The organism is Gemmatimonadaceae bacterium (genome assembly GCA_020852815.1).
In the GTDB taxonomy this organism is placed as follows: domain Bacteria; phylum Gemmatimonadota; class Gemmatimonadetes; order Gemmatimonadales; family Gemmatimonadaceae; genus SCN-70-22.
In genome coordinates, this window is the sequence record JADZAN010000033.1 from 57672 (window position 1) to 115342 (window position 57671).

36 protein-coding genes (1 of these 36 only partly in view) are annotated in these 57671 nt (G+C 67.9%); 21 read left to right on the top strand and 15 right to left on the bottom strand.

Annotated features, from left to right (window positions below):
• Positions 1-146 precede the first annotated feature (146 nt).
• A complete protein-coding gene (locus IT359_17160; GenBank protein ID MCC6930722.1) occupies positions 147-1073 on the top strand; it encodes a hypothetical protein in 927 nt (308 codons plus the stop codon).
• 537 nt (positions 1074-1610) lie between these two features.
• On the opposite strand, the gene IT359_17165 is transcribed toward IT359_17160, so the two are convergent.
• The gene (locus tag IT359_17165) at positions 1611-3791 is read right to left on the bottom strand and encodes a TonB-dependent receptor (protein MCC6930723.1); all 2181 of its coding nucleotides are present in this window, start codon (positions 3789-3791) and stop codon (positions 1611-1613) included.
• Positions 3792-3973: 182 nt separating this feature from the next.
• On the opposite strand from IT359_17165, the gene mgtA reads away from it, so the two are divergent.
• Positions 3974-6628: a magnesium-translocating P-type ATPase gene (gene mgtA / locus IT359_17170; GenBank protein ID MCC6930724.1), complete on the top strand. Its 2655-nt coding sequence runs from the start codon at positions 3974-3976 to the stop codon at positions 6626-6628.
• A 27-nt stretch (positions 6629-6655) separates the two neighbouring features.
• Here the strand turns inward: mgtA and IT359_17175 are convergent, their stop codons facing one another.
• Positions 6656-7708 (bottom strand): hypothetical protein, encoded by a 1053-nt coding sequence (locus tag IT359_17175; protein ID MCC6930725.1) that lies wholly within the window; start codon positions 7706-7708, stop codon positions 6656-6658.
• Positions 7708-8079: a hypothetical protein gene (locus IT359_17180; GenBank protein ID MCC6930726.1), complete on the bottom strand. Its 372-nt coding sequence runs from the start codon at positions 8077-8079 to the stop codon at positions 7708-7710. Before IT359_17180 ends, IT359_17175 begins: the two co-directional genes overlap by 1 nt.
• A gap of 57 nt (positions 8080-8136) precedes the next feature.
• Between IT359_17180 and IT359_17185 the strand changes: the two genes are divergently transcribed.
• From IT359_17185 to IT359_17230, 10 genes are all read left to right on the top strand, one after another.
• Complete coding sequence (locus IT359_17185; protein MCC6930727.1) at positions 8137-8334, top strand: hypothetical protein; 198 nt, start codon at positions 8137-8139, stop codon at positions 8332-8334.
• A gap of 402 nt (positions 8335-8736) precedes the next feature.
• Positions 8737-9858: a metallophosphoesterase gene (locus IT359_17190; GenBank protein ID MCC6930728.1), complete on the top strand. Its 1122-nt coding sequence runs from the start codon at positions 8737-8739 to the stop codon at positions 9856-9858.
• 91 nt (positions 9859-9949) lie between these two features.
• On the top strand, positions 9950-10648 hold the full coding sequence (locus IT359_17195) for a hypothetical protein (protein MCC6930729.1): 699 nt from the start codon (positions 9950-9952) through the stop codon (positions 10646-10648).
• A gap of 265 nt (positions 10649-10913) precedes the next feature.
• Complete coding sequence (locus IT359_17200; GenBank protein MCC6930730.1) at positions 10914-12101, top strand: S9 family peptidase; 1188 nt, start codon at positions 10914-10916, stop codon at positions 12099-12101.
• A 157-nt stretch (positions 12102-12258) separates the two neighbouring features.
• On the top strand, positions 12259-15264 hold the full coding sequence (locus IT359_17205; GenBank protein ID MCC6930731.1) for a SusC/RagA family TonB-linked outer membrane protein: 3006 nt from the start codon (positions 12259-12261) through the stop codon (positions 15262-15264).
• Between the two features lie 22 nt (positions 15265-15286).
• Complete coding sequence (locus tag IT359_17210; protein ID MCC6930732.1) at positions 15287-16540, top strand: RagB/SusD family nutrient uptake outer membrane protein; 1254 nt, start codon at positions 15287-15289, stop codon at positions 16538-16540.
• A 33-nt stretch (positions 16541-16573) separates the two neighbouring features.
• The gene (locus IT359_17215; protein MCC6930733.1) at positions 16574-17134 is read left to right on the top strand and encodes a hypothetical protein; all 561 of its coding nucleotides are present in this window, start codon (positions 16574-16576) and stop codon (positions 17132-17134) included.
• Positions 17131-18156 carry a hypothetical protein gene (locus tag IT359_17220; protein ID MCC6930734.1) on the top strand — a complete coding sequence of 342 codons (1026 nt, stop codon included), beginning with the start codon at positions 17131-17133 and terminating at the stop codon, positions 18154-18156. Before IT359_17215 ends, IT359_17220 begins: the two co-directional genes overlap by 4 nt.
• A gap of 15 nt (positions 18157-18171) precedes the next feature.
• Positions 18172-19602, top strand: coding sequence for a phosphatase PAP2 family protein (locus IT359_17225; GenBank protein MCC6930735.1), 1431 nt, complete (start codon positions 18172-18174; stop codon positions 19600-19602).
• Positions 19603-19628: 26 nt separating this feature from the next.
• Positions 19629-21560, top strand: a complete 1932-nt coding sequence (locus IT359_17230) for a CocE/NonD family hydrolase (protein ID MCC6930736.1) — start codon at positions 19629-19631, stop codon at positions 21558-21560.
• Between the two features lie 13 nt (positions 21561-21573).
• Here IT359_17230 and IT359_17235 read toward each other — a convergent pair whose 3' ends face one another.
• From IT359_17235 to IT359_17245, 3 genes are all read right to left on the bottom strand, one after another.
• Entirely contained in the window at positions 21574-22788 is a 1215-nt protein-coding gene (locus IT359_17235; GenBank protein ID MCC6930737.1) for an MFS transporter, read from the bottom strand.
• Position 22789: 1 nt separating this feature from the next.
• A complete protein-coding gene (locus tag IT359_17240; protein MCC6930738.1) occupies positions 22790-26044 on the bottom strand; it encodes a hypothetical protein in 3255 nt (1084 codons plus the stop codon).
• A gap of 192 nt (positions 26045-26236) precedes the next feature.
• A complete protein-coding gene (locus tag IT359_17245; GenBank protein ID MCC6930739.1) occupies positions 26237-26647 on the bottom strand; it encodes a hypothetical protein in 411 nt (136 codons plus the stop codon).
• 467 nt (positions 26648-27114) lie between these two features.
• Here IT359_17245 and IT359_17250 point away from each other — a divergent pair, with 467 nt between their 5' ends.
• Complete coding sequence (locus IT359_17250; GenBank protein ID MCC6930740.1) at positions 27115-28182, top strand: carboxypeptidase regulatory-like domain-containing protein; 1068 nt, start codon at positions 27115-27117, stop codon at positions 28180-28182.
• A gap of 11 nt (positions 28183-28193) precedes the next feature.
• On the opposite strand, the gene IT359_17255 is transcribed toward IT359_17250, so the two are convergent.
• On the bottom strand, positions 28194-28637 hold the full coding sequence (locus IT359_17255) for a hypothetical protein (GenBank protein MCC6930741.1): 444 nt from the start codon (positions 28635-28637) through the stop codon (positions 28194-28196).
• Between the two features lie 401 nt (positions 28638-29038).
• On the opposite strand from IT359_17255, the gene IT359_17260 reads away from it, so the two are divergent.
• Positions 29039-29542 carry a hypothetical protein gene (locus IT359_17260; GenBank protein ID MCC6930742.1) on the top strand — a complete coding sequence of 168 codons (504 nt, stop codon included), beginning with the start codon at positions 29039-29041 and terminating at the stop codon, positions 29540-29542.
• A gap of 79 nt (positions 29543-29621) precedes the next feature.
• Here IT359_17260 and IT359_17265 read toward each other — a convergent pair whose 3' ends face one another.
• The gene (locus IT359_17265; GenBank protein MCC6930743.1) at positions 29622-31286 is read right to left on the bottom strand and encodes an amidohydrolase family protein; all 1665 of its coding nucleotides are present in this window, start codon (positions 31284-31286) and stop codon (positions 29622-29624) included.
• Positions 31287-31715: 429 nt separating this feature from the next.
• Between IT359_17265 and IT359_17270 the strand changes: the two genes are divergently transcribed.
• The 6 genes from IT359_17270 (at position 31716) to IT359_17295 (ending at position 46353) form a co-directional block, all read left to right on the top strand.
• Complete coding sequence (locus IT359_17270) at positions 31716-34784, top strand: SusC/RagA family TonB-linked outer membrane protein (GenBank protein MCC6930744.1); 3069 nt, start codon at positions 31716-31718, stop codon at positions 34782-34784.
• Positions 34785-34798: 14 nt separating this feature from the next.
• Positions 34799-36088, top strand: a complete 1290-nt coding sequence (locus IT359_17275; GenBank protein ID MCC6930745.1) for a RagB/SusD family nutrient uptake outer membrane protein — start codon at positions 34799-34801, stop codon at positions 36086-36088.
• Between the two features lie 541 nt (positions 36089-36629).
• A complete protein-coding gene (locus IT359_17280) occupies positions 36630-40019 on the top strand; it encodes a PD40 domain-containing protein (protein ID MCC6930746.1) in 3390 nt (1129 codons plus the stop codon).
• 179 nt (positions 40020-40198) lie between these two features.
• Positions 40199-43246, top strand: a complete 3048-nt coding sequence (locus IT359_17285; protein MCC6930747.1) for a hypothetical protein — start codon at positions 40199-40201, stop codon at positions 43244-43246.
• A 125-nt stretch (positions 43247-43371) separates the two neighbouring features.
• Positions 43372-44328 (top strand): polysaccharide deacetylase, encoded by a 957-nt coding sequence (locus IT359_17290; GenBank protein MCC6930748.1) that lies wholly within the window; start codon positions 43372-43374, stop codon positions 44326-44328.
• 279 nt (positions 44329-44607) lie between these two features.
• The gene (locus tag IT359_17295; protein ID MCC6930749.1) at positions 44608-46353 is read left to right on the top strand and encodes a D-aminoacylase; all 1746 of its coding nucleotides are present in this window, start codon (positions 44608-44610) and stop codon (positions 46351-46353) included.
• A gap of 290 nt (positions 46354-46643) precedes the next feature.
• On the opposite strand, the gene IT359_17300 is transcribed toward IT359_17295, so the two are convergent.
• From IT359_17300 to IT359_17330, 7 genes are all read right to left on the bottom strand, one after another.
• Entirely contained in the window at positions 46644-47414 is a 771-nt protein-coding gene (locus IT359_17300) for a DUF4397 domain-containing protein (protein ID MCC6930750.1), read from the bottom strand.
• Between the two features lie 6 nt (positions 47415-47420).
• Positions 47421-49004 carry a RagB/SusD family nutrient uptake outer membrane protein gene (locus IT359_17305; protein ID MCC6930751.1) on the bottom strand — a complete coding sequence of 528 codons (1584 nt, stop codon included), beginning with the start codon at positions 49002-49004 and terminating at the stop codon, positions 47421-47423.
• The gene (locus tag IT359_17310; GenBank protein ID MCC6930752.1) at positions 49004-52108 is read right to left on the bottom strand and encodes a SusC/RagA family TonB-linked outer membrane protein; all 3105 of its coding nucleotides are present in this window, start codon (positions 52106-52108) and stop codon (positions 49004-49006) included. Before IT359_17310 ends, IT359_17305 begins: the two co-directional genes overlap by 1 nt.
• Before the next feature lie 386 nt (positions 52109-52494).
• A complete protein-coding gene (locus IT359_17315; GenBank protein MCC6930753.1) occupies positions 52495-53133 on the bottom strand; it encodes a transglycosylase SLT domain-containing protein in 639 nt (212 codons plus the stop codon).
• 3 nt (positions 53134-53136) lie between these two features.
• A complete protein-coding gene (locus tag IT359_17320) occupies positions 53137-53406 on the bottom strand; it encodes a DUF350 domain-containing protein (GenBank protein ID MCC6930754.1) in 270 nt (89 codons plus the stop codon).
• A 31-nt stretch (positions 53407-53437) separates the two neighbouring features.
• The gene (locus IT359_17325; GenBank protein MCC6930755.1) at positions 53438-55786 is read right to left on the bottom strand and encodes a VWA domain-containing protein; all 2349 of its coding nucleotides are present in this window, start codon (positions 55784-55786) and stop codon (positions 53438-53440) included.
• A gap of 3 nt (positions 55787-55789) precedes the next feature.
• Complete coding sequence (locus IT359_17330; protein MCC6930756.1) at positions 55790-56335, bottom strand: MerR family transcriptional regulator; 546 nt, start codon at positions 56333-56335, stop codon at positions 55790-55792.
• Between the two features lie 166 nt (positions 56336-56501).
• Between IT359_17330 and IT359_17335 the strand changes: the two genes are divergently transcribed.
• Positions 56502-57671 carry the 5' portion of a Fic family protein gene (locus IT359_17335; GenBank protein ID MCC6930757.1) on the top strand. 12 nt of this gene lie beyond the right edge of the window, so the window shows 1170 of its 1182 coding nt (coding positions 1-1170); it begins with the start codon at positions 56502-56504; its stop codon lies off the right edge, out of view.

Below are 57671 nucleotides of genomic sequence, written 5' to 3' on the forward strand. Positions count from 1 at the left end.
ACGACGGCAGCATGACGTTCTTCGCTCCGGATCCGCGAGTCATTGCGTCTCCGGAGTTCCTGGAAACGCATTGCTTCTCCATCACGCCAAACACGCGCGATACCGCGCTCGTTGGACTCTCCTTCGTGCCGCTGGGTGGTCGCAGTATGACCGACATCGAAGGAACCGTCTGGCTCGATCGACTGACCGCCGAGCCGCGAGAAGTCGAGGCGCGTTACGTGCGCACGCCTCGTCCAGAGTACGAGTCGCGGTCGACGGCGACGGTGCGCTTCGCGCGTTTGGCCGACGGACGCTGGATAGTCGCGTCATGGGCGATTCGAACTCCGGTTCTGACCATTGCGCGTCGTCCCGGCGGTCGTGTGGACGCGATCCGAGCGCCCGCCGAGGAGCGAGTCGACGTCGTTGCGATCCAGGAGGAGGGAGGGTTCGTGGAGTTCGGCGATGGCCGATTCTCGCCGCTCGGTGCAATCTCGGTCGACACACGAACTGAGGGTGCGCCGAGTGGTGAGCTGCAGTTGCTGCTGTCGGGAACCGGCCGACGCGTCAGCGTTGTCGACGACGAACCCGTCACGCTTGTCGACGTATCGCCGGGACGATACATGGTACTCGCGTATTCCCCTGCCGAGCCGCCGGGCGAGACGAGGGCGAGTCGCGCCGAGCTCGACGTGGTCGCCGGACGAACCACGACTGTACGTCTCGACTGGAGCCGCGACACGAGTTCAACCGCGCCGATGTGCCCGGCGCCGAAAGGCGGCGCCTCATCGATCGCGCTCCTCGTTGTCTTCCTCGATTCAGCATCAGGGCAACTGGTGCGCACCGCGAGCGCGCGACTTCGCGCAACGCACGATCAACTGGTGGATCCATCGAGGATCCGCTCGACCGTCACCAATCGCCCGATCTCATCTGCACCTGACGGGTGGTTCATCGACTGCGAGCGACGCGCGGGCGAGCGCGTCGAGCTGCAGTTCTCGGTTGACAAGCGACGGATCGACATTCCGCTCGGGCTGCTGGGCGATCGCCCCCTCGAGGTGCGAGAAGTGATGGTGCCGATGCTCGCACAGCGGTCGCGGTGAGGCCTGGCGTTGTGGTGGAGGTGTGGCAACGCGACATCTCGCGCGCACCGCGCGGAGCGAATGGATCCCAGCGTTCGCTGGGAAGGTGGGCGCTGGTGTGGTGGAGGCGGCGCCAATGACGGCGCACGCCCGGAGTCTCGGCGGCGAGTGCGACCGCTCGCGCACGACGCAATGACAAATGGATCCCAGCTTTCGCTGGGAAGGTGGGCGCGAAGGAGAATGGTCGCGTGCAAGACGGGCGCTGCGCCTCACGCGCCCCTTCGCGCGCCCTTCGCGCGCCCCTGCCCACACCACGGCCAGCCGCGCACGCCCCCACTCTCGAGTGCAGTCGCCACCGCTCGTGCACACCGCAATGACAAATGGATCCCAGCTTTCGCTGGGAAGGTGGGCGCGAATCGAATGGCCGCCTCACGCACCAAAACGAATCCCCCGCCGCCGCGCTCATCGCGCAACGACGGGGGAGGCGCGAACGCCTAACGCCCGGAATCGTGTCCCACCACGTACCAAACGCCTTCGTGCACCTACCACCCTACCCCATCAGAAGCTCGTCCGCATCGAGAACACCACGTGACGCCCCGCTTCCGGTCGCACGAAGGCACTGTTCGCCGCCTCCGCATAGAGCGTGTTCGCCACGTTGTTGATCCCCAACGCCAGGTCCTGCGGCCGCCCGCCCCAGTTGGCCACGCGCAGCCCGCCGCGCAGGTTCACCACGGTGAACGCCGGCAGAACCGCCCCAATGGGCGACGTCCCCAGGTTGATTTCCTGCTGCTTCCCCTGATGGCGCACGGCCCCCTCGGCCCAGAAACGACGGCTCGCCGGACGGTAGCCGAGTGCGGCGTTGAGCTTCGAGCTGTACGTCCCCGCCACCGGGATGTCCGGACGGTCGGGGTTCTTCGTCTCCAGCTTCGTGTAGTTGGTCGTGAGGTCGAAGCCGCGCGTGAGGTCGACGCGGAGCGAGGCCTCGTGCCCAAATGTGCGCAGGCGCTCGACGTTGATGTTCTGGAACTCCGCCAGGCGCCCGATGGTGCGCCCGGTGGGGCGCGTCAGGATTCCGTCCTTGAGATTGTTGCGGAAGTAGAAGTACTCGAAGTCGACGCGCGGGAAGTTGGCGCGCATCCCCACGTCGTAGTTGGTCGAGTTCTCGGGATCGAGCCCGGGGTTGGCCACCTGGATCGCCGTCCCGTCGGTCGACGGCCCCGAGAAGTAACGCTCGATGAGGTTCGGCGCGCGGAAGCCACGGCCGTACGTCGCCAGGGCGCTCACGTGATCGGTGATGCGATAGATCCCGTTCACCGCGTACACCGTCGTCCGGTTGTTGGCCACCAGCCCCGCCACGCTATCGGGGAGCCCGATGGTCTTTCGCGTCTCGGCGTGCACGTCGTGGTAGCGAACGCCGGTGATCACCGAGAAGCGGTCGTGCAGGCGCCAGTCGCCCTGGACAAACAGCCCCAGGTTGCGCATGTCGGCGTCGGGGAGCGACGGGCGCGTGTTGCTGCTGACGATGGGGCTGGGCCCGAATCCGACCATGCGCGAGTACGATGAGTCGGTGGCGATCGCGTCGTCCTTGACCGCGTCCACGCCGTAGGTGAAGACGACCTTGCTCAGCACCTTTGCCGCCTCGACGCGAAGCCCCTTGCTGCCCACGTCGGTGTAGTTGAAGCTCCTGCTGTTGATCACCCCGGTGCTCCCCGGCCCCATGGGGACATAGACATCGACGAACGAGTCGAAGTCACGCTGGTTCCCCTGCGTGTACACGCTCACGTCCACACGATCGGCCACGCCCAGCCCTAACGACGAAAAGTTGAGCCCGGCCGACGTCTTCTGCATGCGCTGCCATGGATACGTCAGCTTGATGCGCGTCGAGGTGTCGCCAAGGATGCGCGGCTCCACGAAGCCAAAGCCGGCGTCGTTGGCGGCGTATCGGTCGTGGCGAATCCACGCGCTCCCCTTGCCCAGCCCGCGATACGTGGCGTGCAGGTTGAGTGAGCGGTCGCGCACCCCCGAGTCCTCGAGCCGGATTCCGTCGGGAAGTGTGAGGTCGCCGAAGCTCCCACCCGGCACTTCATAGTTGCCCGCGTTGCGCAACGACCCGCTGGCGGTGAAGGCGAAGGCGTTGCGCGTGAAGGTCACCGAGCCGTCGCCGCGCTGTTGGTCACCAGCGCCAGCGTAGCGGAACCCGAGATTCCCGCGCACCTTCGTCGTCCCGTCGCCGCGCGGCGACCGCGTGATGAGGTTGATCACGCCGCCAATGGCGTCGGAGCCGTACAGCACCGACGACGGCCCGCGCACCACTTCGATCCGCTCGATCTGGTCGACGTCGACCAGCGCCGGCAGCTCACCAAAGTCCTGCTGCCGGCGGTTGTTGTTCATGCGCAGCCCGTCCTGCAACAGGAGGATGCGCTGCCCGCGCTGCCCGCGGATCGAGGGGCGCCCCTGGTTGGGCCCAGTCCCCACGACATCGACGCCCGGCGCGTCCTTCAGCAGGTCGGCGGCGCTGTTCGGCGCCTTCTCGCGAATGCTCGCCGAGTCGACGACGGTCACTGGCTGCGGAACCCTGGAGACTTCGGTGGGGGCGCGCGTGGCGGTCACGGTCACCGCGCGCAGGGTGCGCGCCGAGTCCGGGCGTTGCTGGCGCTCCTGCGCGCTCACGGAAACAGAAAAGGCGGGCGCGAGGAGCAGCGCAGCCGCCAGTATCGGAGTTAGGGGGAAAAGTCGCATGGTGCAAACTGCTACTTCACCTGCGAAGCGATGCATTGTGGCTTGTACGTAGAGGCATTGTAGGGCTTCGCCTTACGTGCGGGATTCCCCGCCGGTGCGACCGCGCGCCGAGATCGATCGTGAACACGGCTCCATCGACCGCAGGTTGGTCGACCGTTCGCCCACTCGCGCCGGGGTGTACCGTGGCCATCTTCCCGCACGCAAGGCGCCCGGTCGGTGGCCCTCGCCCAGCTCGGCGGGTCACCGCCTCGGGGAGGGCGATTCGGGCGCTCGAGACGCGCGAAAGCCAAGCGCTGGCTGAAGTTGCGAGCCTGACACCGGCAGCGGCCTTGGCCCGGTTCGGCACCGCTCGCTCCGGACTTACGGCAGCGGAGGCCGCGTCGCGGCTGGCGCAGCACGGCCACAACGAAGTCTACGTACGCTCGCGCGACGGGTGGGGGTGGGCGCTGCTCCGCGCGCTCGGCAATCCCCTGGTGCTCCTCCTCGTCCTGCTGGCTGCAGTCGCCCTCGCCACCGGAGACGTGCGCGCCGCGGTGGTGATCGGGGCGATGGTCGTGCTCGGCGTCATCCTCCGCTTCCTGCAGGAGTCGCGGGCCACAGCGGCGGCGGCGCGCCTGCGGGCGATGATTCGCGTGACGACCACGGTGGTGCGCGATGCGCGGGACGTCCAGGTCCCGCTGCGCGACGTGGTGCCTGGTGACGTGGTGCGGCTGGCGGCCGGGGCGATGGTCCCCGCCGACCTGCGCCTGATCGAGGCCAAGGATCTGTACGTGAACCAGTCGCCGCTCACCGGCGAGTCGCTGCCGAGTGAGAAGTCGGAGGAAGGGGACGCGCGCGGCGGCGTGGTGGCGCACGAGCGGCGTTCGCTCTGTTTTCTGGGGACGAGCGTGCAGAGCGGGTCGGCGTTAGGCGTGGTGATCGCGACCGGACGCGAGACTGCCTTCGGGAAGGTGGTGACGTCGGTCGCCGGCCCCGAGCCGCCAACGGCCTTCGATGTCGGCGTCGACCGCTTCACGTGGGTGATGATTCGCCTCCTCCTCGTGATGGTCCCGCTGGTCTTTGTCATCAACGGGGTCACGAAGCACGACTGGCGCGAGGCCTTCTTCTTCGCGCTGGCCGTGGCGGTGGGGCTCACGCCGGAGATGCTCCCGGCGATCATCTCGGTCTCGCTGTCGCGCGGGGCCATGGCGATGTCGCGCCACAAGGTGATCGTGAAGCACCTGGACGCGATGCAGAACTTCGGGGCGATGGACGTCCTCTGCACCGACAAGACGGGGACGCTGACGATGGACCGGGTCGTCCTCGAGCGGCACTGCGACGTGGATGGCATGGAGAGCGAGCGCGTGCTGGCCCACGCCTACCTCATCGCGGAGTTCCAGACGGGGCTGCGCAACGTCCTCGACGAGGCGATCCTGGCCCACCGCGGCCAGCACCCCGACATGGCGCCTGACGAGTGGCGCAAGGTGGATGAGATCCCCTTCGACTTCACGCGCCGGGTGATGTCGGTGGTCGTCGAGGGGCGCGACGGGGGGCGTCGCCTGGTGGCCAAGGGGGCCCCCGAAGCGATGCTGGCGCGCTGCACGCACGTGGAGCGCGGAGGGGTCGCGGTGCCGATTGCGCCTGACGGCGAAGCGGTGGCGCGCGCGCAGTACGATGCCCTCTCCAACGATGGCTTTCGCGTCCTGGCGGTCGCCGCGCGCGACGTCGACGTGCGGGCCGAGTACACCCGGGACGACGAGCAGGGGCTCACGCTCATCGGTTACACGGGCTTCCTCGACCCGCCCAAGGAGTCGGCGGCGCCGGCCATCGCCGCGCTGCAGGCGAGCGGCGTGACCGTGAAGATCCTCACCGGCGACAACGCGCTGGTGAGCCGCACCGTCTGCGCCAACGTCGGGCTGGCGACCGGCGACATCCTCACCGGTCCCGACATCGAGGCGATGGACGACGTGCAGCTGGGTCGGGCGCTGCAGCGCTCGCAGCTCTGCGCGCGCCTCGCTCCCCTACAGAAGGAACGCATCATTGGCGTCCTCAAGGGGGCGGGGCACACGGTCGGTTTCCTGGGCGACGGGATCAACGACGCCCCCGCGTTGCGTGCGGCCGACGTCGGGATCTCCGTCGACGATGCGGTCGACATCGCCAAGGAGTCGGCCGACATCATCCTGCTGGAGAAGTCGCTCCTCGTCCTGCACGAGGGCGTTCGCGAGGGGAGGCGCACCTTCTCCAACATCCTCAAGTACGTGCGGATGGGGGCCAGCTCCAACTTCGGCAACATGCTCAGCGTGCTGGGAGCGAGCGCGCTCCTCCCCTTCGTCCCCATGGCTCCCATCCAGATCCTGACCAACAACCTCCTCTACGACTTCTCGCAGGTCACGATCCCCTCCGACAACGTCGATCCGGAGGAGGTGGCGCGCCCTACGCCGTGGGCGATCGATCGCATCACGCGCTTCATCCTCCTCGTGGGTCCCATCAGCTCACTCTTCGACTACATCACGTATGCCGTGATGTGGTTCGTCTTTGGCGCGCGGACGCCGGCGCACGCGGCGCTCTTCCAGACGGGATGGTTCGTCGAGTCGCTGATGTCGCAGACGCTCATCATCCACGTCATACGCACCAACCGCCTCCCCTTCGTGCGGAGCCGCGCCAGCCAGCCGTTGCTCCTGACGACACTCCTCGTGATGGCGATCGGTGCCTGGCTTCCCTATTCCCCCTTTGCCGCCGCACTCGGCTTCGTCCCGCTCCCGCCGCGCTTCTGGGGGATCCTGGCGCTGATCCTCCTGGCGTATCTCTCGGTGGCATGGGGGATCAAGCGCGCCCTGCACGCGCGAGGCGTCGTGTAAGACGGCCCCGCCAGGGCGCGCGCCCCGTCACTGCACAATCGGCGACAGTCGGGCGCTGCTCGAAACCCCCCAGCGCACGTTCGCGAAGACCACGACACGATCTGGCGCCGCGGCATCGGCGTATGCGCTCCCGAACCCCGTCGAGATCCACAAGCCCTCGCGCGCGGCGAATTCGACCCCCGCCGACCAGGTCCCCGCCGCATTGTCGATTGGCGAGGTGGCGCGTGTGCTGCGCCACTGCCACGCATTCTGGTAGAAACCGTTGAATCGCTGCGACCCCACCAGCATCTTGGCGCCTATCGTTGCGGCGCTGTAGGTGGAGTCCTTCGTGCGCCCCCGCACGTAGTCGCCCGCACCGTGCGCCAGCAGTTGCCCCCACCCCTGCACCCCGTGCGCGTACGAGAACCAGGCGCGCCCCCCCGTGCCGCGCGACCGGGAGATCACCGACTCGTCGAAGCGCACACCGTAGGCGGCGGCAATGATGAAGGCGCTGGAGTTCCAGCGGGGAGCCGGATACGACTCGACAAAGTCGCGGATGCAGCCGTTCATCCCGGCCGTGTCGGCTTGCTCGCCGGGTGTGGTCGGGGCGAAGCTCGCCGCGCACTGCAACAAGGCACGCCCCGCCTGCGCGCTGAAGTCGGCCGTGCGCAGGTAGTCACGGTCGTCGAACAGCGTGGCGCGCATCCCCACCGAGAGGTCGGTCGCGGCCGTGTCGCCGGCGGTGCGTTGCGTGGCGAGACTGAAGCGCAGGTTCGCCTTGAGGAAGCCGGGCGTGGTGCGATAGCTCGATAGGCTCAGGTGCGGCGAGACGAACAGGAAGGGGGCAATCTCGAGCGCGACGCCCTGCCTGACGCGCCCCATGCCGTCGATCCCGCTGATCAGCGCGCTCGCGAGATCCTGCATCGTTCCCGGGCGGCTGATGGGGAGCGTGGTGTTGTCGAGAAAAGCGCCGGCCGGGATGTCGGGAACGGCAAAGATGTTCGATGCGCGTGTGGGGCCGCCCTGCGCGCCGGCCAGGGCCAGCGGCGTGGCGAGGCTCGCGGCGGCGAGGAGTCGGAAGATGAAGGCGGGCGGTCGCATCAGACGAGCACCACTTCGACGGTTGTGGGCATCGAAAACTCCCCCCCGCTTCCGGTCGTGCCGGTCTCCTCCCACGTGGTTGCGCTCAGCGACGTCCCCGATTCGCGCACCGACAGCTGCACCTGCCACTCGGCGTTAGGGTGACCGACAACGGCGAGCCAGTACGAGAACGTCGTCCCCTTGGGGACTGGCGGGAGGATCACCCAACGATCGGCCACGTCATCGTCGGTGAGCTCGGGGCCGAAGAGAATCCACGCCTCGCCCGGGCGCTGGATCCAGAACTTGTAGAGCACCTTGATGGGCGTAAGCTCGCGAAGGCTGAACTCGACGGCGCCAGTGCCGCCGATGGGGATGGTGGCGGGGGCCTTCATGCGCGTGGTCTCCGGTAAGTCGAGGGGGTGCCGGTTGGCATCGCGGGAGCCGCCTGCTTGAGCCGCTCGATGGCGTCGTGCGTGGCGGGGGTTGGGAGCGCGGGGCTGCTCGCGATGAGCCGGTCGATGGTGCGCTTGGTGACGGTCGGACGCTTCAATGCCTTTCCCTTCACCTTCGCCTTGGACTTCACGGCCACCTTCGCTTTCCCCCTCGATTTCGCCTTCGCCTTCACCTTCGCTTTCGCCGTGCGCTGACCCTTGCGGCTGGCTGGCATCGTCTGTCTCCCGGTCGGGCGCCGCGTGCGACACCCGCTCTCTCTCGTTTGGTGGTGCGCGTGCCGGATACCGTCGCGAGCGCTGCAAGATCGGGGCGCGCATCACAGCGGGCTGAGGCGTGCACTGCGCCAAGTCGCATCACCGCGGCGGCCCCATGCATGGCGCAACGTCGGCGCGCGTCGTAGTCTTCGCGCGCCCCGCTCAACGAGGAGGAGCACGGTGCAGTGGCGCGCTGGATGGCTCTGGATGCTGGTCATGGGCACGAGCGGCGTGGTGGGCGCCTCGCGTGTGACTGACGCTCGCGCAGTCGGCGCGAACGCGAATCGCGCGCACGCTGATCGAGCGCGTGCACATCGCGCACACGCTGCACCGGCGCGCACCGTGAGCGGCGTCGTCTTCGACGATGTGAACGGCAACGGGCGACGCGACGCGGGTGAGCGCGGACTCGCCGGCGTGGTCGTCTCAGACCAGGACTCCGTCGTGCTCACGGATGCCGACGGGAGCTACCGCCTGACGAGTGACTTCCGCACGCGCGTTGCCTTCGTGAGCGTCCCCGCGGCGTATCGCGCGCGCGACCGCTTCTGGGTCGCCATCGACGCTGCCACCACGACGGCCGACTTCGCCCTGCGGCGCACGCCGAGTGCGAGGCGCCTCACGCTGCTGCACGCGTCGGACACGCACATCGCGCCGGCGTCGGTGCCACGCATGGAGCGGCTGCGCGCCCTCATCGACTCCCTTCGCCCGGATCTGGTCCTCGTCACCGGTGACCTGGTGCGCGACGCGCTGCGCGTGGGCGAGGCAGAGGCGCGCGGCTACTACGAACTCTTCCAGCAGCAGGCCGCGCGCATTGCCCCGCCGCTCTTCACCGTCCCCGGCAACCACGAGAACTTCGGCATCGAACGCGACCGCTCGAACGTCGCGGCCAACCATCCGCTGTACGGTCGCACGATGTACCGCCACTATCGCGGCCCAGACTACTACTCATTCAATGCCGGCGGCATCCACTTCGTCGCCCTCAACACGGTCGACATCGACGACACGCGCTACTACGGCCACGTCGACTCGTTGCAGCTGGCGTGGCTGGAACGCGACCTCGCCGCCGTCCCCGCCGCCACCCCGGTCGTGACCTTCAACCACATCCCCTTCTTCACGGCGGTGGAGACGATCAACGGACTGCAGGAGTCGCCCCCCGCCCCCAGCGTGATCGTGGTGAACGGGAAAGGCTCCTTCCGCCACGCCGTCTCCAACGCCCGCGACGTCATCACCCGCATCGCCCCGCATCCGTATCCGCTCGCCCTCGCCGGCCACATGCACACGCGCGAATCGCTGCGCTACGCCGGCCTCGCCACCCGCTTCGACCACGCCGCCGCCATCGTCGCCCCCAGCGGCACCCCCCCGCTCACCTTCCCCAGCGGCATCACGCTCTACTCGATCACCAACGCGACTATCAGCGAAGGCCGTTTCATCCCCCTGGGCCTCGACCCCACCCCACCGCCACACTGACCGCTCCCGGCGGCGCGCGAGCGCGCCGCCACCCCCGTCTCCCCCCAGCCTTCGCTGGGGCAAGCTTTCTCCCGTCTCCCGTCCGCCCTTCATGCCCTCCCCCCGCCGCCACTTCCTCACGCAGCTCGGCGCCGCCTCCCTCGCCGGCATCGCCTCCCCCACGCACCTCCACGCACTCACCGCCCCCGCGCCGTCCCCCCGCTACGGCCAACCCGACCAGCACCCGCTCCCGATCTCCGAGACGTGGGACATGAGCTGGACGGCGCGCGTGAACGGGAAGTACCGCGCCGTCTTCGACTCACCGGAAATCGGGGAGGGTGGGGCGCTCGTTCGCGCCGTGGCCTGGTGCGACATGTACAAGGAGGTCTACGGCAGCGATCGCAGCGAGATGTCGCCCGTCGTCGTCATTCGCCACGCGGCGATCGACCTCATCATGACCGACGCCTACTGGGCAGCCTACGACGTGGGGAAGGAGAACAAGCTCCGCAACGAACAAGGGAAGAAGTGGGCGACGCACAACCCGCTGAGCGCCGAGTCGAAACCGAATGAGGAGAAGGCGCGCAAGTACACGCTGCAGTCGTTCCTCGCCAGCGGAGGGATCGTGCTCGGTTGCGGCTGGGCCTTCCGCTTCGCCGCATCGCGCATTGCCCGGCGCGAGAAGATCGAGGCGGCGGAGGCGCGAAAGAAGGCACTCGCGCTGATGATTCCCGGCGTAATCCTGCAGCCAAACGGGATTTTCGCCTGCCTGCGAGCGCAGGAGGCGGGGTGCCACTACGTGCTGGCTTCGTAGGAGAATGGATCCACAGCCATCGACGGCATGCCCCGGCGCACGCCGCGGCGACGGGGGACAGGAGTGCGAGATGAACGACAACTGACTGAACTGAACTGAACTGAACACGTTTTCAGGGACCACGATTTCGCTGCGCAGTGCGTTTGTACTTGCGTTGGGGGAGTTGGGACCGAGATTGGGTTCCGAGACCACACTCGACGCGCCCGTCACATACGCGGGGCGATCGAGCGCGGCGCTCCCCCCCCGCCATCTGGAGACGTTGCGCATGAATCCGCATCGTGCTGCGCTGCTGCCGCGCGGCGCCCGCACCGTGACCGCTGCTCCCCCCGCCCTCGCCGCGCTGCGCGCCGCAGCGCTGGCCACGACGCTCCTCGCGCTGGTGGCGCTCCCCGCGCTCGCACAGCAGAGCGGCGCGCGCGGCACCGGCGCACGGCGCCCCGCCCCCACCACGCGCGCCGAGTCGCTCTACGTGAGCGCCGACCCCGCCGATCACTCCACGCGCGACTGGGCCGAGGACATCAAGAACCGCGAAGCGATCGACAGCACCTACGCGGCGCGCAGCGCCGGCATCATGGACTTCAAGAAGGTCACCTATCGCTCGCCGGTGGGTGACATGGACATCCCGGCCTTCCTCTTCCAGCCGCTCAACAAGCGCGGCGCCAAGGGACATGCGGCGATGATCTGGGTGCACGGCGGCGTGCACTCCTCGTGGGGGGCGACGATGTTCCCCTTCGTGAAGGAGGCGGTGGAGCGCGGCTACGTCGTCATTGCCCCCGACTATCGCGGCAGCACCGGCTACGGCGAAAAGCACTACCGTGCCATCGACTACGGCGCCAAGGAAGTCGACGACGTCTTCGGTGCCTACGACTATCTCAAGACGCTGCCGCACGTCGACGCGGAGCGCGTGGGCGTGATGGGATGGAGCCACGGCGGCTTCATCACCGCGCACCTCCTGTTCCGCGGCGAGACGCCGCTCAAGGCCGGCGCCGCGATCGTCCCCGTCACCAACCTCGTCTTCCGCCTGGGCTACAAGGGGCCGCGCTACCAGCGCGACTTCTCTACGCAGGAAGGGCTGCGCGGCCTCCCGCACGAGCGTCAGGACGAGTACATCAAGCGTTCGCCGCTCTACTCGGTGGAGAAGCTGCAACGCCCGATCCTCGTCCACGTCGCAACGAACGACGAGGACGTGAACTACGTCGAGGACCAGCAGCTGGTGTGGAAGCTGCGCGCGCTCAAGCCGGACCTCGCCGAGACGAAGGTCTACGTCGATCCCGCGCCGTGGGGTTCGTCGGTGGGGCACGCGTTCAGCCGCCGCGTCGACTCGAAGACCCTCGAGCGCGTCGACTCGCCCGAGCAGATCGACTCGTGGAACCGCACGTGGACCTTCTTCGAGTGGAACCTGCGGCCGTACCTCGATCTCTCGAAGCCGCAGCCGCCGCTCCGCACGCGCTAGCTACCGTTCGTCGCCGGCGGGATATCGCGCGGCACCATCGCACCGTGGTGCGCGACATCCCGCCGTTAGTCTTTCCCGATGGTTGTTCGCCACGATTGCCGTATCCGTCCCTTTCGTCCCTCCTGTCCCCCCACACGCCGCACGCTGGAGGCGCTGCATGTCCAGGGAAGTCCGTCATTCACGAGCCCGGCCGGTCCTGATCGCCGGCCTCACGCTCGCCGTCACGCTCGCCCTCGCATCGCCGCTGGCGACGCTCGCCGCGCAGGCCACCGGATCGGTGCGCGGTCGCGTGCTGGTCGAGGGGGCCAACCGCCCACTTCCGCAGGCGCAGGTCGGCGTCGTGGGATTGCAGCTGGGCGCCCAGACCAACGAGAACGGTGAGTACCGCCTCAACAACGTCCCCGCCGGGCCGCGCACGATTCGCGTGGTGCGCCTGGGCTTTGCCCCCACGTCGGCGCAGGTGACGATCGTGGCCGGCGAGACGGCAACGCTCGACTTCACGATTCGCGAGGCGCCGGTCGCGCTGGAGCAGGTGGTGGTGACGGCGACGGGTGACGTGCGCCGCAAGGAGATCACCAACTCGATGGCGACGATCTCCGCCGAGCAGATCCAGAACGCACCGGTCGCCAACGCACAGCAGCTGCTGTCGGCGCAGACGCCGGGGGTGACGGTGTTGGCAAACTCCGGGCAGCCGGGGGCGGGCGGGCAGATCCGCCTGCGCGGGAACAACTCCATCTCGCAGGCCAACAACCCCATCATCTACATCGACGGCGTCCGCATCTACAGCGGCAACTCGCTCACCGTCCCCAACGCGCGCCAGACCATCAATCCCTTCAACGACATCCGCTCCGAGGACATCGAGCGCGTGGAGGTGGTGAAGGGGGCGGCGGCGACGACGCTCTACGGGACCGAGGCGTCGGGCGGGGTGATCCAGATCTTCACCAAGCGTGGACGCAGCGGCAGGCCGCAGTGGTCGCTCGACCTCGGCGCCGGGACCAACGATCTCGATTACCTCGACATCAAGGGCGACCCCACCGCGGTCTACCTGAAGAACTGCCGCGGCTCCGAGCTGTACGGGATCGACATCGTCCCCACGAGCGCGACGTTCGGGCAGAACCAGCCGTTCGTCGACGCCACGTGTCCGTCGAGCGGAAAGTGGGTACGCACCGGCGCCGTGCAGAAGGCGTCGCTCTCGGTGGGCGGCGGGACCGAGCTGACGCAGTACTTCCTGGCCGGCAACCTCTCCAATGAGGAAGGGGCGCTCCCGACCAACGAGTACACCACCGGCGGCTTCCGCGGAAACTTCTCGTTCCGCCCCATCGCCAAGCTCGAACTGTCGCTCAACTCGTCGTACCAGCGCGGCGACCAGGACTGGGTGGCCGACGGCAACCTGGCCAACGGATTCCTGCTGAACGTGGCGCGCGGCACGGCTGGCAACTATCGCGGCTCGGGGTGCCCCACGGGGACCGCGATCTGCATGAACAACAACGCGGCGCTCACCATCGGGACCAAGACGAAGACGGATCACTACATCTCCGGCTTCACGATGAACTACTCGCCGGTGACGGCGTGGACCAATCGTCTTTCGGTGGGCTTCGACTACAACAACATCGAGAACCGCTCCATCATCCCGTTCGGTCACCTGCGCAATGCGGTGGGGCAGATCTCGCAGTCGGCGTTCATCCGCCAGTTCCTCTCGATCGACTACGCCTCCACGTACAAGCTCGACTTCGGGAGCAACTTCACCACGTCGACGTCGCTGGGGGGGCAACTCTTCCAGGACAACCTGAACACGACGTCGGTGACGGGCGATGAGTTCTCGGGGCCGGGCGACCCGGTCCTCACCAGCGCGGCGCGCCGCACGATCGGCAGCGACACGCGCCGCCGCGTGGTGAACGCGGGGCTCTTCTTCCAGGAGCAGGTGGGGTGGAAGGACCGCGCCTTCCTCACGTTAGGCATGCGCGTCGACGGCAACAGCGCCTTCGGGAAGGACTTCGGGCTGCAGTACTATCCCAAGGTCGGCGTGTCGTACGTCCTCTCCGACCACGACTTCTGGCCGAAGGACATCATCGAGACGTTCAAGCTGCGCAGCGCCATTGGCGAGTCCGGAAAAGCGCCGGGCGCCTTCGACGCCGTGCGCACCTGGGACCCCATCGCCGGCGACGAGGCCAAACCGGGCTTCTCGCCCAACCAGCTGGGCAACCCGAATCTCGGCCCCGAGCGCACGCGCGAGACCGAGTTCGGCCTCGAGGCGAGCGCCTTCGCCGGGCGCTTCTCGCTCGACGCGACGTACTTCGACACGCGCACCTTCGACGCCCTCATCCAGGTGCGTTACCCGCCCAGCCAGGGCTTCCTCAACCGTCAGCTGGAAAACGTCGGCGAGGTGCATAACCAGGGGCTCGAGATCAAGCTCGACGCCGGGATCCTGCGCCGCGCCAACTTCGACTGGCGTGCCCGCATGAACCTCACGAACCTCAAGAGCGAAGCCGTCGATCTCGGTGGCGAGCCACTCATTGCCGTCGGCGGGTCGTTCACCGAGGTGCGCACGGGCTATCCGGTCACCTCGCTCTTTGCCCGCAAGATCCTCAACGCCGACAAGCTCGAGGCGCCGGTTCGTTCGGACACCAACGTCTACATCGGCCCCACGTGGCCCACGAACATTCTCGGCTTCGGCACCACGCTCACCCTGTTCGACAAGCTCACGATCGACGGGCTCGGCGAGTTCCAGAAGGGGGGCTACAACATCAACTACGTCGGCTACCAGGGCGCCATTCGCGGCAACTGGCACCCGTGCTACGTCGACCAGCGCAAGATCATCGACGCCGCCAAGGGGAACGCCGCGGCGCTCTCCAACGTCACGGCGCTCAACCGCACGCGCTGCGGCTACAACTCCACGCTCAACCTGGCCGATGCCTGGATCGAGCCGATGGACTTCTTCCGCCTGCGCTACGTGACCGTCAGCTATCGCGTCCCGGCCAAGTGGATTCCGGGGTCGCGCGGCGGCACGCTCTCGCTCGCCGGGCGCAACCTCTTCCTCAAGACCGACTACTCGGGGCTCGATCCCGAGTCGTCGGACCAGGCCGACAGCCAGGTGGGGCGTCGCGAATACTACGTCCTGCCGCAGCTGCGCTCGTTCTCGCTCTCCTTCCGCACCAACTGGTAACCCCAACCGAGGATCACACACGATGCGTCTGATTCAGATCGTGCGACGCGCCTCGGCGACCGTCGCAATCACGTCGCTGGCGGCGACCGCCGGCTGCAACTTCTTCGACGTCTCCAACCCGGGCCCCATCGCCGACAGCAACCTCGACGTCGCCAGCGCGATGACGGGGCTCGTGACCGGGATGGCGTTCGACCTCTCGCGCGCCATGGACGGCGTGTCGCAGGGGGCGGCCATCATGTCCGATGACCTGTACCACTCGGGCTCCTATGGCCCGGGCGAAGGGCTCTGGAACCGCGGGATCATCCGCCCGGAAGACGTGAATGGCGCGTGGGGGTCGATGCACCGCGCGCGCTGGGTGGCCGAGAGCGGGATCACGCGCATGAAGACGGTGCTCGGGACCGCCTTCGACACGTCGCCGCTGGCGGCCCGCGCCAACATCTACGCCGGGCTCTCCAACCGCTTGTTAGGCGAGATGGTGTGCACCTCGGTCATCGACGGCGGCGCCGCTGGTGACTACAAGGTCCACTTCCAGCGCTCCGACGCGCAGTTCACCGAGGCCATCCGCATTGCCAGCTCGCTCACCGGCGCCATCAAGGACTCGCTCCTGCGCGTGGCGTACGGCGGACGCGCCTCGGTGCGCGCGTGGCAGGGGAACTGGGCGGCCGCGGTGACCGACGCGCAGAACGTCCCCACCACGTTCGTCTTCGTGGCGCCGTTCTCCACCAACACCACGGCGGAGAACAACAACCTGGCGTTCGAGACGACGACGCGTTCGGAGTACACGGTGTTCAGCACGCAGTGGGCCACCACGCGCGACCCGCGCGTGCCGTGGGACACGGTGCGCACCACCGCCGGCGCGCTCGCCGTGGGCCAGGACGGACGCACGACCTTCTTCCGGCAGCGGAAGTACCAGAACCTCGCCGCCGACATCCCGCTCGTGAAGGGAACGGAGATGCTCCTCCTGCGCGCCGAGGCGGCGTTGCGCAACAACGACGTGTCCGGTGCCATGACGCTCATCAACCAGGTGCGCACCTTCTACAGCACGTCGACCATCCCGCTTCCGGCGTTGAGCGCCACCACGCTCGACCAGGCGTGGCCCATCCTGCAGAAGGAGCGCGCCGCAACGCTCTGGCTCGAGGCGCGCCGCTTCTGGGACCTCCGCCGCTGGAACGCGGAGACCGGACCGGCGAAGAACAACTTCCTCAACACGCGCGACAAGTGCATCCCGGTCTCGCAGAACGAGGTGCAATCGAACCCGAACTTCCGCGGCCAGTAGCACCGCGCCGCGGGCGAATTCACCGAGATGGACGTGAGCCGTAGCGGGACCAGCAGCACGCAGTACTGCTCCACGGGAACGCTCGACCGGGGCGACGCATCGACGATGCGCCGCCCCCGGTCGCGTTCCGTTCGTACGACCGCGGCGTTGCTCGCCGCGTTGCAGCTGAGCACGGCGTGCTACACGTACACGCCGCCGAAGGTGGCGCCGCTCGCGGGGGCCGTGGTCGCCTTCGACCTCACCGATGAAGGGCGCCTCGCGCACGCCAAGGCGCTGGGCCCGGGAATCCTGCACGTCACGGGGATGCTCGCGCGCGCCGAGGGCGACCAGCTCGTGGTGGATGTGAGCGAGGTGACCCCGATTCGCGGGCGCGAGCTCCCCGTGAGCGGGGTGCGCATCAGCGTTGCGCCTGGCGACCGCACCGACCTGCGCATGCGCACCCTCTCGAAGAAACGCACCGCCTGGGTGATCGGGACGGCGCTCGCGGTTGTGGTCACCTTTCTCGTCACCAAGGGCTTCAAGGCCGGGCAGACGCCGGGCGAGGGGCCGGATGGCGGCGGCCCCGATCAATACCGCGGGAGCGGAGGCGAATGATGCCGCACCTCCACCGACTGAAGCGCACGATCGCGTTAGGGGCAATGGTGTCGCTCGCCGCCTGCGGCGGCGGGTCTGATGCCATCGCCCCCGGGGGGGCGACCCCCAGGTTGCAACTGACGGTGAACAACCTCGTCCCGCTCGACGCCGTCACGCAGGGGAGCTATGCCGCCTGGGCGCTGGACGGGGGAGGGAACGCCACGGCGCTCGGCACCCTCGCCGTCACGGGGAGCACCGGGACGCTCGAGGTCGCGCTCCCCTCGCCAGAGCCGGCCTCGCTCCTCGTCACCGTGCAGACGTTGCGCGACGCCACCACCGCGCCGTCGCCGCGTCGCCTCATGAAGGGTGATTGGCGCGGCGGTCGCGCCACGCTCACCCTCGAGAATGCCATCACCCTCGGCAACCTCCCGCTCAAGCAGGTGCCGGGACAGTTCACGATGTTCAGCCCCAGCGACAACTACCTCCACGGCTACCCGTCGTTCGAGGAGTGCGGTGTCTGGCTGTTCAACATGGCGCCGAGACAAACGCCGCAAAACGACCAGTGGGTACGCCTCTCGCCGCTCATCGACGGCTGGATCTATGAAGGGTGGATGGTGCGCGACTACGGCGCGCCGGACGCCATCTGGCTCTCCTACGGCAAGTTCCTCCCCGATGCCTCGGGGGCCATCACCACGCGCGACGACACGGGGTGGGGCCCGTTCTCGGGCGTGACGGACTTCGCCACCGCCGGCGAGGAGGAGTTTCCCGGCGACGACTGGTTCTCCAACCCGTTAGGCTTCCCCTTCCCGTCGGTCCTGACCCTCCCGCTCGACCTGCGCGAGAAGAACCAGTCCGGCGTGTCGCGCTGGACGCACGTGATCAGCATCGAGCCCAAGTCCGACCAGGGCGAGGCGGTGGGGAGCGAGCGCCCCTTCGCGATTCGCCCGTACCGCGACGGCTTTGGCGATGCGGCCCCCGGCATCCCTCGCACCATCACCTTCCACACCGACGGCGTCCCCACGGGCGCTGCGGTGCGGCAATAGCAGGGAGAATCGGCCATGACACGACTCGACCGCTCCTCGCGCCTCGCCGCCACCGCGTTGCTGCTGACGGTGGCAGCCTGCGCGGAGCCGAGCACGGCCCCGCCCCGCCCGGTGGAGTCGGCCGCGGCGACCTGGCAGACCTGGACGCTCGCCAACGCCAGCGACCTGCGCCCCGCCGCCCCGGCCGCCGAAGGGTCCGCACAGCTGCAACAGGAACTCGACGCCATCGTCGCGGCGCAGGCCGCGGCCAGCGCGCCGGCCGATTCCATCATCCGCCTCTACGACGGCGACCCCACCAGCCTGTGGACGCGCACCGCGGTCGACCTCCTCGGCTTCTACTGGACCATCCTCCCCGACGTGCGCATCGCCACGCCGGCACGCTCGGCGCGCCTCATGGCGCTCCTGCACGTGGCGATGTACGACGCGGTGGTCGCCACCTGGGACGCCAAGTGGGCCTACAAGCGGCGCTCGCCCACCGAGGCCAGCAACCGCGTGCGCGCCCGCGTGAACGCCAGCGGGATTCCGTCGTTCCCGAGCGAACATGCCGCCGTCGCGGCGGCCGCCTACGAAGTGCTGGCCGCCGACGCGCTTCCCGGCGACACGGCACGGCTGCGTGCGCAGATGCTCGCCGTGGGGCCGGCGCGCATCGCCGCGGGGGCGGCCTACCCCAGCGACGTTGCAGCCGGCTACGCGTTAGGCGCGGCGGTGGCAAAGCGCGTGCTGCAGCGCGCCGCCCAGGACGGTTCCGACGAGGAGTGGGACGGCGCCACGCCGACTGGTGCGTACGTCTGGCAGCCGACACCGGCGCGCCGCGTGAAGGTGCCGTTCGATGCCACCGCCGGTTCGTGGCGCACGTGGGTGATCGCCAGCGGAAGCGCCTTTCGCCCGGCCCCACCGCCGGCGCCTGGGAGCGCACGCTGGAACGCATCGCTCGACGAGCTGCGGAAGTTGGCGGCTGGTGCGCGCACCGTGAACCAGATGGATCGCGCGCGCTACTGGGCCACCGACGCCCCCACCGCACGCTGGGACCTCTTCATCGAGGACGAACTCACGCAGCGCCGCTGGTCCATCCCGCGCTCGGCGCGGGCCCGTGTGTGGGCCAGCATTGCCATGTACGACGCCTTCGTCGCCTGCTGGGACGCCAAGTTCCACTACTGGCTCGCGCGCCCCATCACGGTCGACCCGTCGATGAACACGATCTTCTCCACGCCGCCGTTCCCGTCGTATCCCTCGGGGCACTCCACCATCTCCAACGCGGTTGCCGTCGTGCTCCGCGACATCTTTCCCGACCGGGCCGTGCGCTGGGACAGCCTGGCGTTCGAGGCCTCCAACTCGCGAGTGTGGGCAGGGGTGCACTACCGGTTCGACATCGAGAATGGGGACTCGCTCGGGACCATCGTGGGGAAGGCCGTGGTCGCGCGGATGCGCGCCGACGGCGTGCGGTAGGCCCGCCATCACTTGTAGCGCTCGTTATGCAAAGTCCTCGGTTCCGACTCGTTGCGCCGCTCCTGGCTGCGCCGCTGCTCGCCGCCCTCATCGCACCCGCCGTGTCGGGGGCGCTCGCCGCGCAGCCCCCAGGCACCGCCTGGACCGCCGACCAGGTGAAGGCGGCCTACGCCAAGCGCGAGGTGAAGATCCAGGTGCGCGACGGGATCGCGCTCTTCACGTCGATCTACGTCCCGCGCGACAGCTCGCGGCGCTACCCGGTGCTGATGTCGCGCACCCCGTACTCGGTGGCGCCCTATGGCGCCGAGGCGTATCGCCCGGGGCTGGGGCCGTCGTCGAATCCTCGTTATGCAGCCGACGGCTACATCTTCGTCTATCAGGACGTGCGCGGGCGCCACTTCAGCGAAGGCGTCTTTCGCGACATGACGCCGGCGCTGGACAAGCATGACACACCCAACGACGTCGACGAGGCGACCGACACGTACGACACCATCGAGTGGCTGCTGAAGAACCTTCCCACCAACGGGAAGGTCGGGATCTACGGGACGTCCTACCCGGGGTTCTACGCCTCGGCGAGCTGCCTGTCGCGGCACCCCGCGCTCGTCGCCTGCTCGCCGCAGGCGCCGATGACCGACATCTGGATGGGCGACGACAACTTTCACGGCGGCGCCTTCCTCCTCCCGCACAACTTCGGCTTCTACACCTTTTTCGGGCGCGGCCCGCGCACCGAGCCGGGTTACGACAAGCGCTACCCCTTCGACATGGGGACGCGCGATGCCTACAAGTTCTACCTGGAGATGGGCTCCGTCGCCGACGGGGCGCGCAAGTACATGCAGCCGGCGGGGACGGCGGCGATGTTCGACAGCATCCTCCTGCACCCGGCGTACGACGACTACTGGAAGGCGCGCAACCTGCGCCCGCACCTCAAGGACGTGAAGGCGGCGGTGCTCACCGTCGGCGGCTTCTACGACACCGAGGACCTGCACGGGCCGTGGTGGGTGTACGAGTCCATCGCGAAGCAGTCGCCGGCGACCCGGAACCGCCTCGTGGTGGGGCCGTGGTCGCACGGCGGATGGAGTCGCGGCGACGGCAACGTGTTAGGCAACCTGCGCTGGCGATACAAGACGGGCCCGTTCTATCGCGACACGGTCGAGTATCCGTTCTTCGCGCATTACCTGGCCGGTGCCGCCGATCCCGGGCTCCCCGGCGTCCTGGTCTATCGCACCGGTGGCGAGCGGTGGGACCGCTACGACACATGGCCCGCGCCTAACGCCAAGCCCGTCGCGCTCTACCTCCATTCCAACGGGACGCTCGCCTTCACCCCGCCAGCGCCCGGCGCCAGCTTCGACGAGTACGTGAGCGATCCGGCGCGCCCAGTCCCCGTCGTCGATCGCATCGAGCCGCAGGGGATGCCGCGCGACTACATCACTGCCGACCAGCGGCATGCGTCGCGCCGCCCCGACGTCCTCACCTACCAGACCAGCGTCCTCACCGAGGATGTCACCCTCACCGGGCCGGTGTCACCCGTGCTGCACGTGAGCACCAGCGGGACCGACGCCGACTTCATCGTCAAGCTCATCGACGTCTTCCCCGACAGCGCCGACAACTGGGCCGACGACAACAGCGGCTTCACCGTAGGCGGCTATCAGCAGTTGGTGCGCGGAGAGCCGATCCGGATGCGGTATCGCCGCTCGTGGGAGAAACCGTCGCCCATGGTGGCCAACCGGCCCGACTCGGTGCGCTTCGAGATGCCGTCGGTGCATCACACCTTCCGCAAGGGGCACCGCATCATGGTACAGGTGCAAAGCTCGTGGTTCCCGCACATCGATCGCAACCCGCAGAAGTTCGTCCCCAACATCTTCGAGGCGAAGCCGGGCGATTTCGTGAAGGCCACGATGCGCGTCTATCACGACGCGCGCCGCCCCACACGGCTCGAGCTGCGGCGGCTGGATCCGTAGGGCGCGCGTACGCCTACGCCTGTGCCGCCGCCCCCAGCTCCTCCCCCCTGATCCTCCGCTCCATCACCACGAACAACAGCAGGCACGCCGCCGAGATCCCGAACTCCACCAGCAACATCCCGTTGGTCGCGAACTGGTCGTGCGCCCACCCGTCCACGCGCAGCATGGCCAGCCCGAACATCGTGTTCATGGCGAAGAACACGTTGATCTTGGTTGCCGCCGCGCGCTCGCCGATCACGCTCAGCACCATCCCGGTCAGCGTCGTGGAGCAGAGCCCCAGGGCGAAGGTGTAGGTGAGCGTCGACGCGGCGTAGCCGATGGTGTTGCGCGGCGAGACGAGCAGGAGCAACGCGGCAAGGGCCGAGATGGTGCACGCCACCGCGTACGCGCGCGCACTCGGCAGGCGCGAGGCCAGCACGCCGCCCGTCATGCACCCCGTCACGATCGCGATCCCGCCGCCTATCCCCAGTACGAACGAGACGACGTCGGCCGAGGCGTTCCACTCCGGGCCCAGCGAGCCAAAGAGGAACTGCGCCGATCCCGTCCCGATGGGGAGGACCGCCAGGAGCAACCCGATGCGCCCGGCGCGGCTGCGCAGCACGGCGCGCAGTTCCCGCCACGCGTCGGCGGCGCGGGCGCCCACGCGCGTCCCGCGCGCCAGCCCCACCGGCTCCTCCAGCCCGCCCAACGCCAGCGAGCACGCCACGAGGATGAGCGCCAGCACCGCACCGGCCATCCACGGCTCCGCCAGGTGCTTCGTCAGCCACAACCCGAGCCCACCTCCCGCCGTCTGCCCGAACTGGTTCCCGCTCTGAAACCACCCGCTCGCCTTGCCACGTCCGCCGGGCCCCGCGTTATGCGCCATGAGCCCCTCCGTCGCGAAGGCCACGAAGGTCGCGGCAAAGTTGCCGGTGAGCACCAGCAGCGAGAGCAGCGCAACCGTCGACTCACGCATCGGCGTCGCCGTGATCCCGATGATCACGGCCGACATCACCGCGATGGCGATGCGATACCACGCCTTGCGCGACAGCGAGTAGTCGGCGAGCGGAGCCCAGATGAACTTGAACGCATGGGCGAAGAACGCCGAGCCCACCATCGCGGCGGCCGCCGAGACGGGGAGGCCGGCACGGGCCGACAGGTACCCCAGCGCCACGCTGGGATACCCGATCATCAGCCCCATGGGGAAGTACAGCGCCGCGTACCGCCAGGGGTGCGGGACACGCACCATGCTAGCGAGTGCCTAACGCCTTGGCTCTCGCCTGCACCCCCTTCCAGCGCGCCATCGCCGCGACATACTGCTCGCGCGCCCGGGCACACGCCGCCACCTGCGCAGCCGTCGGCTGCACTTCTGCCGCCTGCAGCGCCATCCCCGCCGACTGCAACGCGTTGCTCACCGCTTCGAGCGACGGCGTCGCCGTCTGCGCCCCGCGCCGGCGGAAGCCACCGGGCATGGTGCGCCGCAGCCCGGTGGGCGCCAGCGACTCCAGTTCGCCCTTGAGCGCCTCACCCTCGGCGCCGCCCACCGACGCGAGTGTGGCGGCGAGCGCCTTGGCCTCGTTGAACGCACGGTGTGCTGCCACGGCGCCCTCGTACATCTCCACGCTCAGCGCATTGAGCTGCGCCAGCGCCGCCGGCGCGATCCTGACGCGCGGGTCGAGCTTGACCTCGATGGGTTGTGCGGTCGACTTCCCTTCCACCGTCAGCCGCACCATGTAGCGCCCCGCCGGCACCCACGGCACGTTGTAGTTTGGATACGTGCGACCCGGCACCGCCCCCGTGGCCTCTTCATCGCCGGCGGGGATCAGGTCCTGCGGAGAGACGGGGTCGAAGCGCAGGTCCCAGCTGAAGCGGTGCATGCCTGCCTTGGTGGAGATGATGTACTGCGGCGCCGGCCAGTACAGCGGAAGCCCGCAGTAGGCCGCCGTCGGGTTCTTCTGGCAGACCTTGTCGTACGCCGCCATGTCCTTGCCCGGGTCGGGATCGAAGACCGGCTCCGTGCTGGAATACGAGCGCACGACACTTCCCTTGGCGTCGAGGATCTCGAGCTTCACCTCGCCGCTGGCGTCGCGCGGGAGATAGTAGTCGATGAGCGCACCCGGCGGCGGGTTCTGTCCCGCGGGGAGTTCCGGGGGCCACGGCGTGGGCTCGTTGGTGGCAAAGCGCACGCGCACCGCCGTTCCCGGCTTGAAGAGATAGGCGTTGCCTGACGAGAGCGCCTGCCGCGCCGCCGCCGCCTGGCGCAGCGGCGTCACGTTGTCGAGGATCCAGAAGCCGCGACCGTGTGTCCCGGCGATGAGGTCGGCGCAGTGACAGGTGGAGTCGTCCTTCACCTGCAGGTCGCGCACCGAGATGGCCGGCATCCCGTTCCTCAGCGACTGCCAGTGATCGCCGTCGTCGAACGAGACCCACACCTGCAGGTCGGTTGCGGCGTAGAGGAGCCCCTTCTGCCGCGGATCCTCGCGAATGGAGTTGGCCACGGCGCCGCCGGCAATCCCGGTGTTGATCTCCGTCCACGTCTTTCCGCCGTCGTGCGTGCGGTAGAAGTGCGGGTTTATGTCGTCCAGGCGCAGCGTATTGGCCGCGGCGTAGGCGGTGAGGTTGTCGAAGTGCCCTGCCTCGATGTTGAAGATGCGGGTCCAGGCCTTCATGACTGGCGGCGTCACGTTGCGCCATGTGCCTCCGCCGTCTGTCGTGACCTGGATGTGCCCGTCATCGGTCCCGGCCCAAATGATCGACAGCGAGCGTGGCGACGGCGATAGTGCGGTGATGCTCCCCCACGCTCCCGGCTTCACCGTGGCGGCGTACTTCCCGGCGCTGGCCGGGACGTCGAACGTCTGCCGCGTGAGGTCGGGGGAGATGCGCGTCCACGTGTGCGCCTTGTCGGTGCTCTTCCACACCACGTTCGACGCGTAGTACAGCGTGTGGTTGTCCACCGGCGAGAAGTGCAGCGGCATGGTGCGCACGTTGCGGTTCATCGCCCCGCCGCCGGGTAGTGACCCCGAGACGTCGGGCCCCACCTGCTGCGTCTGTCGCGTGCGGCGGTCAAAGCGCGACACGCCGGAGCGCTGGCTCCCGAAGACCACGTCCGGGTCCTTGGGGTCGGGGGCCGCCATCCCGTACTCCTGGATGTTCACCGGGTGCCAGTCGTGGAAGGTGATGCGCCCGTCGTCGGAGCGGCTCTGCACGCACGCCGACCCCGAGTCCTGCTGCCCGCTGCAGACGCGATACGGGAAGGCAAAATCGGTGGTGACGTGATACATCGCCGCGGTGTTCTGGTTGTACCAGTTGCTCCAGGACTTTCCGCGGTTGGCGGAGACGACGGCTCCCTGGTCGGCCACCGCCACGATGATCTTCGGGTCGTTGGGGTTGATCCAGATGCGCTGGTAGTCGTCGCCGCCAGGTGCACCGCGCACCGCCGACCAGGTGAGCCCCCCGTCCTCGGTGCGCCACATGACGGTGCTCGCGGTGTAGACGACATCCGGGTTCTTCCCGTCGATCACCACCGTGGGGAGGTCGCCGCCGCCGATGCGCCCCAGCGGGCGCATGTCCTGCCGCGCGTCGGGGCGCTCGTTATGCTCGCCCTTGATGGCCTGGAACCAGTGTGCTCCGCCGTCCACCGACTTGTAGAAGCCGATGGGCCCAGTCCCCGGGGCAATGGTCGCGTACAGGATGCTCGAGTTGGTCGGCGCCACGGCGAGGTTCGCCTGCAGGATCGATGGGAGTCCCTGCGAGAGCTGCGTCCACGTCGTGCCGCCATCGGTCGACTTGAAGATCCCCATCCCCGTGTCGCCGAACCCCTGTCCCTCGATGAAGCTCTGCTGCTGCTGCCACAGCGTTGCGTAGACAACGTTCGGGTTGCCGGGGTCGAGGATGACCTCGTTGGCGCTCGTGTACTCATCCTTGTAGAGCACCTTCTCGAACGTCTCACCGCCGTCGCTCGACCGGAAGACGCCGCGTTCCGCGTTGGGGGCGTAGGGATGCCCGAGCACGGCGACAAAGAGGCGGTTCTCGTTCGACGGGTCGACGGCGATTGCCGCGATCATCTGGCTTTGCCGCAGCCCGAGATGCTTCCACGTCTTGCCGCCGTCGGTCGACTTGTACATCCCGTCGCCGATGGCCAGGTCCGGTCGGATGATCCCGGCTCCGCTCCCCACGTAGATGACGTTCGGGTTGCTCGCCGCCACGCCGATGGCCCCGATGGAGCCGGTGGGTTGGTCGTCGAAGATGGGGACCCAGTTGGCGCCGTAGTCGGTCGAGCGCCAGACGCCGCCGTTGTCGAAGCCGGCGTAGAAGACGTTCGGCTGTGAGGGGACGCCGGCCACGGCGCGCGCGCGCCCGGCGCGTGTGGGACCAATGTCGCGCCAGCGCATCTCGGAGAACGAGAGCTCCTGGGCGAGGGCACGCGAGGCGGGAAGGGCGGTGGCGGCGAGGGCGATGGCGCCGACGATAACGAGGGCGGCGGGGCGGCGAGTAGTGCGACGCATGGTGGGGAAGGGCAAAGTGAGCCCCGAACATGCAGCGGCGCGTCCCCGCGCGACAGGATGGATCTCCCGACAGCCGCCGCCGCGCACCGGGAAACGCTGCAGGCGGCGAATGGCCGCGCCCCCCGTGGGAGCGCGGCCATTCGGCCTAACGATCGTTGCCCCTGGCGCGGTGTGGCCGGCGATACGCGCCGGCTACTCGCACTTGCGCGCGCGGAGCGTCCCCTCGGCGTCGCCCACGGCCCAGCGTCCGGAGGTGAGCTTCCCCTCGGTCCCGGTGGCCTGCCGTTCCAGGACGAGCGTGAGCACGCCGTGCGCCGTCTCGCCCTGGAGGACGAGGTCGTTCTCGATCACCGAGACGTCGAGCGGACGTTCCGTCGCCTCGCCGTGCACGCGGGCGCGCGCCACGAGCGTCCCGGCCGAGTCGGAGACGGTGACCTTGACCGGCACCGCCAACGCGTAGCGCGGGGCACCGAACTGGTACGTGGCCACGACGCGCTGCGAACGGTTTGTCTTCACGAGTCCGTGTTGCGCGTGCGCGGTGGACGCCGAGAGGACAACCGCGGCGCTGGCGGCGGCGAGGGCGAGAAGGATGCGTCGGGTCATGGAAGTGCTCCTGCGATGTATGTGAAAGACGAGGGGAGTCGTGTATCGTCCTGGGCCTGCCGTCCCGCCGGATTTCAGGGCCCCGAGGGGCACGCCTGCAGGCGAACATTTGCCGAGCGGTGCGCCACGTGACGCACCGCCCGCATGTCAGCCTAGAGAGCAAATGCGCCTTTGGCAAGTTGTCATGGCAGATGCGTGCCTGACGAGTGCACCACGTCACGATTCGTGCGCCAGCTGTGAACCTTGTCAATGAATCGCACCGCCACAGTAAAGGGATGGGTCAATCGTCCCACCCCGCCGCCCACACCAGGAGATGCGCGCTCGCGCCCCGAATCGCGACACACGGGCCACCTCACCCCCTTTCGCCACCCCCGACGCGGGCGCAATGTCAGGCGGACGGACGGACGGACGGACGGACGACCGACCGACCGACCGCCACCACGACCAACGACAGCCAGCCGCGTCCAGTGTCGAAGCACGGATGGTTCCTCGTGGCCAGCATGCTCGCGCTCGTCAGCGCGACAGTCGCGCCGCGCCCGGCGCAGGCGCCGGTGGTGATTCGCGTCCTGTCCGACGCCGACGATTCCCCGCTCGCCAACGCCGAGGTGATCGATCTCCGCACGGGGCACCGGGCCCTCACGCGCGAGAACGGCGAGGCGCGCGTCTACCTCCCCGACGAGGGGAGCGTCACGGTGCGCGTACGGCAGCTGGGCTTTGCCTTCGCGGACCTGCAGCTGCAACACGCGTCACTCCCCGGCGGCGGCGCGGCGCCGGTCGTCGTGCGCCTCACGCGCATTCCGTTCGCCCTCCCGCCCGTCAGCACCACCACGGCGCGCGACTGCCCCGCCGTCGCGGACTCGGCGCGACCACTCGCCCTCTGGGCGCTGTCGCAGCTCCGCGAAGGGGCCGAGCGCTATGAGACGTTCCGCAAGTCATACCCCTTCGAGGTCGACATCGAGCGCCGAACCGTCAGGCGCAACCGTGCGGCCAACACGCAAAGCGACCAGCGGCACCGTGAACGCGGACGATCCGAGGAGTGGGGCGACCCCTACCTTCCCGGACAGGTGGTCCAGCTCCACACGATCGGCTTCTCGGTCCCCATCCTCTTTCTCTCCACGCTCGGCGATCCCACCTTCTGGGACCACCACTGCGTCACGACGGCGAGCGTCGTGGGGCGCCAAGGAGCGCGCCGCGTCCGCCTCAGCTTCGCGCCCAGCCCGGCGGCCAGGGGCTCCGACTGGGCCGGCGACGCCCTCATGGATTCGTCCACCTCGCTGCTGCAGCGCGTGGAGTTCTCCCTCTTCATCCGCCAGGACGACGGCCCACGTCGCCTCGAGGGCTTCACCTCGTTCCTGTCGCCCACGTCGCTCATCGCCGTCCCGGAGAGCACGCTGGCCTACTGGTGGCGCACCGCTCCCGGCGCGGGCGACGAGTGGGGGCTCCCCGACGTGGTGCAGCTGGTACGGACGGAGGCCATCAAGTACCGCAAGGCGACGCCCCCCATCTCCACCCCCACCCCCGTGCCGCGGCGCTGAGGCGCCCAGGCTCAGCGATCGCCGGTGCCGTCCACGGCGCGCGAACGATCGCGCTGACGCCGCAGCCATTGCAGCTGCTGACCCAGCGACAACCCCTCGAGCGGCACCAGCACCGTGCGCCCCTCCAGCTGCAAGTAGTCGAGCAGATACTCGCGCGACCGCGCATTGGCCAGCAGGAGGATGCGCTCCACCCCCGTCAGGCGCGGCGCGAGCTGCTCGATCACCAGCGCGGTCCAGGTCCGTCGCGCCGCCGTGTCCTTGCGGCCAATCACCGACGTCACTGGCGTGATGACCGCATCCGGCTCGACCACGCCATGCCCCGCCGAGAGCAGGAGCCACCGCCCCGCCTCACGATTGGCGTAGGTGCACAGCTCACGGAAGAGTGGCGAGGTGAAGTGATCGCGGGCACGTGACGGGTGGGAGAGGGCCGGCCCGGTGCATGAGACGAGCGCCAACGTCCTCGGGTCGCCCCGGCCGTTGGGTGGCCCGACGGGTGCAGGTGCAGCTGCAGGCGCGGTAGCAAGGGCAGGTGCAGGCGCAGGTGCAGCCGCCGGTGCAGGCGGGTGGGCGTCGTGGGCGTCTTTGGCGCTGGGCGACGATGCGCGCGGGAGTGAGTCGTTATGCAAGATGCGGTGGACTGGGGGGGGGTCCGTCAGGCGCACGCAAGTTGCCCTCACCCCCCACCGGTTGTACAGGTCACACATCACGACGCCCTCGTGAGGCAGTCGGCGCAACGGCCTATCGCGCTTGCCGTGGCGATTGTGCCTGTGCGCCGTTGCGCGCTACACTTGCAGGCAGGCCGCGCTCACTCGGTGCGCGGCAGATCAGGTCGGTCACTGCGTCGGAGGACCCTCTCATGTTCAACACGATCGACTCCTTCCTGGCATCCTGGCACCACGAAAGCGACGACACACAGCGCGTGCTCGATGGCCTCACCGATGCCTCGCTCGCCACGTCGGCCGCCGCCGACGGCCGCACCATCGGACGCCTGGCGTGGCACATTGCGCAGACAATACCGGAGATGATGTCGAGGACCGGGCTCCACCTGTCGGGCGTCGGTGAACACGAACCGGTCCCGGCCAGTGCCGCCGCCATCGCCGCCGGTTATCGCGCCGTCGCCGCCTCGCTCGCCGAGCAGCTGCGCGCCACGTGGACCGACGCCACGCTGCAACAGAAGGACATGATGTACGGAGAGGAATGGACGCGCGCCCACACGCTCGCGGCGCTCGTCATGCACCAGGCGCATCACCGCGGCCAACTCACCATCCTGATGCGCATCGCCGGCCTGCGGGTCCCGGGGATCTACGGCCCCGCGCGCGAGGACTGGTCACAAATGGGCATGGCCCCCCCACCCGTCTGACGTGGCAGAAAGTTCCGCCTCTCGCCAACGGCGCCTAACGGCGCCGTTGGCATTCCCGTCCCCCGCCCGCACTTCCCCCTCACGGCAGGACCTTCCTCGCCCCTGCCATTCGAACTCGCTCCGCCCCCACATACCCCTCCACCTCGCGTAACAGCGCCTGCGCGTCGAACACCTCGCCGTCCTTGATGGTCCACGCCACGCCGCCGCTCTTCCACTGCTGGTCGCGGGGCACGAGTCCGTATACGCCGTAGCCGCGACCGTACATCACCTTGAAGTTCTCGATCGGGTTCCCGTTGATCACGGCAAGGTCGGCGGCGCATCCCACGCGGATCCCGCACACCCGCTCCATGCCTAACGCCTTGGTGGCGTTGGTCGTCGCGACGCGGATCACGTCGATGGGATGAAGCCCCGCTTCCTGCAACAGTTCCAGCTCGCGAATGAGGGCGATCCCGCCGATCCCCGGTTCGTCGCTCCCCGCGGTGAGCAGCCCGCCGCGAGCGTGGAACTCCTTGATCCACTTCATCCAGATCCCGAAGTTGCGCTTCCAGTTGATCTCGTCGGCGGTGGACCACTCGCGCTTGAAGGCGCCATGGATGGTCGAGTCCGGGCCCGCCGCGACCTCGCTGGGGTGCACCAGCGTCTCGCGCACTGGCATCCCCAACTTGCGCCACACGTCGCGGTTGTCCTCGTACGTCGCCATGGTCGGGTCCCAATTGGTCCCGTTCCTGATCATCTGGTCGATGACCTTGGACAAGCGCTCCGGTTCCTTGTCGGCCTCCGCCCACAGGTTGCCGGCAAATCGAAAGCGGTCGAGCTCATCCCAGTAGTTGTAGTCGGCGGGGAAGTTCTGCGACCCCTTCAGCGCCGCGTCGGGGATCCCATACCAGTGCTCGATCGAACGCACGCCAGCGTTGGAGGCGACGAGGGCATCGGTTTCCGACACCTTGAGGTCGACCATCGTGTACATCCCCAGCTTCTTCCCTTCGTCGGCGGCGGCCTCCATCACGTCGGGGTAGTGCCCCGGGCTCTTGGAGATCTTGATGCAGTCGGCGCCTAACGCCTTGAACTCGCGCACCATCGCGCGCGCCTTCTCCGGCGTGTTGCCGACGTCCCACCTCCGCAGCGGGAGCGGCCAGCGCTGGCAGAGCACCAGGCGCGGCGCGATGAGCGAGTGCGCCGCGCTCTGGTCACGTTGCGCCACCATCAGCTTGAGCCCGGCTCCCGTCCCCGCGTCGCGCACGGTGGTAATGCCGTGGCCCAGGTACAGGCGATACGCATAGTCCAGCCCGCGCGCCCCCATCTCCGACCTGGGCGGCGGGAGGTGCGCGTGCATCTCGACCAGCCCGGGAATCACGTACTTCCCCTTGGCATCGATCACCACGTCACCCGTGGGGCGCTGGTAGTCCGCGCCGTTCCCCGCCGTGTTCACCGCGTCCTGCAGGACGACGTCGGTGATGATCCCGTTCTCGATGATGATGTCGACCGGCCCCTCGGGCGGCATTCCGCGGTTGGTCCCCGGCGAGCCGCGCCCGCTGACGATCGTCGCGTTGCGAATGACCAGTCGATTGGCGCGCACACCCCGCGTGGTGCCCAGGGCGAGCGTTGTCGGTCCATTGTTGGGGACGACAATGTTCTCGCGCGACTGTGCGCTCGCCAGCACCGGCGCGACCAGCGCCTCCGTCGCGCCCACAGCAGCGATCAACAGCCACGACGACGTTCGGGAGGAAACGAGCCAGCTGGACATGAAGAGCGACGGTGAGAGGTGCGAGGGGCGACACGCATACGCCCCACCATCCTACGCCTCCCGATGACGAGACGTAAGCATCATCGCCTTCCCATGTACCTCCGCCCCCCCCCGTGCGTCCCCCGCGTTGAAGGCTTTTCATCATCACGAACGACGCAGCACGCACGGGCGGTACGGTTACAGCGCTCGCACGACCCAATCCCTCCTTACGCGACGCCCGCGCCGTGCGTTGGGAACCCACCCATCCGGGCGGTCGCTTCATGGAGAAAACGTTTGCGGTCGTCCCGCGATCCTTGCGGGGATTCGCACCCGCCCGCATAGTCCCCGCGCTTCCGGGCCATCCCTGCCATGCGTCGTTAGGGCGAGGCGACGGCGATCGGAGGCCGGCCGCGCGGCCGACCATATCATACCTCACCTCCAAGAGGTGTCATGTCGCCACACTCGTCATCCCTCGGTCCAACGTCCATCACACGCCGCCGTGTCGCCGCGCTGGCGGCGGTCGCCATGGCGACGCTACTCGGCGCATCCGAAGGCGTCGCCCAGGGCAGCACCGGTACCGTCGCCGGTGTGGTCGCCGATTCCGCCACCAAGGCACCGCTCAGCGGCGTCGAGGTCATCGTCTCCGGTGAAGGGGCCGCAGGCACGCGGAGCACCCGCACCGCCGTCAACGGACGCTACTCCATCACCGGCGTCCCCGCGGGGCAGGTCATGGTCAGCGTGCGCCTGGTGGGCTACGCCCCGCGCGCATTGCGCCTGACGGTGCGCACCGGCGAGACCGCCACCGCCGATTTCGCCCTCCCGGCCCAGACCGCCCGCCTCGACCAAGTGGTCATCACCGGTACCGGCGGCGTGGCACAGCGGCGCGCGGTGGGCAACGTCATCGAGTCGATCGATGCCAAGGAGGTGATGGCGAACGCGGCGCCGCGCTCCGTGCAGGACCTCATCGGCGCGCGCACCCCGGGACTCATCGTCCTCCCCGCGGCGGGCCAGGTCGGCGTCGGCGCCCAGCTCCGCGTGCGAGGCGTCGGGTCGCTCTCGCTCACCAACGACCCCATCATCTACATAGATGGCGTGCGCATGGATGCCTCGCCCGCGCGCGGCCCCGTGCAACGCGGAGGCGGCGGCGCCTCGCGCCTCAACGACATCAACCCCGAGGACATCCAGTCCATCGAGGTCATCAAGGGGCCGGCCGCCTCCACGCTCTACGGCACCGAGGCCTCGAACGGCGTCATCCAGATCATCACGAAGCGCGGTCGCACCGGGAAGCCGCAGTTCAACTTCACGACGCGACAAGGCGCCAACTGGCTCCAGAATCCCGAGGGACGTGCCGGGCTCCTCTACGGACGCGACCCCACGTCGCAGCAGATCATCTCGTTCAACCTCTATCGCAACGAGATCGAGAACGGCAAGGGCCCGATCTTCACCACCGGCCGGAACCAGGGCTACAACGCCTCGCTTGCCGGCGGTACCGACGCCAATCGCTACTTCATTGCCGCCGGGTGGGATCACGATGTGGGCGTCGTCCCGTGGAACTGGGACAAGAAGTTCAGCGCCCGCGCCAACCTCGACGTTCTCGCCAGCAACAACTTCCGCCTGCAGGGGAGCATTGGCCACATCCGTGACCGCGTGCGCCTTGCGCAGCAGGCCATCGACATCGACCCGTTTTCGCAGCTGCGCTGGGGGACGCCGCTCACCAAGAGCACGGGGAAGCGCGGCTTCCTGAACTCGCCGCCCGAGGAGTGGTCGACCGCCGAGGCACATGCCGACAACGATCGCACCACCATGAGCCTCACCAGCGAGTACTCGCCGATGAGCTGGTTCTCCAACCGCCTCGTTGTCGGCCTCGACGTGGGATCGGAGAACAACTGGACGCTCTATCGCCGCCAACCGTTAGGCTCGCTCGACTTCCTCGGGCAGAACGGACTCGGCGCCAAGAACGCCGCGCGCACCTCGCGCTCGTTCCTCACGCTCGACTATGCCGGCAACGTGAAGTGGGGCTTTGGTGAGAACCTGCGCCTGACGTCGTCGGTCGGGCTGCAGGCGTACCGCCAGGAGATCAGCACCATCGGCGCGACGGCCAATACCTTCCCGGCCATTCCCATCACGACCATCACCGGCGGCGCCACGCGCGCCGGCACCGAGGACTACCTCGCCAATGCAACTGTGGGGATGTTCCTCCAGCAGCAGGTGGCGTGGAACAACCGCGTCTTCGTCACCGCCGCCATCCGTGGCGACGACAACAGCGCCTTCGGCGAGGAGTTCTCGGCGGCGTATTATCCCAAGCTCTCGGCCTCGTGGGTCATCAGCGAAGAGCCGTGGTTCAAGCTCCCCTTCCTGGGTGAGACCCGCATTCGTGGCGCGTTAGGCGCCGCCGGGACGCAGCCAGGGACGTTCGACGCTCCGCGGCTGTACGACCCGAGCGTTGGCTACCAGAACAACCCGGGGCTCATCCCCGGTTCGTATGGCAACCCGCAGCTCAAGCCCGAGCGCAGCCAGGAGCTGGAGCTGGGCTTCGAGACGACGCTGCTCAAGGGGCGCGCCGACATCTCCTATACGCACTACAACCGCAACATCACCGACGCCATCGTCAACGTCCCGATCCCGCCCTCGGTGGGCTTCCCCGGCTCACAGGTGGTCAATATCGGGAAGGTAAAGGGGTGGGGGCAGGAGCTTGCGGTGAACGTGCGCCTCATCGAGCGCAGCCGAGTGCAGTGGGAAGTGGGGACGCAGCTCGCCACGAACGGCAACCGCATCGAGGACATGGGTGGAACGCAGTTCCTCACCGTTGGCGGCGGCGGCCAGGCACAGAACCGCGTGGGCTACGGCATCGCCGACTTCTTCATGTACAAGCTCCGCAAGGCAACGATCGACGCCAACGGCAACGTGACGTCATCCACCTGCGATGGTGGGCGGGGGACGGGAGGCGTGGATCGCGGCGGCCCCGACACGCCGTGCTCGTCGGCCCCGCGCGTGTTCTGGGGACATTCGCAGCCCACGTGGCAGGTGGGGCTCAATACCTCGGTGGGGCTGTGGCAGAAGTTCCGTCTCTACGCCCGCGTCGACGGCAACGGCGGCCACATCCAGTCCAACACGGAAGTGCGTGCGTTGCACAACCAGGGTTCGACGCTCGCCGTCATCCAGCGCAACGACCCGTTCCTCCAGGTCTATCGCGCCATCGAGGCCGACGCCCCGGGGACGTATCGCGCCGGCTTCTTGCGGCTGCGCGAGGTGTCCGGCAGCTACAACCTGCCGCGGTCGCTCATGGGGCGCCTTGGCGTCTCCAGCGGGACACTCACCGTGGCCGGGCGCAACCTGATGATGTTGTGGACGCAGCAGGACGGCTGGTCGACGTCGCGCGATGGCCTGATCCACATCGGCATCGCCAACCAGGTCACGTGGGATCCCGAGATCCGCGCCGTCGGGCAGCTCTCCAACGGCTTCCAGACGATCATGCCGCCCACGGCCTCGTTCGTGACCACGCTGCGCCTCACCTTCTGATTCCGGAGTCCGCCATGCGAATGCACCCGATGAACGTTCGCGACCGGCGCGCCGTGAGCCGCCGCCGGATCGCCACCATGCTCGTAGCCCTCCTGCCGGCCAGCACGGCGGCTTGTGACAAACTCCTGAGTGTCGACAATCCCGGTCGCGTCCCCGACGCGGCGCTGGGCGACCCGGCGCTCATCCCCGCCCTCGAGGCGGCGTCGCTGCAGAGCTTCCAGTGCGCCTTCGGGCAGTGGGTGTCCACCGCCGGGATGCTCTCCGGCGAGTACTGGTCGGCCAACGGCTTCGTCGACAACCATCCGTGGGAGTGGCGCGGCGTGCAGGAGATCAAGAACGCGCCCGGTGCCTGCGCCGGCGCGCGCGGGACGACCGCGATGGGCTACTACACGCCCATGCAGCAGGCGCGCTTCCAGCTCGACGACACCTACGCGCGCGTGAGCGCCTTCAGCGATGCGCAGGTCGCCGGCCGCGCGAAGATCCAGGCGGAGATGCTCGCCTACGCGGGCTACACCTACACGATCCTCGGCGAGACGATGTGCGAGATGGCCGTCGCCAACGGCCCGAAGATGACTAAAGCCGAGGTGCTTGCCATCGCCGAGAAGCGCTTCACGGATGCCATCGCGGCGGCAACGACGGCCAACGATGCTTCGTTGCGCAACATGGCCTACGTGGGGCGTGCGCGCGTGCGCCTCGACCTCAACAACCTGAGTGGCGCGGCCTCCGACGCCACGCAGGTCCCGGCGGGTTTCGTGCGCAACGCCGAGTACTCCGAGACGACGCCGGCGCGCGAGAACCGCCTGTACAATCTCTCGGTGCGCAACGACTTCGTGTCGGTGACGCCTGCCTATCGAGGCCTCACGGTGGAGAATGGCGCCGCCGATCCGCGCGTGAAGGTCAACAACATGAACCGCATCGGCCCGGACAACAACACGGCCATCTGGCAGCAGCAGAAGTTCATCGGAAGCGGCGCGGTGTCGCTCCCGATTGCCAGTTACGCCGAGGCACAGCTGATCCTCGCCGAGGCGACGACCGGTCAGGCGCAGCTCGACGCGATCAACCGGGTGCGCGCCCTGAGCAACACACCGGCGCTGGTCCCGGCGCCGGGCGCCGACATGAACGCCATCGTCCTGGAGGAGCGCCGTCGCCAGCTGTTCAGCGAGGGGCACCGCTACGTCGACATGCTGCGCAAGGGGCTCCCCTTCCAGTCCGGTGTGAACCGCAAGGGGCAGACCTACAGCACGCTCACCTGCGTCCCGCTGCCTAACGTGGAGACCCAGAACAACCCCAACTTCAAGAGCTGACGTTTGCGTGTCGTTCCTGGCTTCGTGCATCTCCGGGTTGAAGGTCAGAAGCCTTCAACAAGGTCAACAGCCTTCAAGAAGGTCAGAAGCCTTCAACAAGGTCAACAGCCTTCAAACAAGGTCAAAAGCCTTCAACACGGAGGACGCACGGAGGAACGGAGGTGCACGGAGGAGATCCTTGGGCCTTCGGCGTTTGCGTGCGAGGGATCTGGTGCTGGGAGGGTGGGAGAAGGTCAGAAGCCTTCAACAAGGTCAAAAGCCTTCAACACGGAGGACACACGGAGGAACGGAGGTACACGGAGAAGAACGCTCTTCATGTTTCTGCCCGAGCGCTAACGCGCAATGGACTCAGACATGTCCTGATTGAAGTCCTCCGTGGACCTCCGTTCCTCCGTGCGTCCTCCGTGCTCAAAGGTCTTGATCTCCGCCCCCCCCGCGCGTGTTCAAATTGATCTCCGTTCCTCAATGAACCCGGCCGCCATTCCGCGCCACGCTCGCCTGAGGTAATGTCTGGGCTCTCGCCCCGGACCAGGATCGCCACATGCGCCCGCTCGTTCGTGTCGTCGCGCTTGTCGTCGCTGTAGCGACGAATGCCATCGTCGCCGTAGCGACGAATGCCATCGTCGCCGTAGCGACGAATGCCATCGTCGCCTCCCAAGCCCACGCCCAGCAACCCCCCGCCTGGGACGTCACGCAGCCGCGCGGCGCCACGCGTGAGATCGACTTCATCACGAGCGAGGGGACGTGGATGTCGGTCGACGTCTCGCCGGATGGGAGCTGGCTCGTCTTCGATCTCCTGGGGCACATCTACCGCGTGCCGACGAGCGGCGGGGAAGCGGTCGCGCTGACGCAATCGAGCGGGATTGCCATCAATGCCCACCCGCGCATCTCGCCCGACGGCTCGACGATCGCGTTCATCAGCGACCGCAGGGGCCAGAACAACCTGTGGGTGATGAATGCCGACGGCTCCAACCCGCGCGCCGTCTTCACCGAGCTGTACGTGCGCGCTTCCACGCCGGCGTGGACGCCGGACGGGCAGTACATCGTCGTCCAGCGCAACCAGCTGCCTAACGGCGGCGCCCCGGGGAGCGGCGGGATCTGGATGTACCACAAGGACGGGGGGAGCGGCGTCGAGCTCCTCGCGGGGAGCAGGCAGCCCGCGTCGTGGCCCTCGCTGTCGCGCGACGGGAAGTACCTCTACTTCCAGGTTCTCAACCAGGGGTCGTCGCTCGCCGGCTACTCCGGGCGCAACGACTTCCTGGCCGGCGCGGTGCAGGTGCGCCGCATGGAGATCCGCACCGGCGACATCTCCGCCGTGTCGTACGGCGAGCAGCAGCAGCAGGTGCAAGCCTCGTCAGGCGGGATGGGGGCCCCCGAAGTCTCGCCGGACGGCAAGTGGCTCGCTTTCGTCCGCCGCATCCCCGACGGGACGATCACCTGGAAGGGACACAGCTTCGGCCCACGCTCGGCGCTCTGGCTTCGCAACCTCGAGACGGGGAGCGAGCGCATGATCATGGATCCCGTCGAGCAGGACATCTTCGAGGGGATCAAGGTCCTGCGCAACTTCCCGGGCTACGCCTGGAGCCGCGACGGGGCGTCGATCTATCTCACGCAGGGCGGGAAGCTCCGCAAGCTCGATGTCGCCAGCAGCAACGTGACGACCATCCCGTTCACGGCGCGTGTCAAGCGCACCATCTCGCAGCTTGCCAACTTCCAGGTGCGCGATACCGCGGCGTCCTTCTCGAGTCGCTTCACGCGCTGGCAGAGCGCCTCACCCGATGGCAAGCGCCTCGCCTTCCAGGCCGTGGGGCGCATCTGGGTGATGGAGCTCCCCAACGGCGCCCCCAAGCGTGTCACGCCGGACTCCTTCACCCCGTTCGAGTACGCCCCCGCCTGGTCGCCGGACGGCGAGTGGCTCGCCTTCACCTCCTGGGACGACACCGTGAGTGCGCACCTGTGGAAGGTGCGTGCGGCTGGCGGGGCGCCCGAGCGCCTCACGCGCGACGCCGGCGAGTACATCCATCCGTCGTGGAGCCGCGACGGGAAGGAGATCGTCCTTGCCCGCGGCGCCGGCGAGTCGCGCCACGGGCGCGGTGTGGTCTGGAACCAGTTCTGGGACGTGGTGCGCGTGAGCAGCGCCGGCGTTGCGGCTGGCGGTGGTGAGGCGCGGTTCGTCGTGCGCGTCACCAACGCCCCCGACGCCAACGCCGGCTCATCCTTCAACTCCATCCGCAACCAGATCGTCCGCCCAGCCTATGGCCCCGACGGGCGCATCTTCTACCTGCACCTCACCAATACCGACCCCACCACCTCGAGCACGCTGTACTCGGTGCGCCCGGACGGGAGCGACCGGCGCGCGCACGTCGCCTTCCCGTTCGCCGACGAGGCCACGGTTTCACCTGACGGGAAGTGGCTCGCCTTCCAGGAGAGCGACAACGTCTGGGTCACACCCTTCCCGATCGAGGGGAGCGGCGGCGCCCCGGTCCGCGTCGATCGCAATCGCCCGAAACTCCCCGCCACGCGCCTCACCAGCACCGGCGGCCTCTTCCCCACGTGGCGCAACGCCACCACGCTCGACTACGGGAGCGCCGACACCTTCTTCTCGTACTCCGTCAGCAGCAAGCGCTCCGACACCACGCGTATTGCCCTCACCGTCCCGCGCGACATCCCCAACGGGACGGTCGCCTTCACCAACGCCCGCCTCGTCACGCTCAACAAGCGCGCCGTCGTCAACGGGACGCTCGTCGTGACGGGAAACCGGATCGTCTGCGTCGGCGCCTGCCGCATCCCCGCCGGTGCGCGTACCATCAACGCCAGCGGCAAGACGATCATCCCCGGCTTCATCGACGTCCACGCCCACAACTACCGCGAACATCGCGGCATCATCCCGCAGCACAACTACGAAGGGGCGATCTTCCTCAGCTACGGGATCACGACCACGATGGACCCCTCCATGTGGTCGCAGAACCTCTTTCCCACCGCCGAGCTGGTCGACGCGGGATTGCTCGTGGGTTCACGCGTCTACACCACCGGCGACCCGCTCTATGCCGGCGACGGCTCGCGCCAGGAGGACTTCTCGTCATATGAGCGCGCCGAGTGGGGAATCGCCAAGCTCAAGTCGTGGGGCGCCGTGAGCCTCAAGCAGTACCAGCAGCCGCGCCGTGACCAGCGCCAGTGGGTGATGGAAGCCGCCCGCAAGCTGCAAATCCAGGTCACCTCGGAGAATGGCGACCTGGAATACACGTTAGGCATGATCATGGACGGGCACACCGGCTTCGAGCACCCGCTCTCGTACACGCCGCTGTACTCGGACGTGACCACCTTCTTCGGCAAGGCGCAGGCGACCTATTCCCCCACCTTCATGGTCGGCGGCCCCGGCCCGTGGAACGAGGAGTACTGGTACCAGGAGACCGAGGCGTGGAAGGACGCCAAGACGCGACGCTTCCTCCCCTGGGTGCAATACATCCCACAAACGCGCCGCGTCATGAAGCGCCCCCTCACCGACTACTCGTTCGCCTGGATCGCCCAGGGACTGGCCGACATGATTGCGGCTGGCGGCTACGGCGCCATCGGCGCGCACGGACAGCACAACGGCCTGGGCTCCCACTGGGAGGTCTGGATGGCCGCCGCCGCGAACGGCAACATGGGGGCGCTCGAGATCGCTTCGCTCCACGGCGCCCGCTTCATTGGCCAGGAGCGCGAACTAGGCTCGCTCGAGGTCGGCAAGCTCGCCGACTTCATGATCCTGAACCGCGACCCGCTGCAGGACATCCGCGCCACCACCGACATCCAGTATGTAGTCAAGAACGGCGTCGTGTACGACGACGACACCCTCGACGAAGTCTGGCCGCGCCGCCGCCCCTATGGCCCCCTCTATTGGTTGCAGCCGGACATGCTGAGGAGCGGTCCCATTCCCCTGGACCGCAAGTAGCCGACTTCATTTCACGGGTACTGCGCTGCCGCTCCCGCGCGGAAACGCGGTAAGCCGCTGGCCAGAGTGGACGCCGCCGCTGCCGCGCATAGATTCGGCTCCCGAGGGCCCTCGCCGATCGGGAGTTGGGACGTCAACAGGGAGCCATGGTGCGCAACGGGTGGAGGGTGAGGGAATCAGTGGCACTCCTGCTGTTGTCGTGCGCCGGCGCCAGGCTCCCGGCACAGCAGCGGCTCCCCGCCGAGGGAGGCGAGACGGTCTCCCTCGGCCAGCCGGGGCATTGGCTGTGGACTTTTGGGGTATCGACGGGAGTCGGCACGCGCGATCGCAATGGATCCGGACTGCTCGAGGCGCGCGCCGGCGTCTATCACGAGTTGTTCAACCCCGTGCTTGGTGCTGGCGGGCTCCAGCTCGAGGGGTACGACGGCGCCTACGATACCAAGCACAACGCCGGCATCCGGCTCCGCTTCGCCTCCCCCGTGTCGGGGATCGCGCTGGGCGCCGACTACAACATCACCACTAATCAGTGGCGCCCGATCTTCACGTACGCGCACCCCATCCGTCGCGGCGGGCTCGCGCGTGACGGGAGCGTGGCGCGTATCGACATCCTCACTGGCCCCTCGCGCTCGCTGATGATCGGAGTGGAGAAGCCGGTCTTCCGGCGCATTCCACTGGGCGCCAACCGCCCGCGGCGCGATCGCGTGCGCCTCAAGGCGCGTCGTCCACCCGACGCCCCACTCGCCACGCCGTCGCCCAAGCTCGAGGCGCAACTCGCCATCGCGCGCGACGCCGCCCTCGCCGTCGGGCGCCTCACCGTGCCGTGGCTCGACCACCGCGGCAGTGGCGGCAAGGCGAGTGAACGTGGCGTCCTGGCCCGGCTCGACTCCCTCAAGCGCTTCATCGCCAGCGACAGCAGCGCCAGCGGACGCACCGTGGACAGCGAATCGCGACGCCTGCACGCCGCCATCGATCGTGCCTTCACGCTCGCGCTCACGCCGGTCGACGCCGCCAGCACCAACGTGACGCCGCTGGGGCGGCGCGCGGGCGAGCAGGCGCGCGCCCTGATGCTGCGCGAGGTGCTCCTCCCGTACGACCGCCTGCTGGGGCAGATCAAGGAAGACGACACCACTCGCCAGTTTGCCGTCCTGGCGCGCGGCAACTTCCTGCGCTGGCTCCTGGCCGAGGCGCGCGTGTCGCGAGAGCTGGCGGAAGCGGCGCTCTCCGTCTTCACGACCTACCTCGAGCTTGCCGACGCGGTGCGCGCCGCAGCGCACCACGACTGGCGCGAGTCGCGCTTTGTCTGGCTGCCGTTGCAGCTGGCGCTGTTTCCGGAGCAGTACGACAGCCAGCTGGAGCTCGACGCCCTCGTGGCCGAGGCGACGGGTGAGCAGTTCACCGACGGTAACGCCGCATCCTGGGTGATCAACGAGCAGTTCCAGTACCAGCTCAATCGTACCATTCGCGAGGCCGAGGACTACCACGTCCTCCTCACGCACGACTTCCGCGGCTTTGACCGGAGGGGTGACCCGGATGAGATGGCGTACGGGCATGTGCTGCGCTCGTACCTCGCGGCGTTGACGGCGCGCGTGAAGGCGTACGACAGCACGGGGCGCTTCCCGGTGTACATGATCCTCATCGACGAGTGGTTCTACGACGTGAACCGCGCGCGACTCTGGATGGACCTGCTGGAGGACCCACTGCGACACGAGGTGCACCTGCCGCGCCGCTTCACTTCGTGGGAAGACTCCCTGCGTGCCGCGCAGGACGCGCTGCGCGCCGCGGTGCGCGAGTCGGCGCTCCTCACCGCGCAGCGACGGCAGTATGGCGAGGGGTGGCTGCACAAGCTGGTGAAGGTCCACGTCAACGTCACCAACTCCGCTGACCCGAGCTACTGGAGCTGGCGCGTCGCCACCAACTTCCCGATGCCGGACGCGTGGATGCGCGACCACCGCAAGATCGTCCTCTACGACATCACGGAGGAGGATCCCTACAGGGGTGAGGCGATGTTCACGGGGGCCGGCGTGGGCGAGCACTACGCGAACCTCTCCTGGGAGGATCGTTCGCTCCTCGTGCGCGGGCCGGCGGTCCTCGGCCTCAAGGCGGCCGCGCGCGAGATCCTCCTCAAGCAGGGGATCGCCGCCGATCGCATCGCGGCCGTGCTGCAACCGCGCCCCCGAGCCGCCGACTACGACCGCCGCGTTGCGGACTTCGCCAGCCGCAACGCGCGCCCGATCCGGGCCATGCAGCTGCAGAACGGCACCGGCTTCGACACCAAGTACGTCAACGTCGCCAAAGCCGTCCTGTACACCCTCATGCCCGCGGAGTCGGTCATCAAGATCCCCGATTCGCTGTGGAGCAGCGCGTTCTGGGGGTCGGCGTTGGTGGGATGCGCATTGCGCGGCGTGCGTGTCCTCGTCATCGCCCCGGCGCTCGCCAGCGCGCCGGCCCCGGCCTTCGGTTCGATGGTGCGGGCGCGCGAGCTGGTGTGGCGCCTGACGAGTGCCGCTCGCGTCCTCGCCCCCGAGATCGCCGCCACCGACGGCCTCCTCAAGGTCGGGATCTTCTCGTCCACCGCCCGCGTGACCGACGTGGCGGGGAAGGTGAAGGCGGTGAACGAGTCCATCGCGCGCTACCCGTGGCTGCACGAGCTCTTTGGCTTTCCCCCGGACGTCGTGCTGGAGGCTGCGGCCAGCGGGGGGGAAGGGAACGGGCACCCGGCCATCGCCGACACCACCCGCGACTTCGAGAGCAACGGCTACGCACTGCTGCACCTCAAGGCCAACTTCTTCGCCTCGCGCGAGGCGTGGAGTTTCATGTCGCACCCGGAGTGGTCGACGCTGATGTCGGAGTTCGCCCAGCTCCGACTGGCCCAGGTGCAACGTCGAGCGTCGGCCGTCAGTTCGTTCGAACAGATCCCCGAGGCGTTGAGCGATGTGGGCGGCGACGTCCTGCAGCGCTGGTTCGAGTCGCTCTCGCCGGGCGATCGCGAGAAGCTCGTCTTCTTCACCATCGTCGGCTCGGCCAACCAGAACGATCGATCGCTCACGCTCGACGGCGAGGATGCCCTCATCATGTCCCGCTGGCCGAGCGTCATCGCCTATCTCGACCTCATCACCCTGGTGGGGCAGAGCCGCTGGATCGAGGACCCCGCCGAGATCGAGCGCTACCTCCCGATGCAGGGAAGCGTGAAGCGCGTGCTCTCCCACTGGTTCAAGCTCGCCTTCTAGGGACCGCGTGCGCTGCCGGGCGAGGTGCCGGCGAGTCGCGCCCCCCCGTCCCGCGCGGTATGCTGGGGCGCGGGCGGTGGCCCGCGAATCCCCCTCACGTGATCCTGCCGCGGAGCGCCCTCGTCATGCACTGGTTCACCCGCCTCCTCCTCGCCGGCGTCATTGGTGTGATCGCCGCCCCGAAAGCGCCGGCGCAGGTTCGCCAACCCGGCACCACCTGGAGCGACGAACAGCTCCGCAAAGCTGTGGCGCCCGTGCGCGCCGGCCGCCGCCTAACGCCGAAGACGTGGCCAAACGGCGCGCGCGTCGCCGTCAGCATCACCTTCGACGACGACAACGAGTCGTATCTCCTCGCCTCCGGCGACACCTCGCCCACGACCCTCTCCGCCGGCGACTTCGGCGCGCAGTCTGGGCTCCCGCGCATCCTGCGACTCCTGGACAAGTACCAGATCCCTTCGACCTTCTTCATCCCCGCGGTGAGCGCCATGCTCCACCCGGAGATGATCCCGGCAATCATGAGATCGGGGCGACACGAGATTGGCGTTCACGGGTGGATCCACGAGTATCCGCCAGCGTTAGGCAGCGCCGAGGAGGAGGAGCGCCTTCTCAACAAGGCCATCGACTACCTCACCGCGCAAACCGGGAAGCGCCCCGTGGGCTATCGCGCCCCGGCCTGGGCCTTCTCTCCCCACACGCTCTCGCTGGTGCGCAAGGCGGGCTTCCTCTACGAAAGCTCGCTGCAGGCGATGGATGAACCGTATGAAGTGGTCGCCGACGGCCAACCCACGGGGCTCGTCGAACTCGGCATCGACTGGACGCTCACCGAGACCCCCTACCTCGGCGCCCGCGGCACCATGCCCGATCCGGAGCAGGTCTTCAAGCTCTTCCGCAAGGAGTTCGACGGAGCATACGCCGAGCGGACGATGTTCGTGCTGACGTTGCACCCGCACGTGACCGGCCATCGCGCGCCGATGCAGGAGCTGGAGAAGCTGATCGCCTACATCAAGGCGAAGCCTGGCGTCTGGTTCGCGACGACTGAGGAGATCGCGCGCTATGTGAAGGCGCAGGCGGGGATGCCCTAGTCGATCATTTCGGGCAGTAGCGGTACACGCGCAGGCACGGCCATAGCGTACGCTCGGCGCAGTTAGGGAGGCAAGGGGACATGCACAAGACTGCGTTCACCCAGCAGCCTCCCTCTCATCCTTCTTCACACGCAGCGTACCACCTTGACGACAGTTGGGAAGGCGCTCGAAGCGCCGTCGCATCCTGCGCCCATCCCCGCTCCCACACCCCCAAGCCACCCTCCCGTCATCCCGTATCGCGCGTACATTCTGCCCGTCCCTCACCCACCCACTCCCGCAATGTCCGCCCTCCTGCCCCGCCTTTCGTCCCTGCGCACAGTCGGCGCCGCCGCATTGGTCGCGTTCGCCGCCGTCGTCGGCTGTGCCCCGCGCGCCACCATCGTCCCCGATGCGGGATCGAGTCGCGCGTCGAACTACGACGTCGTCATCGAGAACGGTCGCATCATCGATGGCACCGGCGCCGCCTGGTACTACGGCGACATCGCCTTTACCGGCGACCGCATCGCCGCCATGGGGCCGCGCGGCGCTTTCAGGTCGGCCCGCGCCACCCAGCGCGTCGATGCCACCGGCCTGGTCGTCTCCCCCGGCTTCATCGACATCCAGGCGCATTCCATTCACCACTACATGACGGGCGATGGCAAGGCGATCTCCATGGTCACGCAGGGGATCACCACCGCCATCCACGGCGAGGGCGCCTCGTTAGGCCCGATGAACGACAAGACGCTCGCCGCCGAGGGCGACACCGCCGCTCGCCGCGTCCTGTCGCAGTTCACCGGCGCGCACGGCTTCTCCAAGTGGCTGGAGTACATGGTGGGGCGCGGCACGGCGCAGAACGTCGGCTCCTTCCTGGGCGATGGGACGGTGCGCGTCTATGCCAAGGGGGAGGAAGCCGGCCCGCTCACCGCCGCCGAGCGCGAGACGATGAAGACGATGGTGCGCGAGGCGATGGAAGACGGCGCCTTCGGCCTCGCCAGTGCCCTCATCTACCCGCCTAACACATACGCCTCCACCGAGGAACTCATCGAGGCGTCGAAGGCCATGGCGCCGTACGGGGGCGTCTACATCACCCACATGCGCAGCGAGGGAGACAAGTTCCTCGAGGCGATCGACGAGGCGCTGCGCATCGGGCGCGAGGGTGGGGTCGCGGTCGAGATCTACCACCTCAAGGCCAGCGGCCCGCGCAACTGGCCCAAGATGCCGCTCGCCATCGCCAAGATCGACTCGGCGCGCCTGGCCGGGCAGGACGTGCAGGCCGACATGTACCTCTATCCGGCCGGCGGCAACTCCTTCGCGGCGTGCATCCCGCCAAAGTACGCCGCGGGGGGGCGCCTGCTCGAGAACCTGCAGAACCCGTCGCTGCGCGCCACGATCATCCAGGAGCTGCACGCCGACGACGCCGGCTACGAGAACCTGTGCCAGGTCGCGACGCCCGCCAACGTGATGGTCGTCGGCTTCACGAAGCCCGAATACAAGCAGTTCGAGGGGAAGCGCCTGAGCGAGATTGCCCAGGCGTTAGGCAAGGACTGGGCAGAGGTCATCATCGACCTCAACGTTGCCGAGAAGGCGCAACTGGGCGAGATCCTCTTCCTGATGAGCGAGGACAACATCCGCCTGCAGCTCCGCCAGCCGTGGATCAAGTTCGGCACCGATGCCGGAAGCGAAGACCCTGCCACCGCGCGCGGCATGACGCACCCGCGCACCTACGGCAACTTCCCGCGCCTCTTTGGGCGCTACGTGCGTGAGCAGAAGGTGATCCCGCTCGAGGACGCGGTGCGCAAGGCCAGCTCTGCCGTCGCCACGCGCCTCAACATCACCGATCGCGGCGTCCTCAAGTCGGGGCTCAAGGCCGACGTCATCGTCTTCGATCCCAACACCATCACCGACAACGCCACCTTCGAGAAGCCGCACCAGCTCTCGACCGGCATCCGCGACATGTTCGTCAACGGCGTCGCCGTCCTCCGCAACGGCCAGCACACTGGCGCCAAGCCTGGGGTCGTGGTGCGTGGGCCTGGGTATCGGCGGTAGCGTTGGCCTGCGAGGCTTGGAGGGGCGGGCGGTTCGAGTGTGGGAAGTGCTTTCAACACGGAGGACACACGGAGGCACGGAGGTACACGGAGAACTGCTTTGAACTTGTTGAACAACGAGAACGTTCTTCTCCGTGGTCCTCCGTGCCTCCGTGTGTCCTCCGTGTTCAAGGCTTTTAGGCTCTTCCAGCACTCGCGCCGACACACCCTCCAGCCTCGCCCCCAGACAAGAAAGAACCCCGGCCTCCATCGAGACCGGGGTTCTTGTTTCGAGCCTGACGCACGAGAACGCTAGCGATTCGCCGTGTTGTCCAGGAACGGCCGGTTGGTCGCCGTGGTCGACGTGATCGTGATGTCGCCGCGCGCGCTGATGGTGTACACGCGCCCGGCGTTGAACGAGATCGCCGTGCGCGTGATCGCGTTTGTCGAGCTGCCCGCGTAGCGCGTGCTCAGGTCGTACGAGCCGCCCGGGATGGAGACGAATGCCCCGCCCGCCTTGTACGCGACCGGTCCCCCGATGGCCGTCTCGACCGCCGTCGTCGAACTCTTGACGTACAGCGTCATCGGGTTGGCATTCGAGATCGCGTTCACGAACCGCACGTACGCCACGTTGTAGTCGATCGTCGCCGGATAGTCATCCTGGACGATGAACCCTTCCACCGACTTGTTGGTCGTGCTGTAGAACCCGCTCAGGTACAGCGAGTACGACTTTCCGTCGGCAATCGTCCCGTTGATCGTCGCGACCGCGAGATCCTTGTCGACGGTGGCGGCAATCTTTCCGGCAAAGGCGTACTGCCCGGGGGCGATGGCGGCGTAGAAGCCGCCCGAGCCCACGCTTCCGTAGGCCACGCCCGTCGTTGCCTCCGTCCCGCTCGTCGAGGTGATTGCCGTCATCTTCGTGGTGTTGGCGTAGAAGTTCACGCCGGGAGCGTTCACCCCGAAGTTGAAGAACTTGATGCGCCCTGTCTCCAGCGGCCCGGTGATGTCCTGCAATGCATTCTTGTCGCAGGACGCAACCACCACGGCAGCGAGCAGCGCCACGACAGCCTTGTAGAGTCTCATGGTGGGTTACGGTTCGATGATCCAGAGCGGCTTGGTGTGGAAGTCCAGCGCGAGCCCGCCAATCGTCTCGAGCGCCGCGCGGTTCCACACATACTCGGAGTTGTAACGCGCACGGATGCGCTGCACGATCTTCCCGCCATTGTCGGGATAGAGGTTGGTCGGCGGCGTGAAGCCCGGGAAGACCTGGATCCCGCTCGCCGGGTCGATGTCCGTGTAGTGGTAACGGCGCAGGTCCATCCAGATCTCGTTATGCCCCCACCCCCACTGCGCGATGTATTTCTGCGACATGATGTGCGTCAACGTCAGCGCGCTCGCCGCCGCCGGGACGATCACGTTCATGTACGCCGTCTTCTCCGCCGAGGTGATCTGCGTCGGCGTCTGCCCGTTGTCGCTGTTGCGCGCATTCACCCAGTCGAAGTGCGCCGACACCGCGTTGCGATACGCCGTGAGCGCCGTCGCCTTGTCCCCCGACCGATAGGCCGCCTCGGCCTTGATGAATTGCAGCTGGGCGTACGTCATCACCGCCAGCTTGGCCTTGTCGTCGAAGATGTAGCGCCCCGGCGACTGCAGCCCGCCCGTCCCCACGTAGCCGTGGAAGTTGTTCGGCTGCTGCGCCGCCGTGAGCGCGCCAAAACCGATCACGTTGACGTCCAGTCCGCGATACTGCCCGTCGGGTGACGGAGCCAGCATGCGCGACATGCGCGGGTCCACCGTGCCGCCGGTGTACGTCCCGTTCATCAGGTTCACGATGAACTGCGTCTGCCGGTAGCCCGTGGTGTTCGTCTGGATGTTGCCGCGCGTGCGTCCCCAGAAGTTGATGTCGTCGTTCTGCGTCCCGGGGTACGTCAGCAGCGGCTCGTCCGCGTTGCTCGCCAGCGACTTGTCGACGTTGGAGATCACCTCGGCCGGCTTGTAGCTGGACTTGTTGGAAAAGTGGTTGAGCGCCAGCGCCTTCATCCCGTACGCGAGTTTGGTCCACTTGGCACGGTCGCCATTGTAGATCTTGTCGGTGCGCGCGAGAAACGCCTGGTCCACCGCCCCATCGCTCTTCCCCAACAGCTCGATCGCCTTGTCGAGCAGGCGCAGGATCTCCGAGTAGGCATACTCCTGCGTGTCGTAGTTGAAGGTGAACTTCGACTGGTCGATCGCTTCCTTGATGATGATCTCGCCGTGGAGGTCGGTGAGTACCTGCCACCCCCACGCCTTGAGCACGTAGCCCACGCCCAGCAGGTCCCACCGCTGCTCGGCCTCGGCCTTGTTCATCATGTCCACCAGGTTCTGCCCAAACGTCCAGTACACGTCGCGCCATTGCTGCGCGCCGTTGTCGCTGGCGGGGTCGTACCCCATGCGGTCCCACGTGCTCAGCGAGGTGACGCCCGAGGCCAGCGTCCACTCCTGCGCGTAGCGTCCCACGAAGCGCCCGTCGTACTGCGGCGACGTCGTCATCCAGTGCAGCATCGGCGCCAGGTACAGGTTGGCCGACACCGTCTGCGGGGCATTGGGGTTGTCGTTGACGTCCAGGAAATCCTTGCAGCTCGCCGACGCGAGCACCAACGCGGCGAGCGTCCCGATGCGAAGTGTTTTCATCATTAGAACGCCACCTTGAAGCCGAAGGTGTAGCCACGCGGCATTGGGAAGTTGCCGAAGTCGATACCGGCGGCCCCGGAGCCGCCCACCGCGGCGCTGTTCCCGTTCACGATCGGGTCTAGTCCTGAATAGTTGGTGATGAGGAAGAGGTCCGTCCCCGTGAGGAAGACGCTGGCATCGCGCGTGTTGAGCCACCCGCGCGGGAGCTGGTACTTGAGCGTCACGTCACGCAGCCGCAGCCAGTTGATGTCCTTCTCGATGAACAGCTCGTCGGAGATCAGCGTGTAGTAGGTCGTCTGCACCGACGGGATGATGACGATGTTGTTCCTCGTCGGCGTTGCACTGTTCTCCTTCCCGTCACGCAGCACACCGGCAATCACCCGCGGCTGCTCGCGGTCCAACGTCCGCGTGCTGAGCCCGCGGACCGTGAGTTCCCGCTCGGTGGCGTTGAACACGTCGCCGCCCTTGCGGATGTCGAGCAGGAAGTTGAGCGACCAGTTCCGATGCCGGAACGTGTTGGTGAGGCCGATGGTGAAGTCGGGTTGGCGATCGTAGCCCGCATCGATGAACGTCGTCGACCGCAGCGGCAGACCGGTCGTCGGGTCGATCAGGAGATCGCCCTGCTTGTTGCGCAGGTAGAAGAGCCCAGTCAGCGACCGCGTCGAGAGCCCCGGTGCCGTCCCGTTGCGCACGTTGCCGTAGAGCCACGTGTCCGACACGTACGACTCCGGCAGCGCGTTGGGGAGCGCCAGCACCTTTCCCCACGAGTGATCGAAGTTGGCCTGCACGTCCCAGGCGAGCGTCCGGTTCTCGATCGGCGTGCCGCGCAGCGTCACTTCCCATCCTTCGTTGCGCGTGACGGCCCCGTTCAGGTTGAACAGGATGAACCCCGTGGCGTACGAACCGCGGATGTCGTTGACGATCTGGTCCTTGGTCTGCTTGCGATACCACGTGACGTCGAGGCCCAGCCGGTCCTGGAAGAAGCCCAGCTCCGTCCCGAACTCGTATGAGCGCGCAAACTCCGGCTTGAGCCCCAGGTTCGGCCCCGTGAAGCCATAGCCATACCCGCCGTACGACGTCGTCTTGTACTCCAGCGACGGGCGATACGCGTACGGCCTCGCGTCCTTCCCCACCTCGGCGTAGCCGCCCCGCAGGCGCCCCGTCAGGTACTTCTTGAGCGCCGGGAAGGCGTCGGTGAAGACAAACGATCCCGAGATGGAGGGATACATGAACGAGTTGCGCTCCGCCGGGATGGTCGACGTCCAGTCGTTGCGCAGCGTTCCGGTGACGTACAGGTAGTCGTTGAGGTTGAGCGTCGCGCTCCCGAACAGCGACACCAGGCGCCGCTGCGCGATGGTGGTGCGGTTGGTGCGGATATTGGTGTTGTTGATCGAGACGAAGTTCGGGTCGAGGAAGTCCTGCCCCTTGAGCGCCGCCGTCGTCGACTTGAAGTCCGACACCTGGTTCCCCACCAGCCCGTTGATCGAGAGCCCCTTCCACAGGTGGTGCGGCTCGAAGTTCACCAGGGTCTGCGCCGTGAGGTTGCGCACCACGTCGTTGGCATCGTCCAGCACGCCGTTGTAATTGGCGCCGTACACACTCTCGGGGTGGCGCAGGATCTCGTTCTCGTTGGTGTAGCCGTCCATGCCGATGTTCGACTTCACGTTCACCCAGCTCCACGGCGTGACGATGAAGCCAAGGTTCGTGACCAGGCGGGTGTTCTTCGCGTTGATCCGGTTCTTCTCGACGTTGAAGTACGGATTGTCGACTTCCGCCGAGGCGGACGCCGTCGTCAGGCGGCGACGGTTCCCCGAGGGCGTGAGCCAGTCCTTCGCGTTGTCGGTCTGCGGCCACAGCAACAGGCCGATGAGCGGGCCGTTGTCACCCTTGTACGCCTGGTTGTTGTCGGCCAGCGCGAACTGCATCGACAGGTCGGCGCGCAGCCAGCGGTTCACCTGCGCCTGCGAGGCGGCGGTCAGGTTGAGGCGCGAGTAGTCGGAGTTGGGCACCACCCCTTCCTGCTTGTCCCCCGACATCGCCAGTCGGTAGTTGATGCGGTTATCCTGCGCCGCGCCGTTGAACGAGAGGTTGTGGCGTTGCGTGATGGCGGTGCGGAAGAAGCCGTCGATGTTGTTGTAGAACGTCGTGCCCGGCGCGTACGGTGCGCCGAAGTACGAGAAACCGCCGTTGCTCGTGAGCCCATACACGCGTTGCAGCTCCGGCGTGTTGCGCGTCCCCTCGAACTTGAACGACGAGGAGTACTCGAGGCCGCCGCCGGTGCGCCCGCGCTTCGTCGTGATGACGATCGCGCCGTTGGCCGCGTCGATCCCGTACAGCGCGCTCGCTTCCGGCCCCTTGAGTACCGTCAGCGACTCGATGTCGTCCGGGTTGAGGTCGGCCGCGCGGTTGGTGAAGTCGACGCCGCGATTGGCGAACGCCGTCAGCGACCCCGGCGCATCCGAGGCCAGCACGCCGGTGTTCATCGTCTTGTTGTCCAGCGGCAAGCCGTCGACGATCATCAGCGGCTGGTTGCTCGACGAGATCGACGAGACGCCGCGGATGGTGATCGACGACGAGGCGCCCGGCACCCCCGACGACGAGGTGACCTCGACGCCGGCCACGCGCCCCTGAAGCGCGTTCACGAAGTTCTGGCGCTGCGACTCGGAGATCGCCGTCCCGTCGACGGCTTGCTGCGAGGTGCCGAGGGTGCGCACCTGCGCCGTCTGGCCAAGCGCGGTCACGACCATGGCGTCGAGCTGCGTCGCCACACGGCGCAGTTGCACGTTGATCGTGTTGTCGTCCGAGACGGTGCGCTCTTCGGGGGCGTTGCCAATCAGGCGAAAGACGAGGACCTGCCCTGCCGAGACGCGGATCGAATACGTCCCGTCGACGCGGGTCATCGTCCCCTGGGTCGTCCCCTTGATGACAACGGAGACCGAACCCATGGGTTCGCCTTGTTCACTGGTCACCCGGCCGGTGACCGTCCTGGGCTGCGTGGCGGTGGCTTGGGCGAACGCGCGAGCCGGTACCGTCACCGCCCCGACCCCGAGCGGCACCAGCCATAACGCCGGCGCGGCCACGAGGGTCAGGAGTGCTCGTGTTCTCATGGGAAATGCACGAAGGATTTGGGGATCGACAGGAATTGCGCGGACACGGGGGTGGTGTGCATGCACAAGGGTGTTGGGGGTCATGCCGGCCCCCGCGTGATGACTGGGGGGTTCCATCGCCCCGAGACGCTCGCGTTAGGCCGGCCCACCGGACCAGATCGTTGGATTCGCGAAATGGTACGGGCTGAGGGCGCTGCAACATTCACGAGGAGAGGGGACAGCGTCAACGAGAAAAGTGTTGTCGCTGCGCAGGAATTCCCTCTTGACATGTCGCGCATTCACCTGGCCGCGCATCTCGCCCCCCCCAAGACCGGCGTGCGACTGTTGCCCTAACGCAACAAGACCGGCAAGACCGGCCGGCCAGGGCGCACCCGGCGCCGCCCGCGCTACTTTCGCTTGAGGCCGCGCACGGTCGCCGAGTCGGTCATCAGCTGCCCGCGATCGTCCAGTTGCCCGTGGTACTGCGCGATGCGGCGCACGTACCCCAGCGTCTCCTCGTGACGCCAGCGCTTCACGTTGGGAGCCACCGTCTCGATGTTGTTCCAGCGCCTGGGGTCCAGCTTCGACTCGCGCGCCAGCACCTGCGCGTTCAGCAGTGTGCGGCGCCCAGCGTTGTAGCTCCCCAGGACGAACGCCCGCGCGTCCGTCAGCACCGAGTCTCCTTCCCAGCGCAGCCAGAGCTCACGATCGTAGGCGATCCCGGCGGCGATGTTCATCTCCGGGTTGTCGATCGTGTGCAGCTCCGGGTTGCGCGAGCTCACCTGCCTGAACGTCGCCGGCATGAGCTGCATGACCCCGCGCGCCCCCACCCAGCTCTTCGCCTTCGGGTCCAGGTTGCTCTCCGCCATCCCCTGCGCCTTGAACAGCCGCCAGTCGAAGGCGGGGCCGAAGTAGCGCTTGCTGTACTTCTGGAAGGTGTCGTCGAAGCGGTCCTCGGCGCGGCGCGGCTGCGCCCCCGCGCTCGCCGCCAGCTGCATGAGCAGCAGCCACCCTCCCCGCAGCGCCAAGCGCCGGGCGCGCCCCATGGCCTAGTTGAGCGCTCCCCCGATGACGATTGCCACCGAGACGAAGATCGCCGCGACGAAGAGCCCCACCGCCACGTTCCCCCGCCTCAGCTCCTCCTGGAAATCGACCTTCGGCGTGAGGATGTCGATCACCCGGTAGGCCACGAACATCATCACCACACCAAGCGCGGCGTACAGGAAGTTGAGCCCGACAATGGACCACTGCATGGCAGGAGGGAGGAGGGGAGCCGGCGGGGAGAACGGCGGGAGCGGCAGGTCGACTACCTGCAACATGCGCCCGCCGTGTGCGCCGGCAAGGGGTTGCTCAGCAATCCACCCCCCACTCCCGAAGGCGCGCCCGGCACACCCTGTCCACCTCACCCTGCACCCTCGCGCTCCCCGCGTCCCCCGCCTGGAGCAACCGTGCGCGCTGCATGAACGCGTCAACGCTCTGCTGCGCGATGGCGGTGAGCTGCCGCAGCACGACCACGCGCAGGAGCCCCGCCAGCAGCACCGTGGCGGCATCGCTTTCGGACGCGAAGTCTGCCACCGTCAGCTGCACGAAACGATCGAACGTCCACTCCTCCCCCTCCCCATCCACCACTTCCCGGACCAGGGCCGCGACGTTGGCCGGCTCCAGCCGCGAGGGATCGGCGTTGAGGAGTGCCTCGAGTCGATCCGATAGATCCTGTAGTTTCTGCGTTCGCACATCGCCCGGTTCACCCCGGTCCAGGCTCTTCCTCATCGGGGAGGGAACATCGGGAACGATCGGCGCCTGCGCCATTGCGGCCGACGGCATCATCACGTACTCCCGTCGGGACGACAAACGCTGACGCACGCTCCCCATCCCACCCCACCCCGCGGCCATCGTCTGCGGGACCTTCCGCAGCGCTGGCATCTCACGCGCCTGCTCTGCTGCCATACGCTCGGCGATCACCAGCCAGTTCGTGTACGCCGACGCCAGCTGGTAACGCAGGGCCAGCGCCCGCGCCTGGGCCGGCGCGAGGAATGGTAGGCGCTGCACCGCCGCGATGCGGGCAACCGTGGAGTACGTCGCCCGGGATGCCACGGCAGCCGCATGAGGCACCGCGCCGTCAGCCGCACCGCTGTCCACCCGCTCCACCGACGCACCATCGCCAGCCGCCAGCCGCAATACCTGGCGAAACGTCTCGCCGTTCTCCGACGATACCTCGAGCACCACCTCCACCTCCGGCACGCGCCGGACAAGACGCGCGCACGATACCAGCGTGTCTCCCTCGAACACCGCCCCGAACGACGCCGGCGCCACGTCCGTTGCCCCCTCCGGCCAGATCACCCGCACCGACGTGGCGCGCGGCGCACGCATCCGCTCGAAATGCCGCACGATGCGCTCTTGCATCCCCTCGTTTGGCGACACCAGTTCCGACGCGCCACCGGTCGCCTGGGCGAGCTGGCGCACGAAGGCCTCCGTCACCGCGCTCCCCACCCCAACCGTGAAGTGCCGGTGCCCCGACTGGCGGGCGCGCTCCACCACCATCTCCCATCCCCCCACCTGCCCGTCGGTGATGAGGAAGACCTCGCCGCGCTCCGTCGTCTGGAGGAGTCGGTGCGCCTCGCCCAGCGCCTGGGCGATCTCCGTCCCACCCATGTCCGCATCGAGCGACGTGCAGAAAGCCACGGCGTGCTCCAGCAGTGCCGGCGTACACGGCGCCAGGCGATCGCGCAGCCGCTTGGTGTGCGAGCCGAAGGCGACGATCCCCAGCTGGTCGTGCGGTTGCAGCTGCGTGACAATCGAGCGCAGCGCGTGCGAGGCCTGCGCCATCGCGTCACCCGCCATCGATCCCGAGCAGTCCACGACGAGCACCAACGACAACGGCGGCACCTGCTGCAGCCCGCCAAACTCCGGCTGGAACGAGGCAATCGCCGCCGTCACGTCGCCGTCGTCACCTGCAAGCACCACGCTCCTGTTCGCGTGCGGCGCGCGCAGCTCGATCACCATGTCGCGGTCCATCGACGCACGCTCGGCGCGCAGCGAAAGCACCAACGACTCCTCCGTGCGCCCCTGCACCAGCGCGTGCGACGGACAGGTGAACTGCCCGCGCGTGAGCGTCCCCGTCACCGTGAGCGAGAAGGAGAAGCGGTTCTCCACCACCAGCGACTGCTCCGGCTGCTGGTGTGGCATGAGCGGCGACGCCCCGTAGCGCGGCGCGATGGTGGTGGGGAAGTGCAGCCGCAGCCGGTTCCCCGACCAGCGCAGCAGGAGCGCATAGCGCACCGTGATGCGCGCCACCTCGCCAGGAAGGAGGTTTCCGACATTCATCGTGTAGAGCCCGGGCTCCGCCTGCTCCAGCATCACCGCCCCATCACCACCGGCCACCGCTGCCTCGTATTCACGCTCCGCCGTCGCCTTCTCCACCACCACGCCCGACAGCTCGCGCGCGCCTAACGTGACGTGCACGTCGAGCAGCACCGCATCCAGCGGGAGCGGGAAGGTGTACACCGCCTCGATGGCGCGCGACTCGGCGTTGCGATAGACCTGCGTCGTGCGCACCTCACATAGCTGGTCGTGCAGCGTTGCCTGCAGCTCCACGTCCTCGAGCGCCACGCGCTCGCCCTGCGACCCGCTGAAGACGCCGGCGCGCACGCGCTCCAGCATCGGTACTCCCACTACGCCCGCTCCACCCATCGTCGTCATCGGTCAGTCCTCCATCGAGTGATTCGTTCCTGGCATCGCCGCCGTCGCTGCCGCCGTTGACGTCGCGTTCGCGTCGTTCGTGCGCTGCACGGCGGCGTAGGCGCTGGCGACCGCGCGGAAGAAGACGCGCACCTGCTCCGGCGAGAGCCCCGCCTTCCCGGCTTCGAGCACCACCTCCACCCCATCCGCCACCACCAGGTGCGACCAGAGCTCCACCGTCCCCGGGCGCCGTGGCGTGGGGGGAAGCGGGCGGTCGTCGAGTGCCGCGGTGCGTCGGTCGCCGCCCAGTTGGCCCTGGCGCAGGAGATCGCCAATGCGCTCCAGCGAGAGACCGGCGAGCTGCCACTTCCTGATATGGAGGAGTTGCTCCAGGTGGCGGGGGGTGTAGTAGGCCCCCTTTCCCGCGCCCAGCGGGCGGTCGACCAAGCCGAGCTGGATGTAGTAGCGCACCGTCCGCGCAGGGATTTCGGCACGCTCGGCGAGGTCGTCGAGGGAGTAGCTCTGGGCGTCGCGCCCAGCGTCGCGGTGCACGGATTCGGCGTCGTTCATGACAGTGATATACGACAGTCAAACTGTCGTGTCAACTGTCGTGATAGGGCGGAGAATGGACGAAGATCGTTGTCTTAGTCCACTTTACGAAATAAAATGGACTAAGAGCAGACTGTTGGTCCATTTTCGTCAGGAGAATGCCGTGCCGGGAACATGGCGAAGGGCGATGTGGCCATCCGATCCGGCGCTCGATGCGGCGCCGAGATACCGGCGCGCGTGCGAGTTCGACGCCTTTGTTCCGGATCGCATCGCTGCGCTCGACGTTCGGCTCTCCGCCGATGTCGCGGGGCTCGTCTCCGACGCGGAGCAGTCGATCCAGTCGCTCAATCGAGTCGACGCGGGTGTCCTGGCGCCGCTGGCACGTCTCCTCCTCCGTACCGAATCCATCGCATCCTCCAAGGTGGAGGGGATGCAGATGGGCGTGGGGGACCTCGCCCGCGCGGAAGTGCGCGCCGAAGCGGGGGAGAGGACGAGCGCCACCGCGCTGGAGATCATCGACAACATCAACATGATGGAAATGGCGGTCGGCGAAGCTGCCGACGGCCGCACCGTCGGTCGCGCCGAACTGGAGGCGATCCATGCACGCCTGATGGCCAGGACCCCCAACCGCGCGATTGCAGGACGCGTTCGAGACGTCCAGAACTGGATTGGCGGCAACGACTACAATCCTTGCGGCGCCGACTTCGTCCCGCCGCCACCCGAAGAGGTCCCGTCGCTCCTCGATGACCTCTGCAACGCCATCAACGACGCCGTCCTCCCGCCGCTGGTGCAGGCCGCGCTCGTCCATGCGCAGTTCGAGACGATTCATCCGTTTGCCGACGGCAGTGGGCGCGCGGGTCGCGCCCTCATTCACGTCGTCCTGAAGCGCCGCGGGCTGGCCCCGCGTTTCATTCCCCCCATTAGCGTCGTCCTCGCCGCCTCGCGCTCGCGCTACATCGACGCGCTCACCGCCTACCGTGGCGATGACGTGGAGCGGTGGATCGAGCACTTCGCCGCCGCCGCCGCTCGCTCGGCGCGCCTCGCCGTCGCGTACGTCGATGCCGTTCGCCGACTGCAGGCGGAGTGGCGCGACCGGCTGGCGCAGGCCGGGCCGCCCCCGCGCGCCGGTGCCGCCGTGTGGGCGCTGATCGATGCGCTCCCGGCGCACCCCGTCATCACCGGGCCGGTCGCGACGACGGCGACCGGATTGGTCAAGACCGCCGTCTATCGCGCCATCGATCAACTGATCGCGGCCGGCGTGTTGCGCCCGTTAGGCACCGCCAGGCGCCACCGCGCGTGGGAAGCGGCGGGACTTCTCCAACTCATGGAAGGGCTGGAAGCCGGCGAGATGCCCGAC

Excerpts from the sequence above, each read along its gene's own strand:
- IT359_17160 (MCC6930722.1), top strand. The coding sequence starts at position 147 with ATGACCGACATCGAAGGAACCGTCTGGCTCGATCGACTGACCGCCGAG.
- IT359_17165 (MCC6930723.1), bottom strand. The coding sequence starts at position 3,791 with ATGCGACTTTTCCCCCTAACTCCGATACTGGCGGCTGCGCTGCTCCTC.
- IT359_17175 (MCC6930725.1), bottom strand. The coding sequence starts at position 7,708 with ATGCGACCGCCCGCCTTCATCTTCCGACTCCTCGCCGCCGCGAGCCTC.
- IT359_17180 (MCC6930726.1), bottom strand. The coding sequence starts at position 8,079 with ATGAAGGCCCCCGCCACCATCCCCATCGGCGGCACTGGCGCCGTCGAG.
- IT359_17195 (MCC6930729.1), top strand. The coding sequence starts at position 9,950 with ATGCCCTCCCCCCGCCGCCACTTCCTCACGCAGCTCGGCGCCGCCTCC.
- IT359_17200 (MCC6930730.1), top strand. The coding sequence starts at position 10,914 with ATGAATCCGCATCGTGCTGCGCTGCTGCCGCGCGGCGCCCGCACCGTG.
- IT359_17205 (MCC6930731.1), top strand. The coding sequence starts at position 12,259 with ATGTCCAGGGAAGTCCGTCATTCACGAGCCCGGCCGGTCCTGATCGCC.
- IT359_17210 (MCC6930732.1), top strand. The coding sequence starts at position 15,287 with ATGCGTCTGATTCAGATCGTGCGACGCGCCTCGGCGACCGTCGCAATC.
- IT359_17220 (MCC6930734.1), top strand. The coding sequence starts at position 17,131 with ATGATGCCGCACCTCCACCGACTGAAGCGCACGATCGCGTTAGGGGCA.
- IT359_17225 (MCC6930735.1), top strand. The coding sequence starts at position 18,172 with ATGACACGACTCGACCGCTCCTCGCGCCTCGCCGCCACCGCGTTGCTG.
- IT359_17230 (MCC6930736.1), top strand. The coding sequence starts at position 19,629 with ATGCAAAGTCCTCGGTTCCGACTCGTTGCGCCGCTCCTGGCTGCGCCG.
- IT359_17235 (MCC6930737.1), bottom strand. The coding sequence starts at position 22,788 with ATGGTGCGTGTCCCGCACCCCTGGCGGTACGCGGCGCTGTACTTCCCC.
- IT359_17240 (MCC6930738.1), bottom strand. The coding sequence starts at position 26,044 with ATGCGTCGCACTACTCGCCGCCCCGCCGCCCTCGTTATCGTCGGCGCC.
- IT359_17245 (MCC6930739.1), bottom strand. The coding sequence starts at position 26,647 with ATGACCCGACGCATCCTTCTCGCCCTCGCCGCCGCCAGCGCCGCGGTT.
- IT359_17260 (MCC6930742.1), top strand. The coding sequence starts at position 29,039 with ATGTTCAACACGATCGACTCCTTCCTGGCATCCTGGCACCACGAAAGC.
- IT359_17265 (MCC6930743.1), bottom strand. The coding sequence starts at position 31,286 with ATGTCCAGCTGGCTCGTTTCCTCCCGAACGTCGTCGTGGCTGTTGATC.
- IT359_17270 (MCC6930744.1), top strand. The coding sequence starts at position 31,716 with ATGTCGCCACACTCGTCATCCCTCGGTCCAACGTCCATCACACGCCGC.
- IT359_17275 (MCC6930745.1), top strand. The coding sequence starts at position 34,799 with ATGCGAATGCACCCGATGAACGTTCGCGACCGGCGCGCCGTGAGCCGC.
- IT359_17280 (MCC6930746.1), top strand. The coding sequence starts at position 36,630 with ATGCGCCCGCTCGTTCGTGTCGTCGCGCTTGTCGTCGCTGTAGCGACG.
- IT359_17290 (MCC6930748.1), top strand. The coding sequence starts at position 43,372 with ATGCACTGGTTCACCCGCCTCCTCCTCGCCGGCGTCATTGGTGTGATC.
- IT359_17295 (MCC6930749.1), top strand. The coding sequence starts at position 44,608 with ATGTCCGCCCTCCTGCCCCGCCTTTCGTCCCTGCGCACAGTCGGCGCC.
- IT359_17300 (MCC6930750.1), bottom strand. The coding sequence starts at position 47,414 with ATGAGACTCTACAAGGCTGTCGTGGCGCTGCTCGCTGCCGTGGTGGTT.
- IT359_17305 (MCC6930751.1), bottom strand. The coding sequence starts at position 49,004 with ATGATGAAAACACTTCGCATCGGGACGCTCGCCGCGTTGGTGCTCGCG.
- IT359_17310 (MCC6930752.1), bottom strand. The coding sequence starts at position 52,108 with ATGAGAACACGAGCACTCCTGACCCTCGTGGCCGCGCCGGCGTTATGG.
- IT359_17315 (MCC6930753.1), bottom strand. The coding sequence starts at position 53,133 with ATGGGGCGCGCCCGGCGCTTGGCGCTGCGGGGAGGGTGGCTGCTGCTC.
- IT359_17320 (MCC6930754.1), bottom strand. The coding sequence starts at position 53,406 with ATGTTGCAGGTAGTCGACCTGCCGCTCCCGCCGTTCTCCCCGCCGGCT.
- IT359_17325 (MCC6930755.1), bottom strand. The coding sequence starts at position 55,786 with ATGACGACGATGGGTGGAGCGGGCGTAGTGGGAGTACCGATGCTGGAG.
- IT359_17330 (MCC6930756.1), bottom strand. The coding sequence starts at position 56,335 with ATGAACGACGCCGAATCCGTGCACCGCGACGCTGGGCGCGACGCCCAG.